51 protein-coding genes and 3 pseudogenes (2 of these 54 only partly in view) are annotated in these 57,671 nt (G+C 44.7%); 36 read left to right on the top strand and 18 right to left on the bottom strand.

What is annotated here, in order from left to right:
- Nucleotides 1–215, top strand: the end of a protein-coding gene (locus AB8613_RS03305; protein WP_060982872.1) for a DMT family transporter. Its footprint begins 652 nt before the window's first position; 215 of the gene's 867 nt are visible here — the last part of the coding sequence; the start codon falls outside the window, past its left edge; the stop codon is at nt 213–215.
- 45 nt (nt 216–260) lie between these two features.
- Here the strand turns inward: AB8613_RS03305 and AB8613_RS03300 are convergent, their stop codons facing one another.
- From AB8613_RS03300 to AB8613_RS03280, 5 genes and pseudogenes are all read right to left on the bottom strand, one after another.
- The gene (locus AB8613_RS03300) at nt 261–689 is read right to left on the bottom strand and encodes a MarR family winged helix-turn-helix transcriptional regulator (RefSeq protein WP_052879847.1); all 429 of its coding nucleotides are present in this window, start codon (nt 687–689) and stop codon (nt 261–263) included.
- A gap of 17 nt (nt 690–706) precedes the next feature.
- Nucleotides 707–811 (bottom strand): annotated as a pseudogene (locus AB8613_RS03295) (hydrogenase); the annotation flags it as partial.
- The gene (locus AB8613_RS03290) at nt 812–1,306 is read right to left on the bottom strand and encodes a peptidylprolyl isomerase (RefSeq protein ID WP_146491820.1); all 495 of its coding nucleotides are present in this window, start codon (nt 1,304–1,306) and stop codon (nt 812–814) included.
- Nucleotides 1,307–1,521: 215 nt separating this feature from the next.
- Entirely contained in the window at nt 1,522–2,121 is a 600-nt protein-coding gene (locus AB8613_RS03285; RefSeq protein ID WP_146491821.1) for a thiol:disulfide interchange protein DsbA/DsbL, read from the bottom strand.
- A gap of 89 nt (nt 2,122–2,210) precedes the next feature.
- Nucleotides 2,211–2,585 carry a hypothetical protein gene (locus AB8613_RS03280; RefSeq protein ID WP_060982868.1) on the bottom strand — a complete coding sequence of 125 codons (375 nt, stop codon included), beginning with the start codon at nt 2,583–2,585 and terminating at the stop codon, nt 2,211–2,213.
- A gap of 317 nt (nt 2,586–2,902) precedes the next feature.
- Here AB8613_RS03280 and AB8613_RS03275 point away from each other — a divergent pair, with 317 nt between their 5' ends.
- Nucleotides 2,903–3,859, top strand: coding sequence for a glycosyl transferase family protein (locus tag AB8613_RS03275; protein ID WP_372384476.1), 957 nt, complete (start codon nt 2,903–2,905; stop codon nt 3,857–3,859).
- A 99-nt stretch (nt 3,860–3,958) separates the two neighbouring features.
- On the opposite strand, the gene AB8613_RS03270 is transcribed toward AB8613_RS03275, so the two are convergent.
- Entirely contained in the window at nt 3,959–4,255 is a 297-nt protein-coding gene (locus AB8613_RS03270) for a hypothetical protein (RefSeq protein WP_372384475.1), read from the bottom strand.
- Nucleotides 4,256–4,439: 184 nt separating this feature from the next.
- A complete protein-coding gene (locus tag AB8613_RS03265; protein WP_146491825.1) occupies nt 4,440–4,673 on the bottom strand; it encodes a hypothetical protein in 234 nt (77 codons plus the stop codon).
- A gap of 302 nt (nt 4,674–4,975) precedes the next feature.
- Between AB8613_RS03265 and AB8613_RS03260 the strand changes: the two genes are divergently transcribed.
- From AB8613_RS03260 to udp, 4 genes are all read left to right on the top strand, one after another.
- A complete protein-coding gene (locus tag AB8613_RS03260) occupies nt 4,976–5,392 on the top strand; it encodes a CBS domain-containing protein (RefSeq protein WP_060982864.1) in 417 nt (138 codons plus the stop codon).
- 173 nt (nt 5,393–5,565) lie between these two features.
- Nucleotides 5,566–7,029 carry an MATE family efflux transporter gene (locus AB8613_RS03255; RefSeq protein ID WP_146491826.1) on the top strand — a complete coding sequence of 488 codons (1,464 nt, stop codon included), beginning with the start codon at nt 5,566–5,568 and terminating at the stop codon, nt 7,027–7,029.
- A gap of 153 nt (nt 7,030–7,182) precedes the next feature.
- A complete protein-coding gene (locus AB8613_RS03250) occupies nt 7,183–9,537 on the top strand; it encodes a zinc/cadmium/mercury/lead-transporting ATPase (protein WP_372384474.1) in 2,355 nt (784 codons plus the stop codon).
- A 283-nt stretch (nt 9,538–9,820) separates the two neighbouring features.
- Nucleotides 9,821–10,579 carry a uridine phosphorylase gene (gene udp, locus AB8613_RS03245; RefSeq protein WP_061018938.1) on the top strand — a complete coding sequence of 253 codons (759 nt, stop codon included), beginning with the start codon at nt 9,821–9,823 and terminating at the stop codon, nt 10,577–10,579.
- Between the two features lie 212 nt (nt 10,580–10,791).
- Here the strand turns inward: udp and AB8613_RS03240 are convergent, their stop codons facing one another.
- Together AB8613_RS03240 and AB8613_RS03235 are read right to left on the bottom strand one after the other, a co-directional pair.
- The gene (locus tag AB8613_RS03240) at nt 10,792–11,958 is read right to left on the bottom strand and encodes a DUF1887 family protein (RefSeq protein WP_146491828.1); all 1,167 of its coding nucleotides are present in this window, start codon (nt 11,956–11,958) and stop codon (nt 10,792–10,794) included.
- A 197-nt stretch (nt 11,959–12,155) separates the two neighbouring features.
- Nucleotides 12,156–14,147 carry a methyl-accepting chemotaxis protein gene (locus AB8613_RS03235; RefSeq protein WP_372384473.1) on the bottom strand — a complete coding sequence of 664 codons (1,992 nt, stop codon included), beginning with the start codon at nt 14,145–14,147 and terminating at the stop codon, nt 12,156–12,158.
- 277 nt (nt 14,148–14,424) lie between these two features.
- Here AB8613_RS03235 and hinT point away from each other — a divergent pair, with 277 nt between their 5' ends.
- From hinT to AB8613_RS03200, 7 genes are all read left to right on the top strand, one after another.
- Complete coding sequence (gene hinT / locus AB8613_RS03230; protein ID WP_004736268.1) at nt 14,425–14,775, top strand: purine nucleoside phosphoramidase; 351 nt, start codon at nt 14,425–14,427, stop codon at nt 14,773–14,775.
- Nucleotides 14,776–14,999: 224 nt separating this feature from the next.
- Nucleotides 15,000–16,391, top strand: a complete 1,392-nt coding sequence (locus AB8613_RS03225; RefSeq protein WP_146491830.1) for a COG3014 family protein — start codon at nt 15,000–15,002, stop codon at nt 16,389–16,391.
- Nucleotides 16,391–16,774, top strand: a complete 384-nt coding sequence (locus tag AB8613_RS03220) for a YcfL family protein (RefSeq protein ID WP_017060222.1) — start codon at nt 16,391–16,393, stop codon at nt 16,772–16,774. The genes AB8613_RS03225 and AB8613_RS03220 overlap by 1 nt, the downstream gene beginning before the upstream one ends.
- A gap of 86 nt (nt 16,775–16,860) precedes the next feature.
- A complete protein-coding gene (gene lpoB, locus AB8613_RS03215) occupies nt 16,861–17,451 on the top strand; it encodes a penicillin-binding protein activator LpoB (RefSeq protein WP_123284616.1) in 591 nt (196 codons plus the stop codon).
- Between the two features lie 203 nt (nt 17,452–17,654).
- Nucleotides 17,655–18,509 (top strand): phosphotransferase, encoded by an 855-nt coding sequence (locus AB8613_RS03210; protein WP_372384472.1) that lies wholly within the window; start codon nt 17,655–17,657, stop codon nt 18,507–18,509.
- Between the two features lie 108 nt (nt 18,510–18,617).
- Nucleotides 18,618–19,157 (top strand): alpha/beta hydrolase YcfP, encoded by a 540-nt coding sequence (gene ycfP, locus AB8613_RS03205; protein WP_060982857.1) that lies wholly within the window; start codon nt 18,618–18,620, stop codon nt 19,155–19,157.
- Between the two features lie 490 nt (nt 19,158–19,647).
- Nucleotides 19,648–20,937 (top strand): NAD(P)/FAD-dependent oxidoreductase, encoded by a 1,290-nt coding sequence (locus AB8613_RS03200; RefSeq protein ID WP_372384471.1) that lies wholly within the window; start codon nt 19,648–19,650, stop codon nt 20,935–20,937.
- A gap of 110 nt (nt 20,938–21,047) precedes the next feature.
- Here AB8613_RS03200 and AB8613_RS03195 read toward each other — a convergent pair whose 3' ends face one another.
- The 4 genes and pseudogenes from AB8613_RS03195 to AB8613_RS03180 all read right to left on the bottom strand — a co-directional run bounded on the left by AB8613_RS03195 (nt 21,048) and on the right by AB8613_RS03180 (nt 26,613).
- Nucleotides 21,048–21,593 (bottom strand): GNAT family N-acetyltransferase, encoded by a 546-nt coding sequence (locus AB8613_RS03195; protein WP_372384470.1) that lies wholly within the window; start codon nt 21,591–21,593, stop codon nt 21,048–21,050.
- A gap of 151 nt (nt 21,594–21,744) precedes the next feature.
- Nucleotides 21,745–22,512: a peptidoglycan binding protein CsiV gene (locus AB8613_RS03190; RefSeq protein WP_372384469.1), complete on the bottom strand. Its 768-nt coding sequence runs from the start codon at nt 22,510–22,512 to the stop codon at nt 21,745–21,747.
- A gap of 62 nt (nt 22,513–22,574) precedes the next feature.
- A pseudogene (gene mfd, locus AB8613_RS03185) lies at nt 22,575–26,037 on the bottom strand (transcription-repair coupling factor).
- Between the two features lie 6 nt (nt 26,038–26,043).
- A complete protein-coding gene (locus AB8613_RS03180) occupies nt 26,044–26,613 on the bottom strand; it encodes a PilZ domain-containing protein (RefSeq protein WP_372384468.1) in 570 nt (189 codons plus the stop codon).
- Between the two features lie 227 nt (nt 26,614–26,840).
- Here AB8613_RS03180 and lolC point away from each other — a divergent pair, with 227 nt between their 5' ends.
- The 3 genes from lolC to lolE are packed head-to-tail and all read left to right on the top strand — an operon-like array spanning nt 26,841 to nt 29,979.
- Nucleotides 26,841–28,049, top strand: a complete 1,209-nt coding sequence (gene lolC, locus AB8613_RS03175) for a lipoprotein-releasing ABC transporter permease subunit LolC (protein WP_372384467.1) — start codon at nt 26,841–26,843, stop codon at nt 28,047–28,049.
- Nucleotides 28,042–28,734, top strand: coding sequence for a lipoprotein-releasing ABC transporter ATP-binding protein LolD (lolD, locus tag AB8613_RS03170; RefSeq protein WP_372384466.1), 693 nt, complete (start codon nt 28,042–28,044; stop codon nt 28,732–28,734). The genes lolC and lolD overlap by 8 nt, the downstream gene beginning before the upstream one ends.
- Nucleotides 28,735–29,979 carry a lipoprotein-releasing ABC transporter permease subunit LolE gene (lolE, locus tag AB8613_RS03165; RefSeq protein WP_372384465.1) on the top strand — a complete coding sequence of 415 codons (1,245 nt, stop codon included), beginning with the start codon at nt 28,735–28,737 and terminating at the stop codon, nt 29,977–29,979.
- Nucleotides 29,980–30,210: 231 nt separating this feature from the next.
- On the opposite strand, the gene AB8613_RS03160 is transcribed toward lolE, so the two are convergent.
- Nucleotides 30,211–30,723, bottom strand: coding sequence for a DUF2062 domain-containing protein (locus AB8613_RS03160; RefSeq protein ID WP_060982848.1), 513 nt, complete (start codon nt 30,721–30,723; stop codon nt 30,211–30,213).
- A 17-nt stretch (nt 30,724–30,740) separates the two neighbouring features.
- Here AB8613_RS03160 and AB8613_RS03155 point away from each other — a divergent pair.
- The 11 genes and pseudogenes from AB8613_RS03155 to pyrF all read left to right on the top strand — a co-directional run bounded on the left by AB8613_RS03155 (nt 30,741) and on the right by pyrF (nt 42,346).
- A pseudogene (locus AB8613_RS03155) lies at nt 30,741–33,070 on the top strand (DNA internalization-related competence protein ComEC/Rec2).
- Between the two features lie 31 nt (nt 33,071–33,101).
- Nucleotides 33,102–34,850, top strand: a complete 1,749-nt coding sequence (gene msbA / locus AB8613_RS03150) for a lipid A ABC transporter ATP-binding protein/permease MsbA (RefSeq protein WP_146491839.1) — start codon at nt 33,102–33,104, stop codon at nt 34,848–34,850.
- Nucleotides 34,851–34,864: 14 nt separating this feature from the next.
- Complete coding sequence (gene lpxK / locus AB8613_RS03145; RefSeq protein WP_146491840.1) at nt 34,865–35,872, top strand: tetraacyldisaccharide 4'-kinase; 1,008 nt, start codon at nt 34,865–34,867, stop codon at nt 35,870–35,872.
- Nucleotides 35,853–36,032 carry a Trm112 family protein gene (locus tag AB8613_RS03140; RefSeq protein ID WP_004736429.1) on the top strand — a complete coding sequence of 60 codons (180 nt, stop codon included), beginning with the start codon at nt 35,853–35,855 and terminating at the stop codon, nt 36,030–36,032. The genes lpxK and AB8613_RS03140 overlap by 20 nt, the downstream gene beginning before the upstream one ends.
- The gene (gene kdsB / locus AB8613_RS03135; RefSeq protein ID WP_146491841.1) at nt 36,032–36,778 is read left to right on the top strand and encodes a 3-deoxy-manno-octulosonate cytidylyltransferase; all 747 of its coding nucleotides are present in this window, start codon (nt 36,032–36,034) and stop codon (nt 36,776–36,778) included. Before AB8613_RS03140 ends, kdsB begins: the two co-directional genes overlap by 1 nt.
- A gap of 293 nt (nt 36,779–37,071) precedes the next feature.
- A complete protein-coding gene (cmk, locus tag AB8613_RS03130; protein WP_017060237.1) occupies nt 37,072–37,752 on the top strand; it encodes a (d)CMP kinase in 681 nt (226 codons plus the stop codon).
- Nucleotides 37,753–37,858: 106 nt separating this feature from the next.
- Entirely contained in the window at nt 37,859–39,529 is a 1,671-nt protein-coding gene (gene rpsA / locus AB8613_RS03125; RefSeq protein WP_010439921.1) for a 30S ribosomal protein S1, read from the top strand.
- A 120-nt stretch (nt 39,530–39,649) separates the two neighbouring features.
- Nucleotides 39,650–39,934, top strand: a complete 285-nt coding sequence (ihfB, locus tag AB8613_RS03120; RefSeq protein ID WP_010439923.1) for an integration host factor subunit beta — start codon at nt 39,650–39,652, stop codon at nt 39,932–39,934.
- Nucleotides 39,935–40,063: 129 nt separating this feature from the next.
- Entirely contained in the window at nt 40,064–40,336 is a 273-nt protein-coding gene (locus tag AB8613_RS03115; protein ID WP_010439925.1) for a LapA family protein, read from the top strand.
- Nucleotides 40,337–40,348: 12 nt separating this feature from the next.
- Entirely contained in the window at nt 40,349–41,524 is a 1,176-nt protein-coding gene (gene lapB, locus AB8613_RS03110; protein ID WP_060982844.1) for a lipopolysaccharide assembly protein LapB, read from the top strand.
- Between the two features lie 126 nt (nt 41,525–41,650).
- Nucleotides 41,651–42,346: an orotidine-5'-phosphate decarboxylase gene (pyrF, locus tag AB8613_RS03105; RefSeq protein ID WP_372384464.1), complete on the top strand. Its 696-nt coding sequence runs from the start codon at nt 41,651–41,653 to the stop codon at nt 42,344–42,346.
- A gap of 89 nt (nt 42,347–42,435) precedes the next feature.
- On the opposite strand, the gene AB8613_RS03100 is transcribed toward pyrF, so the two are convergent.
- Both AB8613_RS03100 and AB8613_RS03095 read right to left on the bottom strand, forming a co-directional pair.
- Nucleotides 42,436–43,230 (bottom strand): tRNA isopentenyl-2-thiomethyl-A-37 hydroxylase MiaE, encoded by a 795-nt coding sequence (locus tag AB8613_RS03100; protein ID WP_315897547.1) that lies wholly within the window; start codon nt 43,228–43,230, stop codon nt 42,436–42,438.
- A gap of 102 nt (nt 43,231–43,332) precedes the next feature.
- Entirely contained in the window at nt 43,333–44,097 is a 765-nt protein-coding gene (locus AB8613_RS03095; protein ID WP_146491842.1) for a DNA repair protein, read from the bottom strand.
- A 322-nt stretch (nt 44,098–44,419) separates the two neighbouring features.
- Here AB8613_RS03095 and cysB point away from each other — a divergent pair, with 322 nt between their 5' ends.
- Entirely contained in the window at nt 44,420–45,394 is a 975-nt protein-coding gene (gene cysB / locus AB8613_RS03090) for an HTH-type transcriptional regulator CysB (protein ID WP_017060244.1), read from the top strand.
- Nucleotides 45,395–45,539: 145 nt separating this feature from the next.
- Entirely contained in the window at nt 45,540–46,736 is a 1,197-nt protein-coding gene (locus AB8613_RS03085) for a methyltransferase (protein ID WP_372384463.1), read from the top strand.
- Nucleotides 46,737–46,909: 173 nt separating this feature from the next.
- On the opposite strand, the gene ald is transcribed toward AB8613_RS03085, so the two are convergent.
- Entirely contained in the window at nt 46,910–48,034 is a 1,125-nt protein-coding gene (ald, locus tag AB8613_RS03080) for an alanine dehydrogenase (RefSeq protein ID WP_008224299.1), read from the bottom strand.
- A 156-nt stretch (nt 48,035–48,190) separates the two neighbouring features.
- On the opposite strand from ald, the gene lrp reads away from it, so the two are divergent.
- The 6 genes from lrp (at nt 48,191) to AB8613_RS03050 (ending at nt 56,046) form a co-directional block, all read left to right on the top strand.
- Entirely contained in the window at nt 48,191–48,685 is a 495-nt protein-coding gene (gene lrp / locus AB8613_RS03075) for a leucine-responsive transcriptional regulator Lrp (RefSeq protein ID WP_004734558.1), read from the top strand.
- 163 nt (nt 48,686–48,848) lie between these two features.
- Nucleotides 48,849–52,010 (top strand): DNA translocase FtsK 4TM domain-containing protein, encoded by a 3,162-nt coding sequence (locus AB8613_RS03070; protein WP_327784012.1) that lies wholly within the window; start codon nt 48,849–48,851, stop codon nt 52,008–52,010.
- Between the two features lie 81 nt (nt 52,011–52,091).
- Entirely contained in the window at nt 52,092–52,688 is a 597-nt protein-coding gene (gene lolA, locus AB8613_RS03065) for an outer membrane lipoprotein chaperone LolA (protein WP_372384462.1), read from the top strand.
- Between the two features lie 70 nt (nt 52,689–52,758).
- Entirely contained in the window at nt 52,759–54,108 is a 1,350-nt protein-coding gene (locus AB8613_RS03060; RefSeq protein WP_372384461.1) for a replication-associated recombination protein A, read from the top strand.
- A 142-nt stretch (nt 54,109–54,250) separates the two neighbouring features.
- On the top strand, nt 54,251–55,558 hold the full coding sequence (gene serS, locus AB8613_RS03055) for a serine--tRNA ligase (RefSeq protein WP_010439959.1): 1,308 nt from the start codon (nt 54,251–54,253) through the stop codon (nt 55,556–55,558).
- 221 nt (nt 55,559–55,779) lie between these two features.
- Entirely contained in the window at nt 55,780–56,046 is a 267-nt protein-coding gene (locus AB8613_RS03050) for a DksA/TraR family C4-type zinc finger protein (protein ID WP_146491846.1), read from the top strand.
- A gap of 105 nt (nt 56,047–56,151) precedes the next feature.
- Here the strand turns inward: AB8613_RS03050 and bioA are convergent, their stop codons facing one another.
- Nucleotides 56,152–57,429: an adenosylmethionine--8-amino-7-oxononanoate transaminase gene (gene bioA, locus AB8613_RS03045; RefSeq protein ID WP_372384460.1), complete on the bottom strand. Its 1,278-nt coding sequence runs from the start codon at nt 57,427–57,429 to the stop codon at nt 56,152–56,154.
- Between the two features lie 160 nt (nt 57,430–57,589).
- Here bioA and bioB point away from each other — a divergent pair, with 160 nt between their 5' ends.
- A protein-coding gene (bioB, locus tag AB8613_RS03040; protein WP_048609384.1) for a biotin synthase BioB crosses the window boundary here: on the top strand, nt 57,590–57,671 show its 5' portion. It continues 971 nt past the right edge of the window; the window shows 82 of its 1,053 coding nt (coding positions 1–82); the start codon lies at nt 57,590–57,592; its stop codon lies beyond the right edge, outside the window.

Genomic DNA, 57,671 nt, shown 5'->3' with positions numbered 1-57,671 from the left:
TTATTGCGACTTCTATTCGTTACTTGCTTCAAACCGTCGGCCAACATTCTGTCAACATGGAAGTAGCGGCATTGATCATGATTCTTGAGCCAGTATGGACGCTGTTACTGAGTGTGAGTGTGTTAGGTGAAAGTGTAGAGATGCAAAAGCTGCTAGGTGGGGCTGTGATTATTGCTTCACTGTTCTGCTATATTAAGTGGTCGAGACGACAATAAAACACTCGGTGCGAGACCGAGTGTTGCTTGTTCTCTAATGTACGCTTAAATCGCCGCGACCATTTTCTGAAGTAGCTTGAGTATTTGTTGTTGCTCTTGCTCGTCCAACTCGCTCATTAACTCTTTGTTTAAACGAGCAGGGATAGAGATGAGTTGTTCTTCGAGAGCTTTGCCTTTTTCGGTTAAGTAGATTCGGAAAGAGCGACGGCTATTTGGATCGGCTCTACGCTCAACCAACTCTAGCTTCTCTAACTTGTCTAGTGTGCGTGTCGTGGTTGAATTTTCGACCTTGGATTTTGCCGCGATATCACGCTGAGTAATACCTTCCTCTTCCCATAGACACATCAATGTTGGCCACAATGCGATGGTTAGGCCGTGCTTCTTCAGCTCTAGGTCGAAATCTTTACTCGCTTTGTTGGCGATTACATTGATCATCCATCCAAAGCTATTTTGTCTATCAAATTCTACTGACATCTGCTTGTACCTAATTCTTACGATGACATTACAACTATTGTCATCGTAACTAATACCGATGCAATTAGCACCAACATTGCTTCGTTATTTGATAAAAAAGCGAATTGACTGCTAATTTTGAATTAATCGCGAATCGTAACCTTGGTGATCACAATATCTTCGCAAGGCACATCTTCGTGTCCCCAGCGAGTGGTTGTTGGCGCTACAGCGATTTTGTTTACTACGTCCATACCTGCTGAAACTTTAGCGAATACCGCGTAACCCCAGCCAGCATTCGTCGTTGAGGTATGATCTAGGAAGTCGTTGTCATCAAGGTTGATGAAGAACTGCGCTGTTGCAGAATGTGGGGCGTCGGTACGAGCCATAGCGACAGAGCCGATCACGTTCTTTAAGCCACGGTTTGCTTCATTGACGATGGGTGCGCGAGTTGGTTTTTCTGTCATGTCGATAGTGTGCCCACCACCTTGAATCATGAAACCTTCAATAACACGATGAAATGTCGTGCCTTCGTAGAAGCCATCTTGGCAGTATTTAAGGAAGTTTTTCGACGTTACTGGCGCTTTTTCAAGATTCAGTTCAATTTCAATGTCGCCAAAGTTAGTGGTCAGAATGATCATAAAGGTCCCAATATTTGAGTGCTATTATTTGGAATGCTACAGCACAGTGGATAGCTTAATTGAGTGCAGTATATGAAAAATTATGGAGGATGCCAGTTAACAATACTTCCCAAGCGTATTGACGGGATTGGTGAGTGGCTAGGAAACATCATATATAAGAAAGCCAGCGATGAAATCGCTGACTTTGAGATATCTAAAATAGGCCCTAGTTATTGCTAAAGAGTTAGCAGGTAATTCACTAGTTGGTTGTACTCTTCGTAGCTCTTAATTTGGTCCGGTTTCACGATGTATTTGTTGTTAACCAGAACTCCAGGAACACCTGTTAGTGTGCTTTGTTCAAACTCTTTATCGAAACGTTTTTGCATCGAGTTCACTGCAAAGCTGTTGTATGCCGCATCAAACTTCTTCGCATCGATACCGTTATCAATGAAAACTTCACGCAGCTCTACTTCATTTTTTGGTGTTTGTTGCTTCTCATGGATTTGAGCAAACATCGCAGGAACCATACTTTCTTCAGCGTCTAGAGCAATCATGGTCGCGTAAGCTTTTGCCATTGGCACGGCCATGTTGTTACCCATAAAAGCGACATGTACTTTTTGGAAGCTTGCTGACTTTGGTAAGTCTTCTTTTAGATACTTAATCACCCCTTCAAATTTGTAACAGTGTGGGCAATAGAAAGAGAAAAATTCGGTTACGACAGGCTTGTCGGCCTTCGCTACATCAAGGATTTTGTAGTGCGTGCCTTCTTCAAATTGTGCGGCGTTTACTGAAGCGCTCAAGATAAGAGCGGCAAAGAGGCTAAATAGTTTTTTCATGTGTTCATTTCCTAAATTCGGATGTCATTAGATACAGCAAATGCGCTGTTATATCTTGGCGGCAGATATTGCCAAATAGGGACAAACGATTAAGAAATAGGAGGGCGATATGGCGCTTGTGGTGCAATGATCGCTTTGTGTGAAGGCTCTTTTTCTATCAATGCCAGCGATTCAATCTGCGTATCGAAAGATTCAGAAACGATAAGTGGTGGCATTTTCAGTAGACAGACTGATCCACAGCAATGGTGTTCAACGTTGGGTTGTGCGCTGGGAAAAGGTGTAGGGGCGCTTTCTACAGAACTGATGTTAGAAGCAGAGAAAGAGAAGCTATTGGTGGAAGTTGATTGAGCTTGAGGGGCTTGCAGAGCATTGCTGCTCGCGATGCTGTCCACACTAATGGTGGCCATTAGCATAGCGAAGAGCATGAAAGCGTGTACCCAAATTTTGTTAATCAACTTTGGCATCAATTCTTAGTCTTGGTATATGAACGTGTGTTGGTGCGAATAAAATTGTGCAACCGCTAACCGTAAAATAGGTAAAGTGCAAACGTTCCGATAATACACGACTTGTTTCAGCATCTCTAATCAAACCCGATGAAACTTGCCAGGGTTCTATTTTTGTTTGACCTATCAAGGTGCGCTGCATACGTTAATTTTACCTCAATCTGTGTATTGATAATTAGGGAGCAGCTGTTGAATCGCTTTGCAATGGACTGCGGGTATCATAGAATCGAAAACGTATTCGAATTTTATTGATATCAACGGAAGAGAATAAACAATCAATGAGTAGTATTTTAGAGTGTATTCGTACAGTTGGACGAGGAGAAAGAGGGCGTAAGCCTTTGTCGTTCGAACAAGCCTACCGCATCATGGATGAGTATTTAAGCGGAGAGGTCGGTGACGACCAAATGGCGATGCTACTGATGTTGATTCGTGTGCAGAATGAAACCAATGAAGAGATTGCTGGCTTTGTAAAAGCCTTTCAGTCACGAGTGCCAGACTTAGGCGCAGATATTGACTGGCCGTGTTACGCCGGTAAACGTAATGATACTGCCAGTGGTAAGCCGTGGAATTTGCTTGCTGCGAAGATATTGGCTGCCGACGGTTATAAGGTATTGATGCATGGCTATATGGATAAACCAAGTGGCCGCACGCACGTAGAGACTCACCTTGAGTGTGTCGGTGTGCGTAGTGCGAAAGATCCAGAAGACGCGAAGCAGATCCTTGAATCTGATGGTATCGCCTATTTACCGCTTGCCAACTTTGCACCAGAAGCTCAGACCATGATCGGCTGGAAACACCGTTACGGTTTGCGCACACCAATCAACACTGTGGTTCGAGCATTGAACCCAGGTGGTGGCCGTTTAGGTCTGCGTGGCAGTTTCCATCCTGGCTTCCCACAGCTTCATGCGGAAGTTGAGCATGTCATTGGCAATAAATCCCACTCGGTGATTTCATTCAAAGGGATGAATGGTGAGTCGGAATATAACCCTAAAGTTAGCCAAACGGTTTGGATGAGCTCTCCTGACAAAGTTGAATCGTTCTACTGGGAAGAGATGATGAACCTAGAGCTGCCAATTCCTAGTCAATGTGTACTTGGTACACCGGCTGAAGAGATGGCGTTAATGGCGAATACCATTGTTGACAGCATGACAGCTATTCTCTTTGCAGAAACGCACGATAAAACTGAGGCATACCAGAAAGCGGTGCGCCTGTGGCATGAGTATTGTGCGAGTTAGATGATGGTTTTTAACCAATGAGAGAAGGTCAGAGTGTGCTGGCCTTTTTTGTGCTTGATTTCTAGCAAAGGGCTTTCGTGAATGATCAAGCAATAAGAGTTACTTTACTCGCATCAATCGATGCATCTTGCCTTCAAATTGAATCTCAATGACTTGTGAAATTTTCATTTTCTCAACTTGTTCAAGCATTGCTGCTTGATAGGCTCGTTTCTTCATCCACTCTAACGGCTCTTTAAAGCCATCTTCATTTATCACAAAGGACTGATCGGTGAAGGAGTCTTCAAAGATATGAACCACCCAAATGCGTGATTGGAAATCTAACAATTCGCTAAAGTAGCTTTTTAGCTTAGGTATAAAGTGAGATAGAAGAGTTTGAGGAGAACGAAGCAAAGTCATAGTGAACCGTTTGGACAATGAAAAGCGGTGCGACGGATATGTCCAATTCGAGCGCTTATCGGTTAAAGCAGGTAATCATCGTCAATGTGATTACCTACTCAAGAACTTGCCACAAAATACGGTATTCATGTGTCGCTGACAATGCTTGTTGAGCTTGACTGTCAAGACATGTGTGATGAGTCTGCTATTTAACGAACAAGCCGAAGTCAATCTCTTGTTCTCTTTGGTATTTCACCAGCTTCACTCTTAGGTCGTGTTTTGCTGCTAAGTCAATGGCTAAGCACGACATGCGTTTTATCTCATCAACGCAGCTTGAAATAAGCGGTTTTTCTTGATTATCGATAGTGGCGATGAGTGTGTTTTCTGTGCCGTCGTTACCTGCATAAACATACGCGTACATGTTGTTGTCGTGTTGCATAAACTTCCTAAATCCGGATTTCTAATTATTAGTGCGGTGAAGATTACAGGGTTTATCTACTCAGGCTAGTTCGACTAAGTAAGGTTAAGCAAGGAAAAGTAAGGCTTTGTAAGGGCTCTTTCCCCCTTTTTTCTGGTGGTCTAAAACGTGCTCAAGCCTTTGTTTGTCTCGCTTTGTTGTCTTGTTAGGTTTTGCCTATCAATAAAATTGTTGAAATCCATTTAGTAAAATCAAGATTTTAGACAACAATTAACTTAACAAGATAGAAAAATATATAACGCAAAGTATTTAGGGAGAACGCAATGCATTCTATTAAAGTGAAAGATTATATGACGCAACAGGTTGTGACATTTACTCCTGATATGCCGTTAAGTCTAGCGTTAGACAAAGTGATGCGTAGCCACCATATGGGTGGACCCGTAATTGACGATAATGAGCAAGTGATTGGTTTCCTTTCTGAGCAAGATTTACTCGAGAAGTTGGTGAAGGTGAGCTATTTCTGCCAAGACACACACATTGTGGGTGACTGCATGTATCAAGAAGTACTGTCTGTCTCACCTGAATTATCTATTATTGAGCTGGCGGACATGATGCAAGTTGGGAAACCTAAGGCATACCCAGTAATTGATAACGGGAAGCTGGTCGGTATGATCACCCGAACCGATGTTTTGAGAGCAATCGGCAAGAACTTAGATGAATGTTTCAAACATCCTGTATAGTAAGGTGTTAAGAACGATTATTTTTATCAATACCCATAATTGACAAAAGGCGCACTAGCGCCTTTTTTCTGTATAGAGCTTTTCTAGATAGATCCTTTCTTTGTGGATCCCCAACTTGTGGTTGACTAGTTTATTAAGCTTTAGTTTGCGGTATGCCAACTTTTGGAGGTTTCATGTCAAATCAAACGGCAAAGTTTGTTGAAGGTTCAACGATGCGCCATATATTGGTGATGTCGGGGGCTGGCTCTGTCGGTTTGATGGCGTTATTTGTAGTAGATTTACTCGACATGCTGTTCATCAGTATGCTCGGGCAGGTTGAATTGGCCGCGGCAGTGGGCTTTGCAGGTACGCTGACTTTTTTCTCTACCTCTGTTTCGATTGGTACTTCGATTGCCATGGGCGCATTAGTCTCCAAAGCTATTGGCTCAAAGAATCAAGAACACGCTCGAAATCTAAGCACCAGCATCATGCTGACTGCGTTTGTTATCAGTTCCACCGTAACTGCAATCATGTTCGCTTATATTCCAGAGCTGTTAGCCGCGATAGGCGCAAAAGGGATTGCTGCTGAGCGTGCTCAAGCTTACCTACAGATTTTATTGCCAAGTGGGCCATTTCTAGCGTTGGCGATGGCGGCTGGTGCGGGTTTGAGGGCGGCAGGAGATGCGAAACGTTCGATGTGGGCGACTTTGTCGGGCGGTATCGTTAATGCGATTTTGGACCCTCTGTTTATTTTTGGTTTTGGTTGGAACATCGAAGGGGCAGCTATCGCTTCGGTTGTTGCTCGCTTCTCGGTGCTGTTCTTCTCGCTTTATCCTTTGATTCGCAGCCATCAGCTGGTGGCTCCACCTTCGTTTGTGCAATGGCGCCTTAATATTCGACCAATATTGGCGATTGCGCTGCCTGCGATTATCACCAATACCGCAACGCCTATCGGTAATGCGATTGTGACGACAGGTATCGCACAATATGGTGAGGATTTTGTCGCGGGTTTTGCCGTGATCGGTCGTCTAACACCGGTTTGTTTTGCGGTTATCTTTGCCTTGTCTGGCGCTGTGGGACCAATCATTGGTCAGAACTTTGGTGCAGAACGCATGGACAGAGTTAAAGAAACACTTAATAACTCATTGCTGGTGACGACACTTTATACCATTGCCGTTTGTATTCTGTTGTACCTCGTTCAAGGTTATGTCATTCAAGGCTTTAGCTTACAAGGTGATGCGGCAATCATTGTGGCGGCTTTCTGTACCTATGTGGCGTTAACCTTCACCTTTAACGGCGCGCTATTTGTTGCCAATACCTCCTTTAATAATCTAGGTAAACCGCTTTACTCAACGGCGTTGAATTTGGGCAAAGCGACGTTAGGTACTCTACCATTCGTCTATCTAGGTTCTCAGTGGTATGGCGCTTTGGGGGTTTTGTACGGACAAGCGTTAGGTAATGTTCTGTTCGGGATTTTAGGTATTTTGGTACTTCGACATCATATTACTGAGCTGATGCAAGGTTCTCAAGTTGATCCAGTTGAAGACGATGTGTCGATTGTCAGCTTGAACACACAGCCGTTTTGTTCACACGATGCGGTTCTTATTGATGATGTATCGGCGAATCGTGAAGAGTGTGCGGAGCGTAAATCTCCGTAAGCCATTGGCGCTGGCATAATATTTTTGTTTTCTCGATAACTTCTTCTTGACCTTGGAGTAGCCTCCAAGGTTTATACTTTTGGTGAACTTAAGGTTCTGTTGCTCGTGAGTTAGCAACAACCTCAAGGCTTTTGAGTATTAAGGAGATACATTATGTGCGCAAAACATGCAGCGTGCCGCTCAGCAAAAGTGGACGTTCAACCTCAAGCGGCAGGAGCAAGTTGCTCTAGCCCTAAAATTTCAAGTATCACAGCAGCAGGTACCTCATCTGGTTGTTGTAGCTCTTCTGCTGCTCCGTCACCGTCTGGAGATGATTGTTGTAGTTCGTCGGATAGTGGAGAAGAAGACAGTCAGTCCTCAACCTTATCTCTCGACGCCCAATTTTCCAAAAGTTGGTTGGTTGCCGGAATGGACTGCCCAGCTTGTGCAAGAAAAATAGAAAACGCGATCAGCAATATTGACGGTGTTATTCAAGCGAAGGTTCTCTTTGCTACCGAAAAGCTGGTTGTGAAATTCGATAATGAAAGCCTTGCCGACACTATTGAACAGGTCTCTATCAAAACTGGCTTCCCATTAACGGAAGTCGGTTCTAAGAAAGAAAAACAACAGCCTGAGACTTTTTGGCAAGCTCATATCCAACCTAATTTACAGATTATCGCGATTGCAGCGGCAATGCTGTTTGCTGCGCTTCTGAAAAGTACCTCTCCTCAATTAAGTGAAGGCTTGTTTACGGTAACTTGTCTGCTTGGCTTATATCCGGTGGCGAAGAAAGCGGTTCAGTTGGCACGCTCAGGTACACCGTTTGCTATTGAAACCTTAATGAGTGTTGCCGCGCTGGGTGCTTTGTACCTGGGTGAAACCGCGGAAGCGGCGATGGTTCTATTATTGTTCTTGATTGGTGAGCGCTTAGAAGCGTTTGCTTCATCTAGAGCAAGAAGTGGCGTTCAAGCGCTAATGGCATTAGTGCCAGAGAACGCGACCAAGATTATCAACGGTGAACGTGTTGAAGTGGCAGTAAGCGAGCTTGTTCCTGGTGATATCATTGAAGTCGCAGCGGGTTCTCGCTTGCCTGCTGATGGCAAATTGATTACAGACGCGGCAAGCTTTGATGAAAGTGCGTTAACCGGTGAATCTGTTCCTGTTGAACACACCGAAGGTAACAGCATTATGGCTGGTGCCGTCGTTGTGGACAAAGTGGTTCGTATAACCATCACTTCAAAACAAGGTGAAAACGCAATCGACCGTATTCTTCACCTGATTGAAGAAGCAGAGTCTCGTAAAGCACCGCTGGAACGTTTCCTTGATAAGTTCAGCCGTTGGTACACGCCATTGATGATGGTGGTGGCTTTGCTCGTTATTATCACGCCACCATTATTGTTCGCTCAACCTTGGGAAACATGGGTATACCGTGGCCTAGCGTTATTGTTGATTGCTTGTCCGTGTGCGTTAGTTATCTCGACGCCAGCAGCGATTACTTCTGGTTTAGCGGCAGCAGCGAAACGTGGTGCACTAATTAAAGGCGGTGCAGCACTGGAGCAGCTTGGCAAAATCCAAACTATTGCCTTCGATAAGACGGGTACACTGACCGAAGGTAAGCCCCAGGTTACGGATATTCAGCCTTTATCGGGTTGGCAACAAGATGCGATGCTACGTGTGGTTGGTGCAATCGAAGTTGGCTCTACTCATCCATTGGCGCAGTCGCTAGTGGCGAAAGTAAAAGAGCTGAATATTGAGATTCCAGAATCTCACAATAAGAAAGCGCTGATTGGTAGCGGTGTTGAAGGCGATGTTGATGGTGTTAAATATCAGGTTCTGTCACCGTCTAAAGTAACCATCGATCTTGGTACTGATGTTGTTTCTCAGATAGAAGCATTAGAAGGTGAGGGTAAGACGGTTGTGGTTGCTCTTGAGCTTAAAGAGCAAGAAGTATCAACAGAGCAAGCGACTCCAATTGGTTTGATTGCTTGGCAAGATACGTTGCGCAGTGACGCTAAGCTTGCGATTGAGCGACTTAATGACTTGGGCATTCAATCTATCATGCTGACTGGCGATAACCCACGCAGTGCCGCAGCGATCAGTAGCAAGATTGGTATGCAGTACAAGGCAAGTCTATTACCAAGCGACAAGGTATCTTACGTTGAGGAGTTATCTCAACAGTCGCACGTTGCAATGGTTGGTGATGGCATCAATGATGCGCCAGCAATGAAAACGGCGAATGTCGGCATCGCAATGGGCGGAGGGACTGACGTTGCCTTGGAAACGGCGGATTCAGCACTAACCCATAACCGCTTAACAGAATTGCCAGCGATGATTGAGCTATCGCAAGCAACTATGAACAACATCCGTCAAAACGTTGCTCTAGCGCTCGGTTTGAAAGGTGTATTCTTGGTGACCAGTTTGCTTGGTATTACCGGTTTATGGGTTGCTGTGTTAGCTGATAGTGGTGCGACAGCTTTGGTGACATTAAACGCACTGCGCCTGCTTCGATTCAAATCTAAAGCGGATTAAGTCGAGCTCACCGACATAGAGCATTCTTAATATAAAAAGCGCCTTTAGCGGTAATACGGTAAAGGCGCTTTTTGTCTCATTAGTATGCAACATAGGCGTATGGATTGCTTATTTTTGTGATGCCAATCGGTTTTTCGTGAAACTTGGAATCTTGTTGCGACTATTCGTGTGACGAGTATCACTTCATTTTGTGGTTAGCTTGGTTAGAGTGTGTTCGTACCCCACGAATTTACTATGAGCTTAAATAAGGGTAAAAAGCCCAATAAGCCAAAAGGAGCGAACTATGTCTCAAGCTGTTTTCCATTTAGGTGTTACTGAAGCAGATCTTAACGGTGCTACTCTTGCGATCATCCCTGGTGATCCTGCTCGTGTACAAAAAATTGCAGAAGAGATGGAGAATCCAGTATTTCTTGCTAGCCATCGTGAATACACACTTTACCGCGCAGAACTAGACGGTAAGCCAGTTGTTGTATGTTCAACAGGTATCGGTGGTCCATCGACTTCTATCGCTGTAGAAGAGCTAGCTCAACTGGGTGTTCGCACTTTCCTGCGTGTTGGTACTACGGGTGCTATCCAACCTCACGTAAACGTGGGTGACATGATTGTTTCTACTGGTTCTGTTCGTCTAGACGGCGCTAGCCTGCACTTTGCTCCAATGGAGTTCCCAGCAGTTGCTGACTTCGAAGTGGCAACAGCAATGAAAGCGGCAGTTGAAGAATCAGGTGCAGCAGTTCACATGGGCGTAACAGCTTCAAGTGACACTTTCTACCCAGGTCAAGAGCGTTACGACACGTTCTCTGGTCGCGTAGTTAAGCGCTTCCAAGGTTCTATGCAAGAATGGCAAGACATGGGTGTTCTGAACTTCGAAATGGAATCTGCAACGCTGTTAACAATGTGTGCAAGCTCTGGCCTTAAAGCGGGTTGTGTTGCTGGTGTAATCATCAACCGTACTCAAAAAGAGATTCCAGACCACGACACACTAAAAGTAACAGAAGCTCGTTCAATCAAAGTGGTTGTAGAAGCTGCTCGTAAAATGCTTTAAGTCTTAAAGTGCTCTGAGTAGTAGAGAGCATTAAGCCTTAAACTGACTTCAAATTTTGAAAATGGCCGCATCGAATGATGTGGCCATTTTTTTATGTCGTCTTAAAGTAATCGATAGAGAGAATAGACAAGAAAAAGGCGAGTGACTTAATGGTCATTCGCCTTTTTTATAATCTGCTTTAGAGCGTTTAGCTCTCATGAGTTTATTTGTTTTTAGTACTCTAGATCTTCATTACCGCCAGCAGCTGTAAACCATGCCGTTAGGTGTGTTTTAAGGTCTTTTAGTTCGTCAGGGCCAATCAGTGCAAGACCAAGATCTTCTGCTCGAGTGATATCGTTATGGCGAAGAGGGCGGAAGCTCACCAACATTGCACGTGCTTGTAGGCCACCTAGCAGGTCTCTCAGCGATTCTAATTTGTATAAGGTGTCATCACCATCGTCACGCATGCCTTTGGTCTTACATTCGATGATGTGCAGCTTATTGTTCACCACAGATGCAACATCAAGCTCGTTTCGAACCTCACGCTCACCGAGTTGACGGTACACCTGAACATTCAAAGAACGGTCTTGAATGGTCGGCATGTCATCTTGGATCTGCTTAACTGTGCTGTGAACTAATGTTTCAAGCCATTCACCGTTTGAGAAGCGTCGCGCGTCTTCATTGGTAAAGGTTAAAATACCATTGTTGTAAGTCGCAATCTTAGCTTCAACCAAATCGCTCAGCAGCATGTTCAGTTCGCGATAGCCTTGTTGCTTCTCAGAGAGCTCAACATCAAGCTTCTGTTCTTTACGACAGGTCGTTGCAAGGTAGTTCAATGTCGCAAGGCCAGGGCCTAATTCGAGTGCGTTACTTGCCCAGCGCTCACCTAACTCATAAAGCTTCTGATCAAGTTGCGGCGATAGTTGTACATCGCTGAATTCACCACGAGCACCAAATACCGTTAGGTAGTCGTCGATAGTAATGCGGTCTTGAACTTGTGCGTCTTCTTTGCCATTTGGATACAACCAGCACAGCTTGTCACTGTTTGGTTCGACAACAAAGATTGGCCAGTGATAAGTACGGAATACTTCGTAGACGGAAAGTAGACGATGACGAAGGCCACAACTCGCGTTGAGTTTCACTTCTTGACCGCGTGCTTTCAGGTCTTCGGCAAGGGTTTGGATAGATTCTTTAATGACGGACGTATTTACGATGGTCGGAATTTCGAAAAACTCACTGGTAATGTCGCGCTTCTGCAAAACGCTGTCTAAACGTTTGTACATACTGACTTGATTTTTGTCGCCGATAAACACGATATGAGTGCTGACCGTTCGGTTATCAAGTAAAGGGGTGAGCAAGCGAATGGGGTCTTGATCGATAATGCCAACATGAACAGCCATATAAATTCCTTAATAGCGGCTCGCTCATAAAGGTGAAAGAAAAAACGGGAAGCAGCAAGCCTTAATAATCATATAATGACAAAGCTCATAAAAAACAAGGGCAACCCTTGATAAAAGTTGCCCTAGCTCAATTAGTTACCACTATTGGGTATTAAGTCTCAAGAATCTCACTAAATATCTATCGATTCTTTATTTATCTATAGTTTGAACTGATGTACTAAATCACCTTGCTGATTTGCCAGAATTGTTAGGTTTTGGCTTGCTTCCGCAATTGAAGACATCGCTTGGTAACTCTTATCTGCGATGTGGTTGATGTCTTCGATATTACGTGCGATATCACCAGACGTTTCACTCTGCTCTGCGGCTGCTTGAGAGATGTGCGTGCTCATGTGGCTGATCTCTAGAATCAAGGCTTGGATCTCTTCCATCGCACTGTTTGCACTTGAAGCTTGTTGAACCGACATGTCCATATCGCTCATACAACTTTCAATTACGTTGCTTGCGGTTTTCGAACTTGACTGCAGATTGCTGATCATGGTCTCGATTTCAGAGGTTGATTGGGTAGTTTTTTGCGCTAGCACTCGTACTTCATCGGCAACAACTGCAAAGCCACGACCTTGTTCGCCAGCACGCGCTGCTTCGATTGCCGCATTGAGTGCAAGTAAGTTGGTCTGTTCAGCAATGCCACGAATAACGTCAAGGATTGAACCAATCTGACTACTCATTTGCTGTAGCTCGCCCACCGCACCCACTGATTCAGTAAGGCGAACCTCAAGCTGATTAATGGTGCTAATGTTGGTGTTCATGATCTGACGACCAGATTCAGAAGCCGATTCTACTTGTTGAACCATAGTTAGTGAGCTTTGCGCGCTGTTTGCCACTTCTTGTACAGAATGAGACATCTCTGTCATTGCGGTCGCAACGGTAGCGGTTTGTTCACGTTGGCTGTTCAGCTGAGCTTGCGTTTCAGAAGAAGTCTTCTGGTTTACGCTTGCGGTCTTGGTTAGGTCATCTGAAGCGTCATTTAGCTTCACGAGAATATTGTGCAAATTGTCAGCCAAGGTATTGATGTGACGACTCACACGGCTGAATTCGTTGTCGTATCGAATATCGATACGTTGAGTCATATCGCCTTGAGTCAGGCCTTCTAATGTCCCGAGAATGCGAGTTAGTGGTTCTCTTACACTATGTGCAATGTGGTAACCAATCGCTGCAGCGAATACGGTCACAATGATGCCAATTGTGATCGCGTTGAATAGGCCTTTGTCGTAGATGCTGCTTGCGTCAGCTAACGACGAGTTGAGTTGCTCTTCAGCGGTCACGTTGAATGAGTCTAAAACAGCCATCGCTTGGTCAACTTCTACGGCTAGGTTGGCGATGTTCACGTACAGTGCTTGCTTGGCTTGTAGGTAGTTGTTGTGTTTGTCTAGTACGCCACCTTTCTGGCCAACGTCTTTGGTGAATTTCTGAACCGACTCATCGAAGACATTTTTAAGCGCCGGTAGCTGTGTGGATAGACCGCGATAAGCGTAGTTAAGGTGAGTAACGGCCTTTTTGTTTTGGTTAACGGCTTTCTGAACGAAGGCAACATCAGAGCTAGCAAGCGCATCAGAGGTAATGACTTCTGCGTCTTGCAGTTTAATGAAGTAGCTCTTTGCCATCACTTTTACAGAGATGCTTTTTTGATCAGCAACGTACTCTTTCATGCCAACAGTTAATTCTGAATGTAGACGTTGGAAGTCACGAGAGGCTTTTTGTACCTGCTCTTGTGCTTCAAACATTGCGACGTAGTTGTTCATCGCTTCGTCTGCTTCGGCGAAGTAGCGCTCTTCCATCGCTCTTAATTGCGCGATACGTTCGGTGAGCGAAACATTGTCTTGGCTCGCTGCTTCTAAGTTACCTAGCACTTCAGAAAACGAGTTTTGTGATGCAGCAAACTCTGTACGCATTGCAGACATGCGTTCAGCGTTTTGTGTGGTTAAGAAATCTTTGAATGACTTATCAGCAGAAAGCAATTGAACACTTGTTTGATTTGAAAGCGCGACAAGTGGTAATGAGGTTTCTGAGACACTCTCAAAATTGCTGTGTATCTGATTCATGCTGTTCATCATGATGGTTATCGTGACTGCGAACATGATGATGATCAGTGCGAAACCAGCGTACATACGCTTGATCACAGATCCCTTCATGGCTTTCTCCCTAAATAAAAATGCAGACCTAATGTCAGGTCAAAGTAAAACTAACAAAATTATCAGCATTCTATTGAGCTCGGCTTACGCATTTTATGACGCACACGTCAAAAATAACCCTCAGTTATAACCAACATGCCATTCTTGAGAGCTAACACTGGTTTTCTTTGATTTGAACGGTGTTTTTTATTATGCTTTAAAGCAGATTTATTGTGGTTTGATGCGGCATAGCGCATACTCAAAGCATTAAAAAATAAATGTTTTATCGGAGAGAAACATGGCTGAAGAAACCATTTTTAGTAAGATCATCAATAAAGAAATTCCAGCAGATTTATTATACCAAGACGATTTAGTAACGGCCTTTCGTGATATTAACCCTCGCGCGCCAAGCCATATCCTAATTATTCCTAATAAGCTGATTCCAACAACTAACGATGTTGAAGTAGAAGATGAAGCGATGATGGGGCGTATGTTTACCGTTGCACGCAAGTTAGCAAAAGAAGAAGGCATCGCAGAAGATGGCTATCGTCTTATCGTGAACTGTAACTCTCACGGTGGCCAAGAGGTTTACCATATTCACATGCACTTGGTTGGTGGCCGTCCACTTGGTCCCCTATTAATGAGCTAGTTTAAGCGAGCTCATTAGCGGGCTAACGCAAGTAGTTAGTTGGAAAATTTGTAGTTTGTATGCCAACTTTAAGTTCTATCTGTTGTCTGAATGTCGGCATCGCCTAGGCCGAGGCTAAATCGGTAGGGTTTCAACTGGCTTGAGATCCTTTTTACAACACGTTTCGTTTTGATAATGAGACAACTAACTAAAGTTGGCATTTTAAACATGCACGGAGACGATAAGTGAAGCAACAGTTTAGATTCGCTTCCATTGCCCTGTTATCAGCGTTGACCGCGGGTTGTGCGAGTATGTCTGCAGGAAGCCTGTTCAGTCATTACAGTGCGCAAAACAAAGCGATCTACCAAGCCGTTAAGTCTGGAGATTATTCAAAGGCTCAGCAAGATCTACCAGATTACACGGCAGGCGACATCCTTGATAATTTTGAAAGAGGCAGAATTAATCTGCTGGATCAAAAATACCCTGAGAGTAAGTCTTCGTTTGAAGTGGCTGATCAAGCAGTAACCGAGCAGCAACGAAAAGCGGTGATCTCAATCTCAGACAGCGCAACCAGTGTTGGTGCGTTGGCAGTGAATGACAATATTACCGAGTATGTGCCAGCCGATTATGAGTTGGGCTTTCTTCATCTATATCTCGGATTAAATTACCTTAAGAAAAATGATTTAGAAGGTGCGGTGATCGAAATGCGTCGCGCCAATCAAGTTCAAGAACAAGCAAAGAAGCAACGTGAAGCCGAGTTAGATCGCGCAGCCAACGATGCGAAGAAGCAGGGTTTGTCTGCCAATGTGGGTAGCATCCTTTCTAATTATCCTGATGCGGGTAAAAAACTGCAGTCGGTACAAAATGCGTATCTGATGTTCTTGTCTGGTCTGCTTTATGAAGCTTCGAATGATCTAAACAGCGCTTATGTTGACTATCGTCGTGCTTTGGCTGTGATGCCAAACAACCAAGAAATTATAGATAGAACCATGGCAACAGCCGCTCGTTTAGGGATGAGACAAGATTTAGCGACATTGGAAAAGCGTTACAAGCAATCATCTAAGCTTGGTGCAGGTGAAGGGCGAGTAATTGTTCTCCAAGAGCAGAGCGCTGTGCAAGCTATGGACAGTTGGCGACTAGATTTACCTGTTTATGACAGTCGCGATCAGGGAGCAATATACTCTCTTGCGCTGCCATATTACCCAAGCCAAAACGTAGAGCGTTTTTCTGCGTTGCGAATCAGTGGGCAACCGCTACAAGAGCATTTGATCACTGACGTAAATGCAATGGCGCAGAATGATTTATCCGAGCGTATGACGAGCATTGTTATTCGCCAAGCGCTACGCGTAGTCGCGAAAGATCGCATTCGTAAAGAAGCCACCAAAGGCGATGATGTCGGCAATATTTTGTTCAACGTGTGGAACACACTGACAGAGCAACCAGACACACGTAGTTGGCAATCATTACCTGCAGAGATTAAGAGCAGCACGTTTGTAGCAAACAACGGTCAATATACGTTGGAAGCGGGCGCTAAAACATATGACTTTGATATTCGAGAAGGGCAAACCACCTTGGTGTGGATTTCTCGACAAGGAAACAACGCAACAATGTGGCATAAACAGCTAGGGAGGCTGTAATGAAAAAGTGGTTAGTGAGCTTAGCAGCGGTGATGGCTCTGGCTGGTTGTGCAGATAATACAGCTGGTGTAAGGGTCGATAGCCTGACTCAGAACGTTTTCTTTGGTGACAAGGTATTGGGCAGCCGTTTACAGGTTGAAGATATCCGCACTGATCTGGTCGACGGTCATACGCGAGGAATCGTTCGTTTAAACAGTAACTATAAGGGCGATCAACATATCCTTTATCGTTTTTACTGGTACGACGATGCCGGGCTTGAGGTCAACCTAAAGCAAGGCCCTTGGAAGCAAGCGATTGTTCGTGGTTTTGAAAGTATTTCGTTGTCGGAAGTGTCGGTAAACCCGAAAGCGACTCAGTTCAGAGTCCAGTTCCGAGAGCAGTAAGTTAGATTAAACGGGTCTAATGATTCGTAAATACAAGAATTTAAGAGTGTGGGTAACCCCACTCAGTGATAAGTTGAGGAAACAAAATGAAAAAGAGTGTCATTGCGCTACTAGGTTTAGCGGTTATTTTAGGCGGTTGTTCGAACAAGGTAAGCTACGGTGATGCACAAGCAGTAGAAACCACGACAATCGATTTCGGTTCAACTGACCTTCAAACGATTGCGGGTGAAATGGTCGATAGCATGATGGCGTCTGGTTCAGTGGCTTACATTACTCGTGAACAGCGTCCAATCGTGTTTGTAGAGCGAATCAAGAACAAAACGAGTGAGCATATCGATACAGAGTCAATCACTGATACCATTAGTACTAAAATGCTGAACTCTGGTAAGTTCCGTTTTGTTGATATGGACCGTGTTGAGTCTGTTCGTGAGCAATTGAATTTCCAAAACAACGATGAGCTAGTGAACCAAAGCTCAGCTATTCAGTTCGGTAAAATGGTTGGCGCTCAGTACATGTTGTACGGCAATCTATCAAGCATCGTTAAGAAAGCGGGTAGCGATGAAGACGTATACTACAAAATGACCATGCGTCTAATGGATCTTGAGTCTGGCTTGATTGAATGGGCTGACGAGACCGAAATCCGTAAGCAACAATCTAAGAGCCTACTGGGTCTTTAATCTCGCTTACTCGCCAACTATACGCAGCCAGTTTTGACAGCGTCTAGTCTTGGCTGACCATAAGCTTGACAGTGTTCAATCTTGGCTGCATATAGGTTGGTCGTACGCCAATGCAGCACATGATGCGCTGTTTATTAAGAGACACTGGCTTTTGGTCAGTGTCTTTTTTGTAGGGAAATGAAGACGTTTATAGGGAATAAGCAATGGCAATTTTTTCTTGGTCTGAGGCTAAGCTTCTTGATACCAGTTTGAGTTCGCTTGATGGTTACTTTTCTGAGCCTCCAGCCAGAGCGCAGACACTAACTGGTGGATTGACCAATCGATGTTGGAAGCTAGTAGCTGCCGATGGCACTGCTTACGTTTGGCGGCCAACCACACCTATCACCAAAGCGTTCTTCATCTCTCGTCATGAAGAGTTTCAAGTGCTGTCTGCAATTGAGCGTCTTGGCATCGGTCCAAGCCCTATCGTGGTCAATGAGCAGGGGCTACTGGTTGAGTGGATCGCTGGTGAGACGCTTTACGAAGATCTAGAACTCGATGACCTGTTGAAAACGTTGATCTCTGTACATCTGGTTAATACTGCGCGATTACCACTGCAACCATTCAGTTTCACAGCGCGAGTCGACCACTATTGGCTGCAGCTTGATGCTATTCATAAGACCGAAATCTGCACTAAGATTTATCAAGAGTGGCGCGTGGCCCCGAGTGTTACCAATGTCGACCTGTCTTTGTGCCATTTTGATTTAGGTGGTTATAACCTAGTGAGAAACAGTGACGGTATTAAGATTATCGACTGGGAATACGCCGCGCTAGCCGACCCTAGGCTCGACTTAACCCTGACCATTGCGGTTACTGGAGTGCAGGCCACTGAAGCGGTTGAGAAGTACTGCCAGCTGCGAGGCATCCATGATGTTCAACCTTGGCTCGATGGTGTAGAAGCATGGTTACCGAGAAGCCAAATGATGGCAATGCTTTGGTATTTACTTGCTCATCAGCTTTGGGGCGATGAAAGTTATTTGCAGGAAGCAGAGGCTCTAAGTCACACTTTATGTAGCTAGGATCACGTTTAGGAAGTGAAAAATATAATTTCGGTGGTCTTCCCTTTAAAACCTTGTTTTTCGTGTTAGATTGATCAAAACGTACCAATATTCAATGGGGGAGGTACAATGATTATCTATCTACATGGCTTCGACTCAACAAGCCCGGGCAATCACGAAAAAATACTGCAGTTGCAATTCATTGATGATGACGTTCGTTTCATCAACTACAGTACTTTGCATCCAAAACACGATATGCAACATTTGCTTAAAGAAGTGCATAAAGTGATAGAGCAATCCGACGATCCGCATCCAATTATTTGTGGTGTAGGCTTAGGTGGTTTTTGGTCTGAGCGCATTGGTTTCTTGTGTGGTATTAAGCAGGTGATTTTCAATCCAAACTTGCAACCTGAAAACAACATGGTAGGTCGAATTGACCGTCCTGAAGAGTACGAAGATATTGCGACCAAGTGTGTTGAGCAGTACCGTATGAAAAACAAAGGTCGCTGCCTAGTGGTGCTTTCTCGTGAAGACGAAATTCACGATAACTCCAAAACGGCTGCAGCGCTAGAAGATTACTACGACGTAATCTGGGACGATAAAGAGAGTCATAAATTCAAAAAGATCTCTCAACATCTTCAGGCAATGAAAGCATTTAAAAACGCTTAAATTATTCTGGTTATTTTATAAAAGCAGCACTCGTTTGGGTGCTGCTTTTTTGTATCTGGATAACAAAGGTTACTATTGATGATGCTATCGTAGCCGCTATGTTAGCGAGCTTGCGCAAACGTTAACTATTTTGTGGCGAATCCTCATTGTGGGTAAGGATTTTTGTTGCGGTCATCTTTTTGCTATATATAATGTTCCCAAGCAAAATATTTTGACAAATATCAAAAAAAATTGAGAGCGAGTGAAAAACTTGCCCATTATTTGCGCTCTATCTCTCAGCTAGACGCCTTTTTTATCCATGTGAGCAAAGCGACAAACGAATGTTTGTTGTTTGTAATCCCTCTAACTACTCGGTGAGCTGTCGTTATTCTTTTTCGCGGTTATCCAATATGTCACAGCCTTATCAACAAGGCCGAGTAGATACATAGAATTTATCGGTTGGAGTAATCGAGCCGAGCCCCATTTATTCATTTTGTAGAGGATTGTCATTGTGACAAAAATTATCGTAGTAGGCGGCGGTGCTGGTGGTTTAGAACTAGCAACTAAGCTAGGCCGCACTTTAGGTCGTAAGAAACGTGCCCAGATCACTCTGGTAGACCGTAAAGCAAGCCACCTATGGAAACCATTACTTCATGAAGTAGCAACTGGCTCACTGGATGAAGGTGTTGATGCATTAAGCTACCGCGCGCACGCAAAAAACCATTACTTCGATTTCCAAATGGGCAGCCTGAACGATATCGATCGTGATCGTAAAGTGATTGCATTGAGTGAGTTGACCGACGAGCACGGTGAACTGCTGATGCCAAGCCGTGAACTTGAATACGATATTCTTGTTATGGCGCTAGGTTCAACGTCGAACGACTTCAACACTCCAGGTGTTCGTGACAACTGTATTTTCCTTGATAGCCCAGAACAAGCGCACCGTTTCCGTACTGAAATGAACAACCAGTTCTTAAAGCTTCATGCTAAGAACGGTCAAGGTACGGTAGACATCGCGATTGTTGGTGCAGGTGCGACAGGTGTTGAGCTTTCTGCAGAGCTACACAACGCAGTTAAAGAGCTTCGCACCTACGGCTTCGGTGATCTAGATTCAAGCAAGCTGAATGTTAACCTTGTTGAAGCAGGTGAGCGTATTCTTCCAGCGCTACCTCCTCGAATTTCAAGCGCTGCACATTCTGAGCTAACAAAGCTTGGTGTGAACGTTCGTACTAATACTATGGTGACTCAAGCTGATGCTGATGGTCTAACAACCAAAGACGGTGATAAGATCCCTGCTCAAATCATGGTATGGGCGGCAGGTATTAAAGCGCCGGACTTCATGAAAGATATCGGTGGTCTTGAGACTAACCGTATCAACCAACTGGTTGTGAAAAATACGCTGCAAACGACACTGGATAACAACATTTTTGCTATCGGTGACTTGGCACAATGTACCCAAGCTGATGGTTCATTTGTACCACCACGTGCACAAGCGGCTCACCAAATGGCAAGTTGTGCATTCAGCAACATCATTGCTAAGTTGAATGGTCGTGACCTGAAAGACTACATCTACAAAGACAAAGGCTCGCTGGTTTCACTAAGCCGTTTCTCTACAGTAGGTAGCTTGATGGGTAACCTGACCAAAGGTTCGATGATGGTTGAAGGTCGTATTGCTCGTGTGGTTTACATCTCTTTGTACCGCATGCACCAGATGGCGCTTCACGGCTTAATCAAAACATCACTGATGATGTTGGTTGGTCGTATTAACCGTGTACTTCGTCCAAACCTAAAGCTTCACTAATCAGGTAAGCCCTCTAAGGGGCTTACGCTGATAATAAAAAAGAGCTCTTCGGAGCTCTTTTTTGATCGTGTCGATTACGTGCTATCGCTGGTTGCAAACTAACTAAAGCGTTAAGAGGTTGGAGGTAGCACAGAATAAACCACGCCATCTTTTGGCTTACCGTTAAACAGAAATCGATTCTTGGCAATGGTTTCTCTTTCGGCTCCACACTTCTCTATCAGCTTTTGGCTGGGTAAGTTCTCGGTATCACAGACAATCTCTAAACGCGTTAACTTCAGTTGTGCGAAGCAAAATTCGAATAGGGCTAGCATCGCTTCTTTGGCGATCCCTTTTCTTTGAAATTCATCACCAACCCAATAACCTAAACTCGCCATATTAAAGGTGTGGTAAAGCTCATTGACCGCCACCATGCCGACAAGTTTATCGCTTTCTCGCTCAAAGATACCAAAGCCAAACGCGTCGGCTTTGACCCAATTTAAACGAGTTGCCAGAATGAATTTTTCTGCTTCGACGATAGAAAACTCATCGTGGCACCAGTCGACCCATGGCAGCAAGCTAGGGGAGGACTTGATGAGCTGTGAAAACTTTTGAGCATCGGAAGCTTCAATAATCTTCAGACTGAGGTTTTGTGTGTTGATCTGAAATTCAGGGCTCATAGGGTGTACCAATTAAATTTATAAGTACCTGCTGAAAGTAGCCAGCACTTAATAAAACGCCCTCACAATGGAGGGCGTTTTGAATGATTAATATGAGTATAGCTTGGGCGCCAACAGAGTAACTGGTTCAGTCGCTATATCTCTGGGCTGGTTACTGAGCGACGCGACGAACTTGAATCACCATGCCAAGAAGCGGGTGGTCAAGGTAGTGAGTTTCTGTACTGCGCATACGACGTTTTTGGTCCATGCGGTAGCTCTTAAGGAACTCTTCCACTTCAACGGTTGGAGAGATTTCGGTTAGATTACCCACCTGGACATTGCTTTCGGCACCGCTTACTGGTGAGTCTAGCTCGATTTGTTGTTCTTGTAGAGTGACTTCACGAACGCTTGGTGCTTTTAAATCTAGGGTCGTTTCAGCATATAGGTAGTGCTGTACGTAGATTTGCAGCTTACCGTCTAATTCGTAGAGTGGCTTATCAATAGTCTCTTCTTGGAAGCCATCGGCATTTGCTGTAGTTACTGCACCTTTCTCAGAACCGTCAGCATTAAACTGTTTAGAGAAGTCTTTACCTGCTTGAATGTGGAAAACAGGTGCTGAGCTCTTACCTTGGTCACCTTGACGCCAAGCCGTATGCATCAGGACTTCAAAGCCTGCGTGTTTACGTAGCTTGTCTTTCTGAGGTGTTAACTTGTATTCCGAGTAAGGAAGCATTTTTACGCCTTTCTTTGCTCGGTATTGGGTGTCTTGAAATGAACCAACGCGTTCAAGCGAAATCTTTGGCTGTGTATTTGGCCAAGACTCATTCACTTTCTCTGCATCAACTGCGCGCTTGAAAATGATCACTTCTATATCAAATTGTCTCTGCGCCAAACTTGGCAGTGAGACGAACAATAGTAGCAGTGGGATCAGTCTTTTCATTTTTACTCCGTCTTCCAGCCGAACTACCGGCCGGATAATTTATATGTGCAGTGGATTGGGTCTTATGCTGAAGGCAGCAAGTTTTGTCTGAATTCGCCCAATAAATCACTAACAAATTGAATTCGTTTCCGTCTGTCGACCAATGGTATCGTAAACTTGAACTTTGTTGGTCCTTCCATTGAAAACTTTTGCGGTTGAGATTGCAACAGTTTAACAAGGTAGGCCGGGTTTATGTCAGCATCCGGGTAGAATTCTAAGAATCCACCCTTATCGTGCGCTTCAATTTTCTTCGCTTTGATTGACGCCGCGGCTAATTTTAGCTCAGAAACTGACAACAAGTTCTTGGTTGCATCAGGCAGAAGGCCGAAGCGATCAATCAGCTCGACTTTCAACTCGGCCAATTCGTCGGTGTCACTCACACTCGCAATACGCTTATAGGTAGACAAACGTGTATTGATGTCTGGGATGTAGTCATCAGGCAACAGTGCAGGCAGGCGCATCTCAATTTCAGTTTGTTCACGCAGTAGGTCATCAAGTGATGGCTCTCGACCTTCCTTCAATGCTTCAACCGCTTGTTCAAGCATTTCCATGTACAAGGTGAAGCCAACCGACTGGATTTGACCACTTTGCTCATCGCCTAACAGCTCACCTGCACCACGAATCTCTAAGTCATGGGTTGCTAGCGTAAAGCCTGCACCTAAGTCTTCAAGTGAAGCTATCGCGTCTAATCGCTTGACGGCATCTTTTGTCATTGCTTTCGGGGGAGGTGTTAGCAAGTAGGCATAAGCTTGGTGGTGAGATCGCCCCACACGCCCACGCAATTGGTGCAACTGTGCTAAACCAAGGTTATCGGCTCTGTCCATTAAGATGGTATTGGCTGTGGGTACGTCGATACCGGTTTCGATGATGGTTGTACACACTAGCAAGTTAAAACGCTGGTGGTAGAAGTCATTCATGATGCGTTCCAGTTCGCGCTCTCGCATTTGGCCATGAGCCACGGTAACGCGCGCTTCTGGAATCAGCTTCTGTAGTGACTCTGCTGTTTTCTCAATCGTGTCGACTTGGTTGTGCAGGAAGTAAACCTGACCACCACGCATAATTTCACGCAGCACCGCTTCTCTGACGATCGCATCATCACTCTCGCGAACGAAGGTTTTAATTGCCAAGCGTCGTGCTGGTGGAGTTGCGATGATCGACAGATCGCGCATGCCACTCATCGCCATATTCAGCGTTCGTGGGATAGGCGTTGCGGTTAGCGTGAGGATATCCACATCGGCACGCATCGCTTTCACTTTCTCTTTCTGACGTACACCAAAGCGGTGTTCCTCATCGACAACCAGCAAGCCAAGGTCTTGGAATTTGATTTCACTCGAAAGCAGCTTATGAGTACCCACCAAGATATCGACTTTACCGTCAGCGACATCTTGCATGATCAATTTCTGTTCTTTAGCTGATTTAAATCGCGACAGAACTTCGACACGTATCGGTTGGTTCGCGAAACGGTCTCGGAAGTTTTCAAAGTGTTGCTGAGCAAGTAGCGTCGTTGGTACTAACACAGCCACTTGTTTGCTGTTGTCGGTACATACGAATGCCGCGCGCATCGCGACTTCGGTTTTACCAAAACCAACGTCACCACACACTAAGCGATCCATGGCTTTTGCTTGGCACATATCCGACATAACAGCATTGATTGCCATCGCTTGGTCGTCGGTTTCTTCAAAAGGGAAGCCAGATTTGAAGGTTGCGTATTGGCCTCGATCCAATACAAACTTGTAGCCAGGCTTAAGCTCACGTTTAGCGTAAACATCAAGCAGCTCGGCTGCAACGTCACGGACTTTCTCTGCGGCACGCTTACGAGCTTTCTGCCATGCTTCACCACCTAACTTATGCAGTGGTGCAGAATCTTCAGCGCCGCCAGAGTAGCGCCCGATTAAGTTCAGAGAAGCAACAGGTACGTATAACTTGGCATCATTTTGATACTCAAGCGTTACGTATTCGGTTTTCATGCCACCCGCTTCAAGTGTTTGCAGGCCGATGTAGCGACCAATACCATGGTCAATGTGAACAACAGGTTGACCCGGTTTAAGCTCCGCTAAGTGACGGATTACAGTATCGCTGTTTACGCTTTTCTTATCTTTCTTACGGCGTTGAATAACACGATCGCCTAATAGATCGCTTTCACAGATAAGGGTGATGTTTTGTTCTTCGTGGATAAAACCATGTTCAGCGGAACCGAGAATCAGGCTGAACTTGTCTTTCGCTTTAATGGCCGCATCGAGGTTTTCAACTTCGCTTGGTCGTACTTTAATACCACGAAGCAGTTCACTCAATGCTTCACTGACGACCTTCTGATTCAACCGAAAATACCACTTTGCCATCGAAGGCCTCTGTGAACTTTCTTAGGTTTGCGAGTGGTTCTTTATTTTGATGCTGAACGCTTAGGTCAGGTAATGACACGACAGGTAAGTTAGTGCGGCCTGCTTTCTCTTCAATCGAATCTAGGCTTAGGTTGACCTGTGGCTTCTGTTTGAAGTGAGCGAACAGCTCGTCTTTTTTCAACCAAAGTTGTTCAGGTGTCAGTAGTGGTCGTAGTGGGTCAACGCCACGTTGCTCGTATCGGTGAGCGACATCAGCAAGGAACGAATCAACAGCGGTTTCTACGTCACCAAGAACCAAGAGTTGCGCTTCATCGGCAACATAGTCAAAAAGCGTTTCTGTGTGATCGAAGAATAGCGGTTGCCAATACTCAATACCAGCCGGCCATGTGCCTTTAGATACCTGCATGTAAACCGATTCTGGTTCGCGGCGGGCATCAAACTGTTGGCGCCAACGAATACGGAAATCTTCAATTGCCGTTTCCGAGGTTGGAAATTCGTGAGCAGGTAACAGGCGGATCTCAGAGATATCTTCGATAGAACGTTGGTTTTCAGGATCGAAGGTACGAATGGTATCGATCTCATCATCGAAGAAGTCGATACGATATGGGTCTTTACTGCCCATCGGGAACAGGTCAAGAATCGAACCTCGGCTTGCGTACTCGCCCGGGCCAAATACCTGATCAACGTAACGATAGCCAGATTTTTCAAGCTGCAGGCGCAGTTTCTCTAGTGAGTAAAGATCACCAGTTTTCACCATTAGAGTGTGCTGTAGCAAGAAGTCACGTGGTGATTGGCGCTGGAGTAGCGTGCTGATCGGCACGATCGTGATGCCGTCTTTTAAGGTCGGCAAGGCATAAAGGCGCGCGATACGATCAGAAATGATCTCTTGGTGTGGTGAGAAGCTGTCGTAAGGCAAAGTTTCCCAGTCTGGGAATAGTGCAACTTCACTCGCCGTAAACTGTTCAATTTCAGATTGCAGCTTGAGTGCGATTTGTGGATCTGGCACAGCAAGTACAGTATGACTGTTGTGTTGCTCTGCGAGTTTAGCGATAGCAAGAGCGAGAGACGAACCAACAAGGTTACCAATGTGCTTTTTGTCACCGGCTCCTTTGAGGGTTGGTAGGGTAAAAATAGATTGTTTGGTCATGTTAATTTACTTGTTATCTCGGTCTAGAGAGCGTTGACGTAAGAGCTTTTGTTGTTGATGAAGTGCAGCCTTGATCAGCAAGTCTTGGTCAGTATCACGAAGATGAGCATATTTAAATTTGATTTCGAAGCCTGAGTCTTTAGGTTCGCTAGCGAAGACTTCCGCGTAACAATAAATAGCGGCGGCAGGGTGCTCGATGAAGAGCTTGGCTTTTACTAAGCGACCCGCTTCGATATCTGTTTTGGAAAAACAAGAGAACTGACTCGCGCCAAATGAATACGTGTGGGTACGAAATTGTTCATCATCTTGTTGCGACAACATAAAGCTCAACAAGAGGTTTAATTTAGAGTTCTGTGCATCCAATAAACTGGTGACATTCTTCAAGTCGCTGTTTTTCAGTTCAGCACGAGCACTGTCAGCTAGCAGATCCAATTGGCTAAATTCACTTGCCACTACAAACGGGGCTGGGATCTCAGATTCGAATTGAATTTGAGAAGGTAAAGTGAAGCCGCTGTCCATTGGTTCAATATTCGCGGTAAGGCTGTGGTGAACGGTGAAAAACTCTTGTTCTGTCATGCGTTAGTTCCTTGAAGTGATCTATTGATTATCGCTATGTGGCCGCAGTAATCAAGGTCAGTTAATTGAAAGTCTCAAATAGTTGTTTGAAATTTGGCTATTTGACAAGGTTCTGTTTTTCAAGCCTAACTAATTGAGTTAATTCACTCTATATTTTCAATTACCCCCTACACAGTAACAGCAATACCCGTTACATTAACCCGCATCCCTTTTAGATGGTTCAAAGTATGTTTCATCCTATTTCGTTGTTTGTTGGCCTACGTTATTTGAAAGGCCGTTCAGGTGATCGCTTTAGCCGTTTTGTTTCTTATATGTCGACGGCAGGTATCACCATTGGCGTTTTGTCTTTGGTTACTGTTTTATCGGTAATGAATGGATTCGAAGCGCAGTTAAAAGACCGAATTCTTGGTGTTCTTCCTCAAGCGGTGGTTTATGAACAGGGCGGTACCACCTCTCTTTCTGCTCAAGCGCCTAATTTTGCAGAGCAAATCTCGCTTAATGGCCACGTTGAACCAATTGTCCGCAGTGAGGCGGTAATTCAAAGTCCTGCCCAGTTATCTGCAGGGCTGTTAATCGGTATTGAACCTAATTCTGATGACCCTCTTCAAGACCATCTAATTGCAGGTCGATTGTCTTCACTTAAAGCGGGGCAATACCAGTTGTTCCTCGGTCATACCTTGGCGAGAAACCTAAAGGTATCTATGGGGGATAAAGTTCGCCTGATGGTGACCAGCGCTAGCCAATACACACCGCTCGGACGTATTCCAAGCCAACGAAATTTCACCGTTGCTGGTATTTTCAATACGGGCTCTGATATCGATGCTCAATTGATGGTGACCGATATTAAAGATGCTGGGCGTTTGATGCGCTACAAATCAGGTACCATTTCAGGCTGGCGACTGTTTTTTGATGACCCATTTGAAGTCGCAGATTTATCGAATACCCCGTTACCGGAAGGTTGGGTGTGGAGCGATTGGCGTGACCAACGTGGCGAGCTTTTCCAAGCTGTTCGTATGGAAAAAAATATGATGGGCTTGATGCTGGGTCTCATCATTGGTGTGGCGGCGTTTAATATTATTTCTGCACTGATTATGGTGGTGATGGAGAAGCAATCAGAAGTGGCTATCCTTAAAACCCAAGGCATGACCGATGGTCAAGTGATGGGGATATTCATGGTTCAAGGCGCAAGTAGCGGCGTGATTGGTGCCCTATCAGGTGGCGTGTTAGGCGTTGCTCTAGCGATGAACCTCAATACTATTTTAGAGGCGATGGGTGTTGCTCTGTTTTCATTTGGTGGACAGTTGCCAATTTTAATTAACCCAATTCAAATCGCCGTTGTTGTGGTTCTGGCTATTGCACTTAGCTTGATTGCCACTGTATTCCCATCTTATCGTGCATCGTCTGTGAAACCTGCTGAGGCCCTTCGTTATGAGTAATTTTCTTCAATGTAATGATATCCGTAAAACGTACCGTGAAGGCTCGTTAGATACTGAGGTTCTCAAGGGAGTCAGCTTTGAAATCGAAAAGGGTGAGCTAGTCGCTATCATTGGTACCTCTGGTTCCGGTAAGAGTACGTTATTGCATATTTTAGGGGCATTGGATGATGCGTCTGACGGCAGCGTGAACTTTCTCGGACAAGACTTAGCATCTTTGAGCTCAAATAAGCAGGCGAAGCTTCGCAACCAGCATCTTGGCTTTGTTTATCAATTCCATCATCTTCTTTCGGACTTTTCAGCGTTAGAAAACGTGGCAATGCCGCTGCTGATTGGTGGTGAAAAGCCAGCTAAAGCAAAAGAAGAGGCGCAACGTCTGTTGGATAAAGTTGGATTGAGTCATCGTGTTGACCACAGACCTTCAGAGCTTTCTGGTGGTGAGAGACAACGTGTAGCGATTGCGCGAGCTTTAGTTAATAAGCCGGCTTTGGTGTTGGCGGATGAACCAACAGGTAACCTCGACCACAACACAGCACTGTCTATTTACGATTTAATGCGTGAATTGAACCGCGAATACGATACCGCTTTCTTGGTTGTAACCCATGATGGCGAACTTGCTGGCAAGATGGACCGTCAACTGCACATGCAAGATGGCTTGTTGGTTAACGTAGAAAAAGAGGAGAGCTAAGTGTTTTCTTCTTTATCTCTATTGATAGGCGGCCGCTTTAGTCGTGCTAAACAACGAGACAAGATGGTGTCATTCATCTCTTTGTCTTCGACGATTGGTATTGCGGTCGGTGTAGCGGTGATCATTATTGGCTTGTCGGCCATGAATGGGTTTGAGCGTGAGCTTGAATCGCGCGTGCTTTCTGTTATCCCACACGGTGAGTTTGAGGGCGTGAATGAACCAGTCACTCGCTGGGAACATGTGATTGAACAGTCCGAGAAACACGACAAGGTTGTGGCCGCAGCGCCTTATGTGAAAATTACAGCGCTCGCTGAAAAGGGCAAAGAGCTGAAAGCGATCGAAGTGCGCGGTGTTGATCCTAAGCGTGAGCAAGAAGTATCAAGCCTGTCTAAGTTTATCGATAAACAAGCTTGGAGTGAATTTAAGGCAGGACAACAGCAGATCATCTTGGGCTCAGGTGTCGCGAATGTGCTCGGTGCGAAAGTCGGCGATTACCTAACCCTGATGATTCCAACTGTGAATGGAACGGTGAAGGTTCAAGCGCCAAAACGAGTTCGAGTCAAAGTGGTTGGTCTGCTGACTCTTAATGGCCAGATTGACCACAGCTTGGCTTTGATCCCTCTTGGTGATGCTCAGGTTTACGCAAACCTAGGTGAGGCGGTAACAGGGGTTTCTTTGAAAGTAACCGATGTACTGAATGCCAACTCGATTGTGCGTGAAGTGGGTAATCAGCTTGATGTGTATGTTTACCTACGAAGTTGGCAACAGAAGTTTGGTTTCTTATATCGAGATATCCAACTGGTTCGCACCATTATGTATCTGGTGATGGTATTGGTTATTGGCGTGGCTTGTTTCAACATAGTTTCGACCTTAATGATGGCAGTGAAAGACAGAGCATCAGAGATCGCAATTTTAAGAACAATGGGCGCATCAGACGGCCTTGTGAAGCGCATCTTTGTTTGGCAGGGCGTATTCTCAGGCGTGTTAGGCAGTTTAGTGGGGAGTGCGATCGGCGTGTTGGTGGCACTTAATCTCACCACGCTTATCAAAGGGCTTGAGAAGTTGGTCGATCACCAGTTCTTGTCGGGTGATATCTACTTTGTCGACTTCTTGCCATCACAACTGAATATGATGGATGTAATTGTCGTTTCAGGAACTGCGATTGTGTTGAGCTTGCTGGCAACATGGTACCCAGCATCACGAGCGGCGAAGTTAAACCCAGCCTCGGTGCTTAGTTCAAAGTAATGCTCGAAGCCATGGTCTAAGTAATACGCCCTGTAATTATTCGCGATATATAAACGGCGTAAACAAAAAAGGATCCCTGATGGGATCCTTTTTTATTGAATTCAATTCGTGTTGTTTGCGACTTTGGTTACATACCAATATTGCAGAGTTCTGTTGTTCATCTGACTTTAACTTGTGTGTGTTTTAAGTAAGGCACATACAAGGATAGATTGGATAACAAGGAAAAGTTGTTCAGTACCTTGCTTGTCGCTTCTTCCAACTTCTTACTACTGAATAGCGCCATAAGCCGCGGATACCAAAGTAGCCAATCATCGCTGAAGCCACGCCACAAATCATACACCCTAGCAGGAATGGAGGCCCGATGGTGCTCATTTGCGCCAAGATGAAGTCCCAAGACAGTTCGAAATGAAAAGCTTGAGGTGGCACATGCATAACAAAAGCCCCAACTTTATAAGCAAAGTAGAAGAGAACGGGCATGGTAACTGGGTTACTGATCCAAACAAGTGCGACAGCCAAAGGTAGGTTAACGCCGCATGCGACAGCAAGGCCTGCAGACATAATCATTTGGCTTGGTAGAGGGACAAACGCCATGAATAACCCAACAGCGAACGCGCCGGCCGCAGAGCGACGATTAAGGCACCATAAGTTGGGGTTGTACAAAACATTGCCAAAAACTCTCAATGCTTTCTGACGCTTGATTAGCTCATGGTCAGGCATAAATCGTTTGATAAACTTTCTTGGCATAGGAGGAAGCTACTCTCTTGTTTAACACTTGGTTCTTGATTTCATTTGCTGCGACAGTTGTGTCTGCCAGCTTTTGGCCTGTGATGCCACATTGGGTTTGGGCATCATTGATGCTTTTGTTACTTATAGCATCAACAAAGTATAGCGTTTTCCGGAGTGCAAGAGGTCCAGTAACAGCATTGATACTAGTTATTTGCCTTGGGAATACAATTGAAATACAGACAAGTCGATTATTTCAATCCGGGCAGAATACTACCATAAATGCTTCGGTTGTTAGCCTTTTTAGTGAAAATAGCCACGGTTTTGAAAGTGTAATAGTAGCCAGATCAATTGGCGGCGAAAAATTAATCTTTCCTCAATTGATAAAATTACGATTATTTACTCCTTTTAAGTTAACGCTCGGAGATGACGTCTACTTATCTGCGTCCATAAAGCCGGTATGGGGCAAACTCAATGAAGCGGGCTTTGATCTAGAAAAGTACTTGTTTAGTTCCGGCGTGGTTGCCAATGCAACTTACAGAGCCGATACCAAATATCGGATTCACTCTAGCACGAGCTTGCGATCTCAGTGGTTTGAAACCAGCCTTGGAAGGTTAAGCCAGCTAGAAAACAAAGACCTCATTATGGCTTTAAGTTTTGGCTATCGAGCTCTAATTAATCCTCAGCGTTGGGATTTGCTTAAAAGTAGTGGCTTGATCCACTTGATGGCTATCTCGGGGCTCCATATTGGGATTGCCTTTGGTATTGGTTATCAGGTCGGAAAGATATTCAGGTTACTGTCACCTTCATTTCTTTGGTTACCCACAATATTCGGGCTCGGTTTAGCCTATTTCTATAGTTGGTTTGCTGGATTCACGCTACCTACATTAAGAGCTTTGGTGATGTGTGTCATCGCAAGTTACTTTTTATGGCGTGGACAAAATATCAGTTTGCTCCGATATGTTGGTTTAAGCTTGTGCGTGGTTCTGCTGATTTGGCCATTTTCAGCATTGTCGAGCAGCTTTTGGTTGTCATTTGGCGCGTTGGGCGCCGTTCTTTATATTGCGTTGAATAGTCAGCCATCCTATTCAAACTCAACATTTATCGACCGAGCACTACAGCTCTTCAAGATTCAGCTAATGCTGACATTCCTGATTACACCGTTTTCGATGCTGTTCTTTAGCGGAGTTAGCTTAGTCTCTGTTTTCTACAATTTACTCCTTTTGCCTTGGATATCGATGGTGACGATCCCGCTGTTGTTTTTGGCAATGTTTCTCAGCTTAATATCGGAGTCAGTGTCTGGCTTGGTTGGTATAACAGCGCTAGATAATGGTTTGGTTAGTCAGCTGTGGAAGTTGGTCGACTTGTCGCTTGAGCCTCTCGTATTTAGCCTTCCTTTCTCTGAGCCATTTTGGATTCAAGTCGATAATCATGTGATTGCGCTATCTGTATTCCTTATTTTGTTTTTGGGTTTTGTTAGTCGATATCTCAAGAGAACAGTATCGATATTGGTCATTGCAGTATTTGTGCTGTGGTGGGAATTCGGCAAACCCCAGCAAGGAAAATTAACCATAGATATATTAGATGTCGGACATGGGTTGTCTTTGGTATTGGAAAAGAACAATCAAGTCATTGTTTACGATCTTGGTAATGCATGGCCAGAAGGTTCGGTTGTCGAATCCTTGTTGATTCCTACTTTGAATCAGAGGGGGATTTATGAATTAGAAGGCGTGATTGTGAGTCATTTTGATTCTGACCATGCTGGTGGCTATCCGGCGTTACTTGAGAGCTACGCTCCTAAGTGGATAAGAACCAGTCAGAATATTAATCAACAAACACAATATACCACTCAAACTCAGTCAAATATTCAAGCATGTACTATTGGAGAGGCTTGGAACTGGCAAGATCTTTTTTTGAGGTGTTGTGGCCTCCCAAACAAGTGAAGAGGGCGTATAACCCACATTCGTGTGTGGTCAGGCTCTCGGCACCCAGTTTAGAGTTTTCGATGTTACTCACTGGTGATATTGAACTGGTAAGTGAGTGGTTACTAGCTCGTGAAGGTGAGCAGCTCAGGAGTGATGTAATGCTTGTTCCGCATCATGGTAGTGACTCGTCGTCGATTAAACCGTTTATTGAGGCCGTGTCACCTCAGCTAGCGATAGCTTCTTTGGCCAAAGGCAATCAGTGGGGAATGCCGAGCAGATCTGTTGTGGGACGTTATCAGGAAGCAGGGAGTACCTGGCTTGATACTGGAGAAAGTGGACAAATAACCATCACTCTTAGTGAAGAAGGTTGGCAATATCATACGATTAGAGAACAACAAGGCAGGCAGTGGTATAGGCAGATGCTTCGTAAGGGAGTAGAATAGATAGATTATTGTGAGAAAATTAAGCGATTCTATGTCAACACAAACAGATGAAACTACCTGGGTCACATTTAAAAGACTTTGGACTTATATTCGACTATATAAGGCCGGCCTTGGTGTTGCGGTTATTGCGCTTATTATAAATGCCGTCTCTGATACTTATATGATTTCCTTACTAAAGCCGTTACTTGATGAAGGCTTTGGTAATGCTGAATCTGACTTTTTACGCACGCTTCCAATCATTATCTTTGCCATGATGTTCATTCGTGGTGTCAGTGGTTTCGTCTCAACCTATTGCTTGAGCTGGGTTTCTGGCAATGTGGTTATGGAAATTCGTCGCAAAATTTTCAGTCATTTCATGCACATGCCTGTTTCTTTCTTCGATAAAGAACAGACAGGTGCGCTGCTATCTCGAATTACTTACGATTCTGAGCAAGTGTCTGCCGCGACGAGTAAAGCGCTAGTCAGCATTGTGCGTGAAGGTGCAAGCATTATTGGCTTGCTAACATTGATGTTCTGGAACAGCTGGCAGTTGTCTTTGGTTCTATTTGCGGTTGCTCCTCTTGTTGCGTGGGCGATCAGCATTGTATCGAAGCGATTTAGAAAGATTTCTAAAAACATGCAAACTAGCATGGGCCACGTTGCTTCTTCTGCGGAACAAATGTTAAAAGGCCACAAGGTGGTTCTTACTTACGGTGGTCAGGATCTAGAAAAACACCGCTTTGACAAAGTAAGTAACCAGATGCGCCAACAAAGCATGAAGTTAATCACCGCTCAAGCCGCTGCTAACCCGATCATTCAAATGATCGCTTCGGTTGCGATTGTGGTGGTTCTTTTCTTGGCGAGTGTCGACTCTATCAAAGCAGAACTAACGCCGGGTACATTCACTGTTGTGTTCTCTGCAATGTTTGGTTTGTTGCGTCCACTAAAAGCGCTAACTAACGTAACGTCTGAATTCCAACGCGGTATGGCAGCAAGTACCACGCTATTTGGTTTGATGGATCTAGATACAGAACAAAACAAAGGCACGTTGAAACCTGAAACCGTAACCGGTGAAGTTGCAGTAAAAGATGTGACGTTTACTTATGATGGTGCAGAGAAACCAGCACTTGATAAGGTGAGTTTCAATATTCCGAAAGGTAAGACAGTCGCACTTGTCGGCCGTTCAGGTTCGGGCAAGAGTACCATCGCTAACCTGTTTACTCGTTTCTATGACGTCGATTCGGGCTCTATCGAATTGGATGGACACGACATTCGTGATTACGAATTGAGAAACCTACGTGAGCACTTTGCTCTTGTTTCTCAAAATGTTCACCTGTTTAACGATACGGTCGCGAACAACATCGCGTATGCCGCAGAAGAGCAATATACTCGCGAACAGATTGAACACGCAGCCAAGCTTGCTCATGCGAGTGAGTTTATCGAAGGCATGGAAAATGGCATCGATACCGTTGTTGGTGAAAATGGCGCAAGCCTTTCTGGTGGTCAAAGACAGCGTATTGCGATTGCACGCGCTCTATTAAGAGATGCACCTGTGCTGATTCTTGATGAGGCGACGTCTGCATTGGATACTGAATCAGAGAGAGCGATTCAGTCTGCATTGGAAGAACTACAAAAAGATAAGACTGTATTGGTGATTGCTCACCGTTTATCTACTATCGAGCAAGCCGATGAGATCTTAGTGGTTGATGATGGCCAAATTGTAGAAAGAGGCGCGCACGCAGAACTAATCGCACATGATGGCGCTTATGCGCAGTTACACCGAATTCAATTCAGTGGATAAGATTAGGTCTTGTTGTGATCGAAAAGATTTGGTTTAACAATCACCCTTTGAAATATCTTCTCTGGCCGCTATTGTGGCCACTGAGTCTGCTGTTCAAAATGATCAGCGGTCAACGTCGTGACGCTTATCTATCGGGGAAGAAAGAAACCTACCGTCCACCACTGCCAGTAATTGTTGTTGGTAATATTACCGCTGGCGGTAATGGTAAAACACCAGTTGTGATTTGGTTGGTTGAGATGTTGCAAGCTAACGGCTTTAAACCAGGTGTGGTGTCGCGAGGTTATGGAGCTAAAGCGCCAAGCTATCCACTCGTACTAGATGAAAATACACCAGCCGAATATTCGGGTGATGAACCTCGTTTGATTCGAAAGCGAACTGGTTGTCCTGTTGCGGTTGACCCTGTACGGGCGAATGCAGTAAAGGCTTTGTTGAGTGAAGGTGTTAATGTCATCATCACTGATGATGGTCTCCAGCATTATGCGCTTGAACGTGACATTGAATTTTCAGTTATCGATGGTGCAAGACGTTTTGGTAATGAGTGTTTGATTCCACTCGGTCCATTACGAGAGCCAGTATCACGTTTGGATGATGTAGATTTCTTGATTAATAATGGCGGAAAGGAGCAAGGGCGAGAGTTTTCAATGTCTTTGCAACCAAGCCAAGCTGTGAATCTAAAAACTGGTCAGAAAATATCGGTAGCAGAACTGCAGAAGCTTGTGGCTTTTGCTGGAATAGGTCATCCGCCACGCTTTTTTAAAACATTAAACGATCTTGATGGTGATGTGGTTTTCACACAGGGCTTCGCCGACCACCAAGATTTTGATAAAGATGAACTTCATGCCTTAGCTAAGAAAGGCATGAATCTGATTATGACAGAAAAAGACGCTGTAAAATGCGAGGAATATGCTCAAGACAACTGGTGGTATCTTCCAGTTTCTGCGCAGTTTGATGAAGGTTCGCAACAGCAAATTTTAAAAAGAATAAAAGAGGTTATGGAATACTATGGATCACCGTCTACTTGAGATCGTTGCTTGCCCTGTATGTAAAGGTAAACTAACTTTTGACAAGGATAAGCAAGAGCTTGTTTGTAAAATTGATCGCCTTGCTTACCCAATTAAAGAGGGTATTCCTGTTCTTTTAGAACCTGAAGCTCGCACCGTTTCTATGGATGAGGGTAAGTAATGTCTTATACGGTTGTTATACCTGCAAGATATCAATCGAGCCGTTTACCAGGAAAGCCACTTGCTGACATTGGTGGCAAGCCGATGATTCAATGGGTATACGAACAGTCAATGAAGGCGGGTGCCGATAACGTTATTATCGCTACCGACGACGCTCGAGTTGAAAAAGCGGCTAAAGCATTTGGTGCGACCGTTTGTATGACATCACCGAATCATGAGTCAGGCACTGAGCGCCTAGCTGAAGTGATTGAAGTTATGAATATTCCTGATGATCATATAATCGTGAATGTTCAGGGTGATGAGCCACTTATCCCACCTGCGATCATTAATCAGGTTGCGAACAATCTTGCGAACAGTACTGCTCCGATGGCAACGTTAGGTGTGGAAATCACTCATGCTGATGAAGTGTTTAACCCTAACGCCGTTAAAGTTGTAACCGATAAAGACGGTTATGCCTTGTATTTCAGCCGAGCAACCATCCCTTGGGATCGCGATGCTTACGCGAACAACGGTACTGCAGCGGAATCTCCTTTGCTGCGTCATATTGGTATCTATGCTTATCGAGCGGGTTTCATCAATACCTACATCAACTGGGAACCAAGTACTCTTGAGCGTATTGAGTGCCTAGAGCAATTACGAGTGCTTTGGTACGGTGAAAAAATCCATGTAGATGTTGCGGCTGAAGCACCAGCTGCTGGTGTTGATACGCCTGAAGACCTTGAAGCGGTTCGAGCTATTATTGGCTAAGCTTCTTTGAGCGACTACTTCTTTGCTCTACAAAAATGCAAAATCATGAGCCTTGCTTGTTGCGAGGCTTTTTTCTATCTATCGAAAAGTACGCTATCGAAAAGCGGATGCGTGTCTGATTGACCTAAGCAAACGGATATTGAGTCGGTTGCATTGGTTTATGCATCATCAACACGGAATTATCTGAGATTTACCTCGCTCGACTTTCAATTTTTCTCTATAATATGCCGCCTATAAAGTAGTGGCGAATCGCTAGTACAGAATAAAACTTACGACAAAACGTGGAGTAAAAGATGCCTTCTCAAAGCCCAGTGATTACGGTTGATGGACCAAGTGGTGCAGGTAAAGGTACCCTGTGTATGTTGCTAGCAGATAAGCTAGGCTTTCATCTTCTAGACTCAGGCGCGATCTATCGCGTATTGGCTTTAGCGGCAATTCACCATGGTGTGGATACTGAATCAGAAGATGCTTTAGTACCGCTTGCTACACACTTAGACGTGCAGTTTATTGCTGAAGGCGACTTAGTTAAGGTTATACTAGAAGGTGAAGATGTGTCTGGTGAACTTCGTAAAGAAGAGACGGGCATGGCGGCTTCAAAAGTTGCTGCTTTACCTCGCGTTCGTGAAGCACTGCTTCGTCGTCAACGTGCATTCAGCGCCGCGCCTGGTTTGGTTGCAGATGGCCGTGACATGGGAACGGTTGTGTTTCCTGAAGCTGAAGCGAAAATATTTTTAGATGCAAGTGCTGAAGAGCGTGCGAGTCGCCGCCTTAAACAGTTGCAACAGAAGGGGTTAGATGTTAAATTTGACGACCTTTTGAGCGAGATCCAAGAGCGAGACGATCGAGATCGTAATCGCCCAGTGGCGCCACTTCGCCCAGCAGAGGATGCTCTAGTGCTTGACTCCACCTCAATGAATATTGAGCAGGTAGTAGAAAAAGCACTACACTATATTGAATCGAAACTGGCTGGGTAATTTCGCCGAGCTAGTACGAACGTTGGTCGCAAGGATGATGACCGGCGAATTTATCAACCCCATGCGGTAGGATACCCATGGACGTTTAATTATTGAAGATTAAATAATGACTGAATCTTTTGCTCAACTCTTTGAAGAGTTTCTATCTGAAACTGAATTCCAACAAGGCAGCATCGTTAAAGGTACTGTAGTAGCTATCGAGAACGGTTTCGTTCTTGTAGACGCTGGTCTTAAGTCTGAATCTGCTATCCCTGCTGAACAATTCAAGAACGCTGCTGGCGAACTTGAAGTTGAAGTTGGTGCTGAAGTAGACGTAGCTCTAGACGCTGTTGAAGATGGTTTCGGTGAGACTCAACTTTCTCGTGAGAAAGCTAAGCGTCACGAAGCTTGGATCGTACTTGAGAAAGCTTGCGAAGAAGCTGAAACTGTTGTTGGTATCATCAACGGTAAAGTTAAAGGCGGTTTCACTGTTGAACTTAACGGTATCCGTGCTTTCCTTCCAGGTTCTCTAGTAGACGTACGTCCTATCCGTGACACTGCTCACCTAGAAAACAAAGAGCTAGAGTTCAAAGTAATCAAGCTAGACCAGAAGCGTAACAACGTTGTTGTTTCTCGTCGTGCTGTTATCGAATCTGAAAACAGTGTTGAGCGTGACGAACTTCTTGAAACTCTACAAGAAGGTACTGAAGTTAAAGGTATCGTTAAGAACCTTACTGACTACGGTGCATTCGTTGACCTTGGCGGTGTTGACGGTCTTCTACATATCACAGATATGGCTTGGAAGCGCGTTAAGCACCCATCAGAGATCGTTAACGTTGGTGACGAAATCCTAGTTAAAGTTCTTAAGTTCGATCGTGAGCGCACTCGTGTTTCACTAGGTCTTAAGCAACTAGGCGAAGATCCATGGGTAGCAATCGCTAAGCGTTACCCAGAAGGTCACAAGCTTTCTGGTCGTGTTACAAACCTAACTGACTACGGCTGCTTCGTTGAAATCGAAGAAGGCGTTGAAGGTCTAGTACACGTTTCTGAAATGGATTGGACTAACAAGAACATCCACCCTTCTAAAGTTGTTAATGTTGGCGACGAAGTTGAGGTTATGGTTCTTGATATCGACGAAGAGCGTCGTCGTATCTCTCTAGGTCTGAAACAGTGTAAAGCTAACCCATGGCAGTCATTTGCAGAAATGCAAGCTAAGGGCGACAAAGTTACTGGTAAGATCAAGTCTATCACTGACTTTGGTATCTTCATCGGTCTAGAAGGCGGTATCGACGGTCTAGTACACCTATCTGACATTTCTTGGAACGCTGCAGGCGAAGAAGCTGTACGTGAATACAAGAAAGGCGACGAAATCTCTGCTGTTGTTCTAGCAGTAGATGCAGAGCGTGAGCGTATTTCTCTTGGCGTTAAGCAAATGGAAAACGACCCGTTCAACGCATACGTTGCTGACAACAAGAAAGGTGTTCTTGTAAACGGTACTGTTACTGCAGTTGACGCGAAAGGCGCTACTATCGAGCTAATCGAAGGCGTTGAAGGTTACATCCGCGCTTCTGAAGTTTCTCGCGACCGTATCGAAGATGCATCTCTAATCCTAAGCGTTGGCGACAGCGTTGAAGCGAAGTTCACTGGTGTAGACCGTAAGAACCGCGTAATCAACCTATCTATCAAAGCTAAAGATGAAGCTGATGAGCAAGAAGCAATGGCTTCACTGAACAAGTCTGAAGAAGGCGCGTTCGGTAACGCAATGGCAGACGCATTCAAAGCTGCTAAAGGCGAATAATAGCTTCTCATTAAGAGAATTATAGCTATCTAGCCAAGAAAGGAGCCGTAAGGCTCCTTTTTTTTGCTTATTTTTCCGATAGGTCTATAATTTCTAAAAAGAAAACCAACGAGGGTAACTATGACTAAGTCTGAATTGATTGAAAGACTATGCGCTGAGCAAACGCATCTTTCTGCAAAAGAAATTGAAGACGCTGTAAAAGACATTTTAGAGCACATGGCTTCAACACTAGAAAGTGGTGATCGAATCGAAATTCGCGGCTTTGGCAGCTTTTCTCTGCATTACCGTGAGCCTCGTGTTGGACGTAATCCTAAAACTGGTGACAAGGTTGAGTTGGAAGGCAAATACGTTCCTCACTTTAAACCAGGTAAAGAGCTACGTGAACGAGTAAACTCAGGACTGTAGCCTACTTATCGGAATTAAGAAAAGCGGCATACTATAATGTATGCCGCTTTTTTATGACCATAATATGGTGGTCTGATTAGTAATTTTCCTGCATAATCGTACAGCTAACTAACCAATGAGTGATGAACTATGAAAATTATAAAAATAGTCGCCGTTATCGCACTTTTCCTAATTGCACTGGCTTTAGGCTCTCAAAACCAAACAACTGTGAATTTCAACTATCTGCTAGCGCAAGGTGACTTCCATCTATCAAGTTTACTAGGCGTTGTGTTCGTTTCAGGCTTCGGCCTTGCTTGGTTAGTCTTTGGCAATATGCACATGCGGTCTCAGCTAAAAATTCATCGCTTGAAGAAGCAACTCAATAAGCAATCAAAGCAGGTCGCTGCTGATACTAAAGCTTAAAGGCTATATTTGATGTTAGAGTTACTGTTCTTACTTTTGCCCATCGCAGCCGCTTATGGTTGGTATATGGGTAATCGTAATGCTCAGCAAGAAAAACAAAAGCAATCACACCAGATCTCCCGTCAATACGTGACGGGTTTGAACCTATTACTGTCAGACCAATCTGACAAAGCGGTTGATCACTTCATTGAACTACTTCAAGTAGACAATGAAACCATTGATACTCACTTGGCTTTGGGCAACTTGTTCCGCTCAAGAGGCGAAGTCGACCGCGCTATTCGTATTCACCAAAATCTTATCTCCCGCTCGGGGCTTACTCTCGACCAGAAAAATCTCGCACTGCAACAATTAGCTAAAGACTACATGGTCTCTGGTTTTCTTGATCGCGCCGAAAAAATCTTTGAACAGCTTGTAGAAGAACCCGACCACAAAGAGGGTGCTTTGCAGCAGTTAGTTGCTATTTATCAGCAAACTCGAGAGTGGAATAAGGCTATCCATTACGGAAATATCCTCGTTAAGCTTGGTAAGAAGAAAATGAAGATGCGTGCGACAGTAGCGCATTTTTGGTGTGAACTTGCGATGCAGGAACAAGCTGATGGCAATCGCTCAAAAGCACTTCAGCACTTCAAGAAGGCGCTTTCTGAAGACCCTAAATGTGTCCGTGCCAGTATTGCTTTAGGTAAGTTCCACTTAGCGAATGAAGATTACCAAAAGACAATTGATTGTCTGGAGTCGGTACTCGAACAAGATATCGATTTTATTAGTGAGGTGTTGCCAACCCTTGCTGAGTGTTACCACAAACTTGGGCAAGAAGCGCTACTGGTCGAGTTCCTTAAAGCGTGTATCCAGAATAAAGCCGGTGTATCCGCTGAATTGATGCTTGCTCAGTTGGTCGCGCATCATGAAGACATTGGTTCTGCTCAAGAGTTACTGACCAAGCAGCTTGTCAAAAACCCAACTATGAAAGGTTTTTATCGATTAATCGATTATCACCTAGCAGAAGCCGAAGAAGGTCGAGCAAAAGAAAGTTTAACTACGCTTCAATCTATGGTTGGTGAACAGCTTAAGGTTAAGCCTCATTATCGTTGTCGTCAGTGTGGATTCTCAACACACTCAATGTATTGGCACTGCCCTTCATGTAAGGGGTGGGGAACGATCAAGCCTATTCGTGGGTTGGATGGTGAATAGATTTGTGGTCATTAAAAGACCAAATTATTAATTGCAGCTTTCGGGCTGCATTTTTATGACTGTTATATATCGCCTGCAAGGGTAGATAGATATTTTTTAAGAAAGTTAACTGCGTTAGGAGATGAAATGAACGACCAAAAAATCATTGTAGCCTTGGATTATGACAACCAAGCGGATGCGTTAGCCTTTGTTGATCGTATTGACCCAGCATCTTGCCGCCTTAAAGTGGGTAAAGAGATGTTCACCCTGTTTGGTCCTGAGTTTGTTCGTGAATTACACAAGCGTGGTTTTTCAGTATTCTTGGACCTAAAGTTCCACGATATCCCGAACACATGTTCAAAAGCCGTTCGTGCAGCCGCTGAACTAGGCGTATGGATGGTAAATGTACACGCAAGTGGCGGTGAGCGCATGATGACGGCTTCTCGCGAAATTTTGGAGCCTTACGGTAAAGATCGTCCATTGCTGATTGGCGTAACAGTACTGACGAGCATGGAGCAATCGGATCTAGCGGGTATTGGGTTGGATCTAGAACCACAGCAACAAGTGATGCGTTTAGCTTCTCTTACAAAAAACTCTGGTCTCGACGGTGTGGTGTGTTCAGCACAAGAAGCTTCTTTATTGAAAGATGCGCTTGGTCAGGAGTTTAAACTAGTGACTCCAGGTATCCGCCCTGTTGGCGCTGATGTTGGTGATCAGAAGCGCATCATGACGCCTTCTAAAGCGATTGAATCAGGTTCTGACTACTTGGTTATCGGTCGTCCAATTACTCAAGCTGTAGACCCTGCTGCTGTGCTTGCTGAGATCAACGGCACGCTAGCTTAACTTTCTCTTATAGCTAGCGCGAAACAAATAAGAAGGCCAGCAAATAGCTGGCCTTCTTTGTTTGGATTGGAGCGTGCTTTCTTAGCGGATTATACTGGTGCGCCACTGTGGAATTTAAAGTCGCTGTCGTCTGAGGTGATCAGATCCGCTTCTACTTGAGCGAAGTGGGCGATACGTTCCGAGATATCTTTACCTGCGATTTGCTCTGCTAACTCAAGGTAATCTTGGTAGTGACGAGCTTCTGAACGAAGTAGGGATACGTAAAACTTCTCCATGTCTTCTTCTAAGAAAGGGGCCAGTTTTGCAAAACGTTCACAAGAGCGTGCTTCAATAAACGCGCCGATGATAAGCTTATCAACTAAAGCATCAGGTTCGTAAGTCTTAACTTGTTTGATCAAGCCTTTAGCATAACGACCCGCCTCGATCGGTTGGTAAGTCACGCCTTTCTTCTCCATCAACTCCATGACTTGGTAGAAGTGATGCAGCTCTTCTTTGATCAGTAGTACCATCTTATCGATCAGGTCAGCACCGTAATTACAGCCTTCTTTCGCTGTGATTTGCTTGGATACGTTGCTTTTACCACGCAGAGACTCTAAGTCTCCGATACGACGGTAAGCAAATTGCTCGTATGGCAAAATCCATTCATTCAGTTGCTTTGCACTTTCTTTATCAACGGCGTACTTGCGGATAAGGAACAAAGCACTCTGTGCCGCCTTAAGTTCACAAAGCATGTGGTCGCGCAGAATGATGTGCAGATTTTCAGGCTTTTTGGCTTCATCGATCCATGAATCTGGCGTTTCAGCTTTAAGAAAAGAGTGGATTGGATCTAATAATTCTTGATACATGGTCAGGGCAAGTTTGTTGATAATGCGAGATTTTATCACAGCTCAAGAGATCTCCCTATACAGAGAAAGGAAATTCGACAGGCACAAAAAAGGCCGCCTATTTGTGTAAATAAGGCGGCCTTTAAGTGTTGAGTTAGACTGTTACCATTTCTTCTTCTGACCAAAGAGGGCATCCATGTCGTCATCACGTTCTTTAGATTCGATCTGTTGTAAATCTTGCGCGTTTTTATCTTGGCGCTTCTGATCAAGCTCGTTAAGCATCTGCTGAAGCTTTTCTTTTGCTTGAGTTGAATATGAATCGTTCTTGGTGGCTAGTGCGTCAATACCTTTACGCAGTAACTGAATTGCCGTTCCTGGTTGTCCGCGAGAAATCGAGTCGTTTGCACGCTTGATAACATTTTCGATGTTGATGCGAATTTGAATCGTCTCTAGACGAGCGTTTTCAACCACATAAGCTTGAGTCTCGAAGCGGCCTTTATTGTGCTCGTTACGTACCGTGTCACGTAGGCGCTTAACTAGCTTAAGCATCATGATTGCTTGCTTGTCACTGCTTGGCACGCGGAAAGTAGTGCTTTCACCACCTTGGTAGTTCTCTTTAAGTTGCGTGATCTGTTGTTTTACACTTTCAATGCGTTGGGCAAGCTGCTTGTTTTTAGGATCGAGCTGATACATGTTTTCTAATGCATCTAGAATTCGATTGTTTAAGCATATAAGAAGATCTTGGCTAAACGGCATATGGTGAGCATTGCCAATCAGCTCTTCTGTTCCGTCAATAATGGTTAGATAACGAGATGCTTCCTGTTTCTTCGCTGTTTCTACCTTAACTTTGTATTGAAGCATGATGTTGTAGCCTAAAACCAACACCAAAAGAACGGCTACTAAGGCGATTATTAAACCAATATTCATATATTTGTGTCTGCTTATTGTTTTCTATAGCTAACTAGAGAGGATACACGATTCCATTGTGTATCGGCACTCGTAAATTGCAATTTCTGATTATCTCTTGTTGAGCGAAATCGGCAATCAAAATTTACCAACTAATGTATGAGAATGAGGACTTGGTTGCAAAGCGTTAGTGATGTTTTTGTTTGTTGAGCTATAAAAATTCAATTTTTCTGTCATTTCTGTGCTCGAAGCGTTATAACTAATAATTATATTACACGAGACTATCACGCTCTCTTTGCAAATAAGTTAGCACAGAAATGAGTAAAGGATTACGAGGTTAGATATGAAGTTACAGCAACTGAAGTACATTGTTGAGGTTGTAAACCATAACCTAAATGTTTCAGCGACAGCAGAGAGTTTGTATACATCTCAGCCTGGCATTAGTAAGCAAGTTAGATTACTTGAAGATGAGCTAGGTATTCAGATTTTCGAGCGTAGTGGTAAGCATTTAACACAGGTTACCCAAGCGGGTGAGGATATCATTCGTATCTCTCAAGAGATTTTGGCTCGTGTTGAAAGTATTAAAGCCGTAGCCGGCGAGCACACTCATCCCGAGATGGGCACGTTGAATATCTCAACCACTCATACTCAAGCTCGTTATGCACTGCCTGATGTGATTAAAGGTTTCACGGCGCGCTATCCAAAAGTATCGCTTCACATGCACCAAGGCACACCAAGCCAAATGTCAGAAGCAGTCGCTAAGGGGACAGCGAATTTTGCGATTGCAACGGAAGCGCTGCACCTATACCAAGACGCAATTATGCTGCCTTGTTATCACTGGAACCGTTCGATCGTCGTGACCAAAGATCACCCTCTGGCACAGAAGCGCAATATCACGATTGAAGATCTTGCGGCTTATTCCCTAGTGACCTACGTATTTGGTTTCACTGGACGTTCTGAGCTTGATACGGCGTTCAACAAAGTTGGTCTAACACCGCGCGTTGTGTTTACCGCAACCGATGCAGACGTCATCAAAACCTACGTTCGTATGGGCATTGGTGTTGGTGTCATCGCAAGTATGGCGATTGACCACGAGCAAGATACTGACTTGGTTGCGATTGATGCGAGCCATCTATTTGGTGCAAGCACAACCAGTATTGGCTTTAGAAAAGGTACCTTCCTGCGTTCTTACATGTTTGACTTTATGGAGCGTTTTGCGCCGCACCTAACTCGCCCAGTGGTTGAGCAAGCTATTTCTTTGAAATCGAATGAAGAGATCGAAGAGATGTTTAAAGATATTGAGCTACCTGTTCGTTAATCTCATCGTGTAAATCTAGATTTTTATTCGGCCTGTATTTGCAGGCCGTTTTTCTTTTGGGCTTTAGCTTTCGTTTTAGTTCTCGTTATCGCCCCTTTCCATTTTGACCTCTTCCCCCTACAATCCACGCATCATAGGGGGAAGCATGCATTCACGATTTAAAATACTCGATTCATTTTTGCTAGAGCACCAGATTTACTGGCGTTCAGAGCCTTTTCACCTATGCCAAACTCAACAGCAGCCGTGGAAAGAGGTCAATCGTCCACTCGTTGATTGGTTAGAAAGCTTAAATAATGAAAGCATTCAAACTTTAAAAGAGCAGCCCAAGCTTTTGGTTGAGGAACTGACTCGCTTCCTCCCTGAATTAGATACTGCCACTCAGAATATCCAGTTCGATAACACAGCTTTGGTTGGTTTAGACCTCCCTCGTGGTACTGCTGAGGGTATTCCTGGCCGAAAGCTATATCAAGTTATCGCGATGGGCGAGGCTGTATTAGATCATCACCATGGCAAAGAGTGGCTCGAGTGGTGTTCTGGAAAGGGATTCCTCGGTCGAATTCTATCTCAGCAATCTGATCAAAAAGTCACTAGTTTTGAATGGCAGCAATCGTTATGCGAAAGCGGACAAAAGATTGCTGATGACCTGAAGTTAGAGATGAGCTTTGTTCAAGGTGACGCGTTTTCAGACGATGCCGATAATGTATTTAACTCAGACCAACATGCAGTAGCTCTTCATGCTTGTGGTGACCTGCACGTTGAGTTGGTTAAAAAGTCTGTCGCACATGGGTTACCTGCAGTAACCATTTCTCCTTGTTGCTATCACTTGATCAGAGACGAAAGCTATCAAGCGATGTCTTCTGTCGCGAAAAGTTCTACTTTGACATTGAGTAAGAGTGATTTGCGAATCCCGCTGCAAGAAACCGTTACTGGTGGTGAAAGAGTAAAGAGACATCGTCAACTAGAGATGAGTTACCGTCTGGGCTTTAGCCAACTGCTTAAGTCCGAAATGGGGATTGACGAGTACATACCTGTTCCGAGTATCAAAAAATCAGAGTTAGCTGAGGGATTTGAATCATTCTGTCGCTGGGCATCTGAAGTGAAAGAACTATCGCTGGGCTCAGATATCGATTTTGACTCTTATTTTGTTCAAGGCGAAGGACTTTTCTGGGAAATGGAAAAGCTAAGTCTGGTTCAACAAGTTTTCAGGCGCCCATTAGAGATATGGTTAGCTTTAGATCGTGCACTCTACCTGCAAGAACAAGGTTATGAAGCTTCAATTGAAGAGTTCTGCGAGCGCAGTATTACGCCAAGAAATCTATTGATTCATGGGGTTAAGATCTAGCGGTAAACAGCACTGGTACGTGTTTTTACGATCTAAACTCTGAATACAAAGTAAAAGTTATAAATACAAAAAAGCCAGCGCGACATAATGTCGTACTGGCTTTTTGTTTAATGTGTATGAGTTAACTGAACGCTCAACGAGAAGGTTATTGCGTTCAGCTAGCCATTACATCATTAGTTGAACATTGCGATAGCTTCTGCTGGATCTACGTATTCTAGGTCAAAGCTTTCTGCAACTTCTTTACAAGTGACTTTACCGTGGATTACGTTTAGACCTTCTAGGAAGCCTTTATCTGATAGAAGTGCTTCGCGGTAGCCTTTGTTTGCTAGCTTAACAATGTAAGGAAGTGTTGCATTGTTAAGTGCGTAAGTTGAAGTACGAGCAACAGCACCTGGCATGTTAGCAACACAGTAGTGAACTACGTCATCAACAATGTAAGTTGGGTCTGCGTGAGTTGTCGCGTGAGAAGTTTCGAAACAACCGCCTTGGTCGATAGCAACGTCAACAACAGCTGAGCCTGGCTTCATCTTAGCGATGTGTTCTTTTGTAACCAGTTTAGGCGCTGCTGCACCTGGGATCAGTACTGCACCAATGACTAGGTCAGCTTCTAGAACATGCTTCTCAATAGCGTCTTCAGTAGAATAAACCACTTTTGCGCGACCTTGGAATTCTTCATCAAGACGACGAAGAGTATCTACGTTACGGTCAAGAATTGTAACATCAGCGCGAAGGCCAACAGCCATACGTGCTGCGTTAGCACCTACAACACCACCGCCAACAACAACAACTTTTGCTGGTTCAACACCTGGAACGCCACCAAGAAGAAGACCACAACCACCGTTAGATTTCTCTAATGTTTGTGCACCTGCTTGAATAGACATACGACCAGCTACTTCAGACATTGGTGCTAATAGTGGCAAGCGACCCATATTATCTGTTACAGTCTCATAGGCTACGCAGACAGCTTTGCTCTTGATAAGCTCTTCAGTTTGTGGAAAATCTGGTGCAAGGTGTAAATAGGTAAATAATATTTGCCCTTCGCGAAGCATAGCTCGCTCGACAGCTTGAGGTTCTTTAACCTTTACAATCATCTCTGCTTTCGCGAAAACGTCAGCAGCAGTAGGAAGAATGGATGCGCCTACAGCGATGTAATCATCGTCTGAAAAACCGATACCAGTACCGGCATTGGTTTCTACAAAAACTTGGTGGCCGTGTGAGATTAGTTCTCTCACGCTAGCTGGGGTCATACCAACGCGGTATTCGTGGTTCTTGATTTCCTTAGGTACGCCAATGATCATCCTGACTCCTCATTTTATTTTGGTTGTTTTATCTATGTGTAGGGTAATTCTGTCGAATTAATATCTAGTATAGATAGGTTCAGATAAAATTTGATACTGAATATTAAAAAGTTGTAGTATATTTTTTTGCAAGGAAGTAATAAGGTGGAATAAAAAATGGCAGACAATTATAAGAAGCCGTCCAAGGAACTAGATCGTATTGACCGCAACATTCTTAATGAGTTGCAAAAAGACGGTCGTATCTCAAACGTTGAACTCTCAAAACGAGTAGGACTTTCTCCGACTCCATGTCTTGAACGTGTTCGTCGTTTAGAACGTCAAGGTTACATTACTGGGTACACAGCGTTGCTGAACCCACAGTACCTTGATGCTTCACTTTTAGTGTTTGTTGAAATTACGTTGAACCGTGGTGCGCCAGATGTGTTCGAACAATTCAACACCGCTGTGCAGAAACTGGATGACATCCAAGAGTGTCATTTAGTGTCGGGTGATTTTGACTATCTTCTAAAAACACGTGTATCTGATATGGGTGCTTACCGTAAGCTACTGGGTGATACGTTACTTCGTCTACCGGGCGTAAACGACACTCGAACTTACGTAGTAATGGAAGAAGTGAAACAAACCAATCAACTTGTGATTAAAACTCGTTAGTCACAATTGGTGAAATGAAAGAAAGCGGACATTTGTTCCGCTTTCTTGCTTTCTGGAATTGGGTTTTTCTGTTTGATATGGTTAAATCAACAGTAGTTTCATTGAAACGAGCGGCTTCGGCCGCTCGAGATGTTTTTATCCCGTTTAATTATTAAGTTGGTTTATGTTCAAGCAGAGCAGTAATAAAGTAGAAACAATCATTAAAACGAGTGAAGAGCCCCAGTCTCCTCGTTTGAGTGGTTCTCAACGTCTCAAAGAGTGCAGTCTGATTCTCGGTGTTCTCTTCTCTATTCTACTTGCCGTTGCGTTATTAACTTTTAGTCCTGCAGACCCATCATGGTCGCAAACGGCGTGGGGTGGTGACATTCAAAATGCGGGTGGCTACCTAGGTGCTTGGTTGGCGGATACGCTTTTCTTCGTATTTGGTTCTTTGGCTTACCCTTTGCCTATCTTAGTGACGGTTGCTGCGTGGGTATTATTCCGCAAACGTAATGAAGACGAGCAGATCGACTTCATGCTGTGGGGCACTCGCTTACTCGGCCTGACTATCTTAATCCTTACTAGTTGTGGTCTAGCGGATATCAACTTTGACGACATCTGGTACTTTTCATCAGGTGGCGTAGTGGGCGACGTCTTAACCAGCCTTGCACTTCCGACGTTGAATGTTCTTGGTAGTACGCTAGTCCTTCTTTTCTTATGGGGTGCTGGCTTTACTCTATTAACCGGTATTTCTTGGTTAAGCATTGTGGAATGGCTGGGTGAATGTGCCATCAAATTCTTCACATCTGCTGTTAATAAGGCTCGTGGCCAAGATCAAGAGCTACTAGAGCCTCAGTTAAGAGAATCAGCAGACCGCGATTTAATCGAAGAGCGTCATCAAGAGCCGACTTACCGTGATGTTCCTGCTTTAGAAGACAACAAAGAATCAACAGAGCATGACCCGCTAGATCCTGCGATGAGCTTTTCCGCGACTAATGATTCTTCAGGTGTGGCGACAAGTGCGCTAGACAATGCTGCATCGCCGAAGCGTCATTACAATATTCACATGCCAGTCGAAGCTGCTGCGAAGCAAGATGTTGCTGTTCATGAACAACCTCAGGTTCAGCTTCAAGCTGCAATTGAGCCAGAGCAACCGATCCCTACTGCTCCTATTTACCAAACGCCAGAAGAGCCATTAGAAGAAGGTATTGAGCGCTCGAAGCAGTTGAATGCAACGATAGAGCAGCTAGAAAATGCTGCCATGTATGAAGATGATCTAGCGGAACAAGATCAGGTCGACGCGCATGAGTCTCAGGTTGCGTACCAACAATACATGCAGAACGAACAATCAGAAGTTAGCCCTACTCATGCTGAACTTGAAAGTGCTGAACCAGAGTTAGATAGCTCACCACAAGTAAATGGCGAATTCGGTGCTGAAGATGTTCAGCCTGAATCTTTATACGCTTCACCTATAGGCGAGCCAGAAGCAACAGTGGAAGACGATTTCTCTGCACAACCTTCACCGTTTGATGTAACGGAAGATCAAAGCTACGAACAGGCTTCAGATCTTGAATCTGAACAGACTGAAGCTGAGTTAGCTGACGCAGCATTAACCGACGAGCAGTTTGAACCTTTCTCTTACCAAGAAGAACATTCAGAACCTGAACAACCAACAGAGCAAAGCCAAGAACCAGCTGTTGATCTTCCTTGGGAAGAGGTAACGGAAGAAGAACCTTCGCATCAAGATCAAGATGTCGCCGCATTCCAAAGCATTGTTTCTGAAGCACAAGCGAATATGGCAGCGGCGCAGAACCCGTTCTTGGTTCAACAAGATGTTAATTTACCGAAACCTGCTGAGCCATTACCAACGCTTGAATTGTTATTCCACCCTGAAAAACGTGAAACCTTTATTGACCGTGATGCATTAGAGGCGATTGCTCGCCTTGTTGAATCTAAGCTAGCGGACTATAAGATCAAAGCTGATGTGGTTGATATTTTCCCAGGTCCAGTAATCACTCGATTCGAACTTGATCTGGCTCCAGGCGTGAAAGTGAGCCGTATTTCGGGCCTTTCTATGGACTTGGCTCGTTCGCTCTCTGCATTGGCTGTACGTGTTGTAGAGGTGATTCCGGGTAAACCTTATGTTGGCTTAGAGCTGCCGAACATGAGTCGTCAAACGGTATTCTTCTCAGATGTGGTTGCTAGCCCCCAGTTCCAAGAAGCGAAATCGCCGACGACAGTGGTTCTAGGACAAGACATCGCAGGTGAAGCGGTCATTGCTGATCTATCGAAAATGCCTCACGTTCTGGTTGCTGGTACAACCGGTTCTGGTAAGTCGGTAGGTGTGAACGTAATGATTCTGAGTATGCTTTACAAAGCATCACCGGAAGATGTTCGATTCATCATGATCGACCCGAAAATGCTTGAGCTATCGGTTTATGAAGGCATCCCTCATCTATTGTCTGAAGTGGTAACCGACATGAAAGATGCGTCGAACGCCCTTCGTTGGTGTGTAGGCGAGATGGAACGCCGTTATAAGCTGATGTCAGCGTTAGGCGTTCGTAATATTAAAGGTTACAACGATAAGCTTAAGATGGCTGCGGAAGCGGGTCATCCAATTCACGATCCACTGTGGAAGCCGGGCGACAGCATGGACCCTGAAGCGCCATTGCTTGAGAAGCTGCCTTACATTGTGGTTATCGTTGATGAATTTGCCGACCTAATCATGGTGGTCGGTAAGAAGGTTGAAGAACTGATTGCACGTTTGGCACAAAAAGCTCGTGCGGCGGGTGTTCACTTGATCCTAGCGACGCAGCGTCCTTCGGTGGATGTTATTACCGGCCTTATCAAAGCGAACATTCCAACTCGTGTGGCCTTTACGGTATCAACCAAAACGGATTCACGAACTATCCTTGACCAAGGTGGTGCCGAATCACTATTGGGCATGGGTGATATGCTTTACTTGCCGCCGGGTTCTAGTCATACAACTCGTGTTCATGGTGCCTTTGCGTCTGATGACGATGTACACGCAGTCGTGAATAACTGGAAAGCGCGTGGTAAGCCAAACTATATTGATGAAATCACCAACGGTGAACAAACTCCTGAAACCTTGCTTCCGGGCGAGAAGATGGAAGGTGATGAAGAAGTCGATCCTCTGTTTGATCAAGTAGTAGAACACGTTGTTCACTCACGTCGTGGTTCAGTTTCTGGCGTACAGCGTCGATTCAAGATCGGTTATAACCGCGCAGCACGTATTGTTGAGCAACTTGAAGCGCAAGGTATCGTAAGTGCGCCGGGCCATAACGGTAACCGAGAAGTCTTAGCGCCAGCGCCACCAAAAGATTAGGTCAACACGCCCTATGAACTTATGTCCATTAAGTCGGTCAAATCGAGAATATGACCGACTTATGTTTTAACAGGATTATTGATGAAAAAAGTATTTGCACTTTTATTTATGAGCTTCTCAGTATTTGCTTCTCCGAAAGAAGAGTTGAGTAGCCGTTTGGCATTGAACGCAGGTTTTAGTGCTGACTTTAAACAAGTTGTGACCAGCCCTGATGGTGATGTAGTAATGGAAGGCGAGGGCACTGTAGAGATTGCGCGCCCTAGCTTATTCCGCTGGGAAACCACGTTCCCTGATGAAAACCTATTGGTATCTGATGGCCAAAGCTTGTGGTACTACAGCCCGTTCATTGAGCAAGTGAGCATTTACTGGCAAGAACAAGCGACGTCGCAAACGCCTTTCGTACTGCTGACTCGTAACCAAGAAAGCGATTGGGATAACTACAATGTCGCACAAACGGGTAACCAATTTACACTAACACCAACGGCAGCGGACTCTAATCAGGGTGACTTCCAGATTAATATCACCGAGAGCGGCATTGTTCAGGGCTTTAATGTGGTTGAACAAGACGGTCAAAAAGGTGAGTTTACCTTTAGCAATGTTGACTTGGGTAAACCTGCAGCAGACCGTTTTACTTTTGTGGCGCCGGAAGGTGTCGAGGTCGACGACCAAAGAAACTGATCTAAACAAGCAGATCGTTTGGTAGTACGTCGATAGGCATTAATGCCATCAACGAATCAAGAGATTGCAATTGAGTAATTACAGCTTAGATTTTGCGGGGGACGAAGATTTTCGTCCCCTTGCTGCTCGTATGAGACCGGAAACTGTCGAGCAGTACATCGGTCAGCAGCATATATTAGGCCCAGGTAAACCACTTCGCAGAGCATTGGAAGCGGGCCATATCCACTCGATGATTTTGTGGGGGCCTCCGGGCACCGGTAAAACGACGTTAGCCGAAGTAGCAGCAAACTATGCGAATGCAGAAGTTGAACGCGTATCGGCGGTAACTTCGGGCGTAAAAGACATTCGTATTGCGATTGAAAAAGCGCGCGAGAACAAGCAAGCAGGGCGCAGAACCATCCTGTTTGTGGACGAAGTCCATCGCTTTAACAAAAGTCAGCAGGATGCTTTTCTGCCTCATATCGAAGATGGTACCGTGACCTTTATTGGTGCGACGACAGAAAACCCTTCTTTTGAATTGAACAATGCTTTGTTGTCACGTGCGCGTGTCTACAAACTGACTTCTCTCAATACCGAGGATATTTCCCTCGTTATCCGCCAAGCGATTGAAGATAAGCAACGCGGGTTAGGTGATGTGCCTGCTGATTTTGCTGATAATGTTTTAGATCGCCTTGCAGAACTGGTTAACGGCGACGCGCGTATGTCGCTTAACTATCTTGAACTGCTGTATGACATGGCAGAAGAGAACGATAAAGGCGAGAAAGCGATAACCTTGCAGTTGCTGGCTGAAGTGGCCGGTGAGAAGGTCGCTCGTTTTGATAATAAAGGCGATATTTGGTACGACCTAATATCCGCAGTTCATAAGTCAATTCGTGGTTCAAACCCTGATGCCGCTTTATATTGGTCGGCACGCATGATTGCGGCAGGTTGCGATCCTCTGTATATCGTTAGACGCTTGCTGGCGATTGCTTCTGAAGATATTGGCAATGCTGACCCTCGCGCAATGCAAGTCGCGATGTCGGCTTGGGATTGTTTTACACGTATTGGCCCTGCTGAAGGGGAGCGTGCGATTGCACAGGCGGTTGTTTATCTCGCGTGTGCACCAAAGAGTAACGCCGTTTATACAGCTTGGAAGCAAGCGTTAACAGACGCGCACAATCTGCCTGAGTATGAAGTCCCTCATCATTTGCGGAATGCACCCACAACTTTGATGAAGGACATGGGCTACGGGCAAGAATACCGTTATGCTCATGACGAACCTGGAGCCTACGCGGCTGGTGAAAAGTATCTGCCTCCTGAAATGGGAGAGAAGCAATACTATTTCCCAACAAAACGAGGCTTAGAGACCAAAATTGGCGAGAAGCTAGATTATCTGGCGGATTTGGACGCAAAAAGCCCACAAAAACGCTATGAAAAGTAGTCTTTTTTGGATATCGTTACCTAGTCATAAAAATTCAATTAAATCGTTAAAAGTTGGTCGAAATAGCACCAGTTTTAGGGGTTTAGCAGTGATTCAGTAGCAAACTACTGAATATTCAAATAACTAAAGCATAGGATTAGCAATGCTGGATTCTAAATTACTTCGAGCTGAGCTGGATGAAACAGCGGCAAAATTAGCACGTCGAGGCTTCACCCTTGATGTAGAGACAATTCGTGAACTTGAAGAAAAACGTAAGTCCCTTCAGATGAAAACTGAAGAGCTACAAGCGTTACGTAACTCTCGATCGAAGTCCATTGGTCAAGCGAAAGCAAAAGGCGACCATGAAGAAGCTGAGCGTATCCTTGCAGAAGTAGGCAACTTAGGCGCAGAACTAGACCAAGCTAAAGTAGCATTGGCTGATCTTCAATCTGAGCTAGAAACGATCACAATGTCTATTCCTAACTTACCTGATGCAGAAGTGCCAGATGGTAAAGATGAAGACGACAACGTAGAAGTTTCTCGTTGGGGTCAACCTAAGACTTACGACTTTGAAGTGAAAGATCATGTAGATCTTGGCGAAATGTCTGGCGGTCTTGATTTTGCTAGCGCAGTTAAAATCTCTGGTTCTCGTTTCATCGTGATGAAAGGCAAGTTTGCGCGTCTACACCGTGCTATTGCTCAGTTCATGTTGGACCTTCACACAGATGAGCACGGCTACACAGAAATGTACGTACCGTACCTAGTGAACCACGATAGCCTTTACGGTACTGGTCAACTTCCTAAGTTCGGCGAAGACTTGTTCCACACAAGCCCGCTAACTGAGCAAGTAAGTGATGTGCCTCTTAAGACGCTATCGCTTATCCCTACTGCGGAAGTTCCGGTAACGAACATGGTTCGTGACACAATTACTGATGAAGCTGAACTGCCACTTAAGATGACGGCTCACACGCCGTGTTTCCGTTCTGAAGCGGGTTCTTACGGTCGTGACACTCGTGGTCTTATCCGTATGCACCAATTCGACAAAGTTGAATTAGTACAAATCACTAAGCCAGAAGACTCAATGGCAGCGCTTGAAGAGCTAACTGGTCACGCTGAGAAAGTACTTCAACTTCTAGAGCTTCCTTACCGTAAAGTGATTCTATGTACAGGTGACATGGGCTTCGGTTCTGCGAAAACTTACGACTTAGAAGTATGGGTTCCAGCACAAGAGACTTACCGTGAAATCTCTTCTTGTTCAAACATGTGGGATTTCCAAGCACGTCGTATGCAAGCTCGTTTCCGTCGTAAAGGCGAGAAGAAACCTGAACTTGTACACACACTAAACGGTTCTGGTCTTGCTGTTGGTCGTACTATGGTTGCTATTCTTGAGAACAACCAAGAAGCTGATGGCCGTATTGCTATCCCAGCAGTGCTTCAGCCATACATGGGCGGCGTAACGCACATCGGTTAATTAGACTGATTAAGCATCAGATTGCTCATAAAACCCAGCCAGCAGGCTGGGTTTTTTATTGCCTATAGAATAGTGCGGTGGCGAGAAATAAATAACTTTTGTTACCTGTGCGTAATAGTGTTTTATTAATTTTGATAATTATTACAATCCTTAAATATGGCTATAATATGCTCTTACCGCGGTAGGTATAGATTTTCTCGTTCAAATACTGAGGAGGGCTTATGGCCGTAGGATGGGCTGGTGACGATAGTGTCAGCCAGCAAATTCAAAATACCATTGATGATGAGATCTCTCGAGTAAGAGGTAACATTCAAGGCGGAGAAAGCTTGCGTTATTGCGATGAATGCGGTGATGAGATACCAGAACAAAGACGTCTTGCGATTAAAGGCGTACGTTTCTGTATCGAATGTCAGTCAATATTAGAGCATGACGCACATCGACATTCATTGTTTAACCGTCGAGCAAGTAAAGATAGCCAATTACGTTAAATTGTTAACTATCACCGAAAATAGAGTAAGGCTTTACTTTCACGTAAGGCCTTTTAATTTATGAGATTCACTAACAAAGGAAGATAAGAGTAAACTCCGTTAGTTTTACTTAAAGCAGTTATTATCCTGTAATGCACTTTCAATGGCTGAAACAAGTTGTTCGATATGTTCAGGTTTGCTAATGAAAGGAGGCATCATATAAATCAATTTACCAAATGGGCGAATCCAAACACCTTGTTCAACAAAGTGAGCTTGAATGGTTTCCATATCGACAGGCGAATGCGTTTCAACTACACCAATCGCGCCCAACCAGCGTACGTCTTTCACCAGATCATGCTCTCGCAAAGGTGGCAGCAATTCTGAAAAGATCTGTTCAATCTGTTGAGTCTGATTTTGCCAATGGCCTTGCTCTATGATGGATAAACTTGCCGCACCGACCGCGCAAGCCAATGGGTTACCCATAAAGGTTGGCCCGTGCATAAAGCAGCCTGCTTCACCACCACATACCGTATCTGCTACCTCTTTGCTCGCCAGCGTTGCAGAAAGGGTCATGTAGCCGCCAGTCAGCGCTTTACCCAAGCATAGAATGTCCGGTTGAATATCGGCATGCTCACACGCGAACAATTTCCCAGTGCGGCCAAACCCGGTCGCAATCTCATCTAAAATCAGCAATACGTTGAATTCATCACACAGCAATCGAACCTGTTTTAGGAACTCAGGGTGGTAGATGCGCATACCGCCAGCGCCTTGAACAATTGGCTCTAGGATCACGGCAGCGATTTCTTCATGGTGTACGGTCAACTTTTCGCGAAAGCTATCAATGTCTTTGGCGTTCCACTCATCCCAAAAGCCAGTTTTTGGTGAATCAGCGAAAATGTGTTCTGGCAGAAAACCTTTATAGAGGCTGTGCATCGAGTTGTCAGGGTCGGTCACTGACATCGCTGCAAAGGTATCACCGTGGTAGCCATCTCTGAGTGTGAGGAATTTCGAACGAGGTTGCCCCTTGGCATGCCAGTATTGAAGCGCCATTTTAAGACTCACTTCTACGGCAACTGAGCCTGAATCGGCCAAGAATACATGTTCAAGATTACTTGGTGCTAGGTTGAGAAGCTTCTTACATAAATCGATGGCAGGCTGGTGGGTGATACCACCAAACATAACGTGTGAAACCTTATCTATTTGGCTATGAGCAGCGGCATTGAGCTCTGGGTGATTGTAGCCGTGAATGGTTGACCACCAAGACGACATACCATCAATAATTCGTTGTCCGCCTTCTAATTCTAAGTAAACACCGTCTGCATTGGTGACTGGGTAGCAGGTCAGAGGTGTTAACGTTGATGTGTAGGGATGCCAGATATGCTGGCGATCAAAGGCGAGATCCATAGTAACTTCCATTCTTAAGGTGATTAAAAAATAATCAGATGTAAACTTTTGATATTATCAATGTGTTGACAGTCTAAAGCTTGTCGGTAGACTAGCCAAGCATAAATGCAAACTCTAGACACAGAGTTGTAACATCAAAAAAATAAAAAAGGATCGACACGTGGAAGTTCGTCATGACTGGACAGTTGCTGAAGTAACAGCGCTGCTTGAAAAACCGTTTATGGATTTAATGTTTGAAGCTC

This window comes from Vibrio sp. BS-M-Sm-2 (assembly GCF_041504345.1).
In the GTDB taxonomy this organism is placed as follows: Bacteria; Pseudomonadota; Gammaproteobacteria; order Enterobacterales; family Vibrionaceae; genus Vibrio; species Vibrio satsumensis.
This window is presented reverse-complemented; position numbering and strand designations above follow the sequence as displayed.

Excerpts from the sequence above, each read along its gene's own strand:
- AB8613_RS03300 (WP_052879847.1), bottom strand. The coding sequence starts at position 689 with ATGTCAGTAGAATTTGATAGACAAAATAGCTTTGGATGGATGATCAAT.
- AB8613_RS03290 (WP_146491820.1), bottom strand. The coding sequence starts at position 1,306 with ATGATCATTCTGACCACTAACTTTGGCGACATTGAAATTGAACTGAAT.
- AB8613_RS03285 (WP_146491821.1), bottom strand. The coding sequence starts at position 2,121 with ATGAAAAAACTATTTAGCCTCTTTGCCGCTCTTATCTTGAGCGCTTCA.
- AB8613_RS03280 (WP_060982868.1), bottom strand. The coding sequence starts at position 2,585 with ATGCCAAAGTTGATTAACAAAATTTGGGTACACGCTTTCATGCTCTTC.
- AB8613_RS03275 (WP_372384476.1), top strand. The coding sequence starts at position 2,903 with ATGAGTAGTATTTTAGAGTGTATTCGTACAGTTGGACGAGGAGAAAGA.
- AB8613_RS03270 (WP_372384475.1), bottom strand. The coding sequence starts at position 4,255 with ATGACTTTGCTTCGTTCTCCTCAAACTCTTCTATCTCACTTTATACCT.
- AB8613_RS03265 (WP_146491825.1), bottom strand. The coding sequence starts at position 4,673 with ATGCAACACGACAACAACATGTACGCGTATGTTTATGCAGGTAACGAC.
- AB8613_RS03260 (WP_060982864.1), top strand. The coding sequence starts at position 4,976 with ATGCATTCTATTAAAGTGAAAGATTATATGACGCAACAGGTTGTGACA.
- AB8613_RS03255 (WP_146491826.1), top strand. The coding sequence starts at position 5,566 with ATGTCAAATCAAACGGCAAAGTTTGTTGAAGGTTCAACGATGCGCCAT.
- AB8613_RS03250 (WP_372384474.1), top strand. The coding sequence starts at position 7,183 with ATGTGCGCAAAACATGCAGCGTGCCGCTCAGCAAAAGTGGACGTTCAA.
- udp (WP_061018938.1), top strand. The coding sequence starts at position 9,821 with ATGTCTCAAGCTGTTTTCCATTTAGGTGTTACTGAAGCAGATCTTAAC.
- AB8613_RS03240 (WP_146491828.1), bottom strand. The coding sequence starts at position 11,958 with ATGGCTGTTCATGTTGGCATTATCGATCAAGACCCCATTCGCTTGCTC.
- AB8613_RS03235 (WP_372384473.1), bottom strand. The coding sequence starts at position 14,147 with ATGAAGGGATCTGTGATCAAGCGTATGTACGCTGGTTTCGCACTGATC.
- hinT (WP_004736268.1), top strand. The coding sequence starts at position 14,425 with ATGGCTGAAGAAACCATTTTTAGTAAGATCATCAATAAAGAAATTCCA.
- AB8613_RS03220 (WP_017060222.1), top strand. The coding sequence starts at position 16,391 with ATGAAAAAGTGGTTAGTGAGCTTAGCAGCGGTGATGGCTCTGGCTGGT.
- lpoB (WP_123284616.1), top strand. The coding sequence starts at position 16,861 with ATGAAAAAGAGTGTCATTGCGCTACTAGGTTTAGCGGTTATTTTAGGC.
- AB8613_RS03210 (WP_372384472.1), top strand. The coding sequence starts at position 17,655 with ATGGCAATTTTTTCTTGGTCTGAGGCTAAGCTTCTTGATACCAGTTTG.
- ycfP (WP_060982857.1), top strand. The coding sequence starts at position 18,618 with ATGATTATCTATCTACATGGCTTCGACTCAACAAGCCCGGGCAATCAC.
- AB8613_RS03195 (WP_372384470.1), bottom strand. The coding sequence starts at position 21,593 with ATGAGCCCTGAATTTCAGATCAACACACAAAACCTCAGTCTGAAGATT.
- AB8613_RS03190 (WP_372384469.1), bottom strand. The coding sequence starts at position 22,512 with ATGAAAAGACTGATCCCACTGCTACTATTGTTCGTCTCACTGCCAAGT.
- AB8613_RS03180 (WP_372384468.1), bottom strand. The coding sequence starts at position 26,613 with ATGACAGAACAAGAGTTTTTCACCGTTCACCACAGCCTTACCGCGAAT.
- lolC (WP_372384467.1), top strand. The coding sequence starts at position 26,841 with ATGTTTCATCCTATTTCGTTGTTTGTTGGCCTACGTTATTTGAAAGGC.
- lolD (WP_372384466.1), top strand. The coding sequence starts at position 28,042 with ATGAGTAATTTTCTTCAATGTAATGATATCCGTAAAACGTACCGTGAA.
- AB8613_RS03160 (WP_060982848.1), bottom strand. The coding sequence starts at position 30,723 with ATGCCAAGAAAGTTTATCAAACGATTTATGCCTGACCATGAGCTAATC.
- msbA (WP_146491839.1), top strand. The coding sequence starts at position 33,102 with ATGTCAACACAAACAGATGAAACTACCTGGGTCACATTTAAAAGACTT.
- AB8613_RS03140 (WP_004736429.1), top strand. The coding sequence starts at position 35,853 with ATGGATCACCGTCTACTTGAGATCGTTGCTTGCCCTGTATGTAAAGGT.
- kdsB (WP_146491841.1), top strand. The coding sequence starts at position 36,032 with ATGTCTTATACGGTTGTTATACCTGCAAGATATCAATCGAGCCGTTTA.
- cmk (WP_017060237.1), top strand. The coding sequence starts at position 37,072 with ATGCCTTCTCAAAGCCCAGTGATTACGGTTGATGGACCAAGTGGTGCA.
- rpsA (WP_010439921.1), top strand. The coding sequence starts at position 37,859 with ATGACTGAATCTTTTGCTCAACTCTTTGAAGAGTTTCTATCTGAAACT.
- ihfB (WP_010439923.1), top strand. The coding sequence starts at position 39,650 with ATGACTAAGTCTGAATTGATTGAAAGACTATGCGCTGAGCAAACGCAT.
- AB8613_RS03115 (WP_010439925.1), top strand. The coding sequence starts at position 40,064 with ATGAAAATTATAAAAATAGTCGCCGTTATCGCACTTTTCCTAATTGCA.
- lapB (WP_060982844.1), top strand. The coding sequence starts at position 40,349 with ATGTTAGAGTTACTGTTCTTACTTTTGCCCATCGCAGCCGCTTATGGT.
- pyrF (WP_372384464.1), top strand. The coding sequence starts at position 41,651 with ATGAACGACCAAAAAATCATTGTAGCCTTGGATTATGACAACCAAGCG.
- AB8613_RS03095 (WP_146491842.1), bottom strand. The coding sequence starts at position 44,097 with ATGAATATTGGTTTAATAATCGCCTTAGTAGCCGTTCTTTTGGTGTTG.
- cysB (WP_017060244.1), top strand. The coding sequence starts at position 44,420 with ATGAAGTTACAGCAACTGAAGTACATTGTTGAGGTTGTAAACCATAAC.
- AB8613_RS03085 (WP_372384463.1), top strand. The coding sequence starts at position 45,540 with ATGCATTCACGATTTAAAATACTCGATTCATTTTTGCTAGAGCACCAG.
- ald (WP_008224299.1), bottom strand. The coding sequence starts at position 48,034 with ATGATCATTGGCGTACCTAAGGAAATCAAGAACCACGAATACCGCGTT.
- lrp (WP_004734558.1), top strand. The coding sequence starts at position 48,191 with ATGGCAGACAATTATAAGAAGCCGTCCAAGGAACTAGATCGTATTGAC.
- AB8613_RS03070 (WP_327784012.1), top strand. The coding sequence starts at position 48,849 with ATGTTCAAGCAGAGCAGTAATAAAGTAGAAACAATCATTAAAACGAGT.
- lolA (WP_372384462.1), top strand. The coding sequence starts at position 52,092 with ATGAAAAAAGTATTTGCACTTTTATTTATGAGCTTCTCAGTATTTGCT.
- serS (WP_010439959.1), top strand. The coding sequence starts at position 54,251 with ATGCTGGATTCTAAATTACTTCGAGCTGAGCTGGATGAAACAGCGGCA.
- AB8613_RS03050 (WP_146491846.1), top strand. The coding sequence starts at position 55,780 with ATGGCCGTAGGATGGGCTGGTGACGATAGTGTCAGCCAGCAAATTCAA.
- bioA (WP_372384460.1), bottom strand. The coding sequence starts at position 57,429 with ATGGATCTCGCCTTTGATCGCCAGCATATCTGGCATCCCTACACATCA.